58 protein-coding genes are annotated in these 47056 nt (G+C 31.8%); 18 read left to right on the plus strand and 40 right to left on the minus strand.

Annotated features, from left to right (window positions below):
- The first annotated feature begins 264 nt into the window (after positions 1 to 264).
- The 3 genes from B3C18_RS19925 (at position 265) to B3C18_RS19935 (ending at position 2291) form a co-directional block, all read left to right on the plus strand.
- Positions 265 to 1107 (plus strand): helix-turn-helix domain-containing protein, encoded by an 843-nt coding sequence (locus B3C18_RS19925; RefSeq protein ID WP_414655358.1) that lies wholly within the window; start codon positions 265 to 267, stop codon positions 1105 to 1107.
- A gap of 58 nt (positions 1108 to 1165) precedes the next feature.
- Entirely contained in the window at positions 1166 to 1663 is a 498-nt protein-coding gene (locus tag B3C18_RS19930) for a DinB family protein (RefSeq protein ID WP_291150785.1), read from the plus strand.
- Positions 1664 to 1895: 232 nt separating this feature from the next.
- Positions 1896 to 2291 carry a VOC family protein gene (locus tag B3C18_RS19935; RefSeq protein ID WP_291150788.1) on the plus strand — a complete coding sequence of 132 codons (396 nt, stop codon included), beginning with the start codon at positions 1896 to 1898 and terminating at the stop codon, positions 2289 to 2291.
- A gap of 62 nt (positions 2292 to 2353) precedes the next feature.
- On the opposite strand, the gene B3C18_RS19940 is transcribed toward B3C18_RS19935, so the two are convergent.
- From B3C18_RS19940 to B3C18_RS19985, 10 genes are all read right to left on the minus strand, one after another.
- Positions 2354 to 2713 (minus strand): nuclear transport factor 2 family protein, encoded by a 360-nt coding sequence (locus tag B3C18_RS19940; protein WP_291150790.1) that lies wholly within the window; start codon positions 2711 to 2713, stop codon positions 2354 to 2356.
- A gap of 24 nt (positions 2714 to 2737) precedes the next feature.
- Positions 2738 to 3244: a hypothetical protein gene (locus tag B3C18_RS19945; protein ID WP_291150792.1), complete on the minus strand. Its 507-nt coding sequence runs from the start codon at positions 3242 to 3244 to the stop codon at positions 2738 to 2740.
- A gap of 32 nt (positions 3245 to 3276) precedes the next feature.
- Positions 3277 to 4059, minus strand: coding sequence for an alpha-ketoglutarate-dependent dioxygenase AlkB (locus tag B3C18_RS19950; RefSeq protein ID WP_291150795.1), 783 nt, complete (start codon positions 4057 to 4059; stop codon positions 3277 to 3279).
- Between the two features lie 14 nt (positions 4060 to 4073).
- A complete protein-coding gene (locus B3C18_RS19955) occupies positions 4074 to 5303 on the minus strand; it encodes a hypothetical protein (RefSeq protein WP_291150798.1) in 1230 nt (409 codons plus the stop codon).
- A gap of 50 nt (positions 5304 to 5353) precedes the next feature.
- A complete protein-coding gene (locus B3C18_RS19960) occupies positions 5354 to 5767 on the minus strand; it encodes a VOC family protein (RefSeq protein ID WP_053473215.1) in 414 nt (137 codons plus the stop codon).
- 83 nt (positions 5768 to 5850) lie between these two features.
- Entirely contained in the window at positions 5851 to 6228 is a 378-nt protein-coding gene (locus B3C18_RS19965) for a hypothetical protein (protein WP_291150802.1), read from the minus strand.
- A 43-nt stretch (positions 6229 to 6271) separates the two neighbouring features.
- Positions 6272 to 6937 (minus strand): hypothetical protein, encoded by a 666-nt coding sequence (locus B3C18_RS19970; protein ID WP_291150804.1) that lies wholly within the window; start codon positions 6935 to 6937, stop codon positions 6272 to 6274.
- Positions 6938 to 7132: 195 nt separating this feature from the next.
- Positions 7133 to 8251 (minus strand): FAD-dependent oxidoreductase, encoded by a 1119-nt coding sequence (locus B3C18_RS19975; RefSeq protein WP_291150810.1) that lies wholly within the window; start codon positions 8249 to 8251, stop codon positions 7133 to 7135.
- A gap of 62 nt (positions 8252 to 8313) precedes the next feature.
- Positions 8314 to 9078 carry a helix-turn-helix domain-containing protein gene (locus tag B3C18_RS19980; RefSeq protein ID WP_291150813.1) on the minus strand — a complete coding sequence of 255 codons (765 nt, stop codon included), beginning with the start codon at positions 9076 to 9078 and terminating at the stop codon, positions 8314 to 8316.
- A 35-nt stretch (positions 9079 to 9113) separates the two neighbouring features.
- Entirely contained in the window at positions 9114 to 10076 is a 963-nt protein-coding gene (locus B3C18_RS19985) for an AraC family transcriptional regulator (RefSeq protein ID WP_291150816.1), read from the minus strand.
- 95 nt (positions 10077 to 10171) lie between these two features.
- Between B3C18_RS19985 and B3C18_RS19990 the strand changes: the two genes are divergently transcribed.
- The gene (locus tag B3C18_RS19990) at positions 10172 to 11335 is read left to right on the plus strand and encodes an FAD-dependent oxidoreductase (RefSeq protein WP_291150819.1); all 1164 of its coding nucleotides are present in this window, start codon (positions 10172 to 10174) and stop codon (positions 11333 to 11335) included.
- A 158-nt stretch (positions 11336 to 11493) separates the two neighbouring features.
- Here the strand turns inward: B3C18_RS19990 and B3C18_RS19995 are convergent, their stop codons facing one another.
- The 3 genes from B3C18_RS19995 to B3C18_RS20005 are packed head-to-tail and all read right to left on the minus strand — an operon-like array spanning position 11494 to position 12672.
- Positions 11494 to 11868: a DoxX family protein gene (locus tag B3C18_RS19995; RefSeq protein WP_291150821.1), complete on the minus strand. Its 375-nt coding sequence runs from the start codon at positions 11866 to 11868 to the stop codon at positions 11494 to 11496.
- Positions 11869 to 11874: 6 nt separating this feature from the next.
- Entirely contained in the window at positions 11875 to 12342 is a 468-nt protein-coding gene (locus tag B3C18_RS20000) for an SRPBCC domain-containing protein (protein ID WP_291150823.1), read from the minus strand.
- 3 nt (positions 12343 to 12345) lie between these two features.
- Positions 12346 to 12672: an ArsR/SmtB family transcription factor gene (locus B3C18_RS20005; protein ID WP_056209295.1), complete on the minus strand. Its 327-nt coding sequence runs from the start codon at positions 12670 to 12672 to the stop codon at positions 12346 to 12348.
- A gap of 307 nt (positions 12673 to 12979) precedes the next feature.
- Between B3C18_RS20005 and B3C18_RS20010 the strand changes: the two genes are divergently transcribed.
- Positions 12980 to 13333: a DUF2200 domain-containing protein gene (locus B3C18_RS20010; protein WP_053473206.1), complete on the plus strand. Its 354-nt coding sequence runs from the start codon at positions 12980 to 12982 to the stop codon at positions 13331 to 13333.
- Positions 13334 to 13425: 92 nt separating this feature from the next.
- Here the strand turns inward: B3C18_RS20010 and B3C18_RS20015 are convergent, their stop codons facing one another.
- Positions 13426 to 15774 (minus strand): outer membrane beta-barrel family protein, encoded by a 2349-nt coding sequence (locus tag B3C18_RS20015; protein ID WP_291150825.1) that lies wholly within the window; start codon positions 15772 to 15774, stop codon positions 13426 to 13428.
- Positions 15775 to 16122: 348 nt separating this feature from the next.
- Between B3C18_RS20015 and B3C18_RS20020 the strand changes: the two genes are divergently transcribed.
- Entirely contained in the window at positions 16123 to 17211 is a 1089-nt protein-coding gene (locus B3C18_RS20020; RefSeq protein WP_291150828.1) for a sensor histidine kinase, read from the plus strand.
- 1 nt (position 17212) lies between these two features.
- The gene (locus B3C18_RS20025; RefSeq protein ID WP_291150832.1) at positions 17213 to 17917 is read left to right on the plus strand and encodes a LytR/AlgR family response regulator transcription factor; all 705 of its coding nucleotides are present in this window, start codon (positions 17213 to 17215) and stop codon (positions 17915 to 17917) included.
- Between the two features lie 75 nt (positions 17918 to 17992).
- On the opposite strand, the gene B3C18_RS20030 is transcribed toward B3C18_RS20025, so the two are convergent.
- The 9 genes from B3C18_RS20030 to B3C18_RS20070 form a co-directional block, all read right to left on the minus strand.
- On the minus strand, positions 17993 to 18358 hold the full coding sequence (locus B3C18_RS20030; RefSeq protein ID WP_180861789.1) for a hypothetical protein: 366 nt from the start codon (positions 18356 to 18358) through the stop codon (positions 17993 to 17995).
- Positions 18359 to 18497: 139 nt separating this feature from the next.
- Entirely contained in the window at positions 18498 to 19430 is a 933-nt protein-coding gene (locus B3C18_RS20035; RefSeq protein ID WP_291150840.1) for a transglutaminase, read from the minus strand.
- A gap of 17 nt (positions 19431 to 19447) precedes the next feature.
- Positions 19448 to 20299, minus strand: coding sequence for a substrate-binding domain-containing protein (locus B3C18_RS20040; RefSeq protein WP_291150842.1), 852 nt, complete (start codon positions 20297 to 20299; stop codon positions 19448 to 19450).
- A 52-nt stretch (positions 20300 to 20351) separates the two neighbouring features.
- A complete protein-coding gene (locus tag B3C18_RS20045; protein ID WP_291150844.1) occupies positions 20352 to 20825 on the minus strand; it encodes a DUF4265 domain-containing protein in 474 nt (157 codons plus the stop codon).
- On the minus strand, positions 20825 to 21217 hold the full coding sequence (locus B3C18_RS20050) for a VOC family protein (RefSeq protein ID WP_291150846.1): 393 nt from the start codon (positions 21215 to 21217) through the stop codon (positions 20825 to 20827). Before B3C18_RS20050 ends, B3C18_RS20045 begins: the two co-directional genes overlap by 1 nt.
- Positions 21217 to 21462 (minus strand): hypothetical protein, encoded by a 246-nt coding sequence (locus tag B3C18_RS20055; RefSeq protein ID WP_291150848.1) that lies wholly within the window; start codon positions 21460 to 21462, stop codon positions 21217 to 21219. Before B3C18_RS20055 ends, B3C18_RS20050 begins: the two co-directional genes overlap by 1 nt.
- Positions 21463 to 21519: 57 nt before the next feature.
- Positions 21520 to 22389 carry a nucleoside phosphorylase gene (locus tag B3C18_RS20060; RefSeq protein ID WP_291150850.1) on the minus strand — a complete coding sequence of 290 codons (870 nt, stop codon included), beginning with the start codon at positions 22387 to 22389 and terminating at the stop codon, positions 21520 to 21522.
- A 330-nt stretch (positions 22390 to 22719) separates the two neighbouring features.
- On the minus strand, positions 22720 to 23052 hold the full coding sequence (locus B3C18_RS20065; protein ID WP_291150852.1) for a translation initiation factor: 333 nt from the start codon (positions 23050 to 23052) through the stop codon (positions 22720 to 22722).
- Positions 23053 to 23163: 111 nt separating this feature from the next.
- Positions 23164 to 24114, minus strand: a complete 951-nt coding sequence (locus tag B3C18_RS20070; protein ID WP_291150854.1) for an isopenicillin N synthase family dioxygenase — start codon at positions 24112 to 24114, stop codon at positions 23164 to 23166.
- A 371-nt stretch (positions 24115 to 24485) separates the two neighbouring features.
- On the opposite strand from B3C18_RS20070, the gene B3C18_RS20075 reads away from it, so the two are divergent.
- Entirely contained in the window at positions 24486 to 26462 is a 1977-nt protein-coding gene (locus tag B3C18_RS20075) for an alpha-ketoacid dehydrogenase subunit alpha/beta (RefSeq protein ID WP_291150857.1), read from the plus strand.
- A gap of 164 nt (positions 26463 to 26626) precedes the next feature.
- Here B3C18_RS20075 and B3C18_RS20080 read toward each other — a convergent pair whose 3' ends face one another.
- From B3C18_RS20080 to B3C18_RS20095, 4 genes are all read right to left on the minus strand, one after another.
- Complete coding sequence (locus tag B3C18_RS20080; RefSeq protein WP_291150860.1) at positions 26627 to 27598, minus strand: quinone oxidoreductase family protein; 972 nt, start codon at positions 27596 to 27598, stop codon at positions 26627 to 26629.
- 184 nt (positions 27599 to 27782) lie between these two features.
- Entirely contained in the window at positions 27783 to 28358 is a 576-nt protein-coding gene (locus B3C18_RS20085) for a Crp/Fnr family transcriptional regulator (protein ID WP_256634926.1), read from the minus strand.
- 3 nt (positions 28359 to 28361) lie between these two features.
- Positions 28362 to 28910 (minus strand): hypothetical protein, encoded by a 549-nt coding sequence (locus tag B3C18_RS20090; protein ID WP_291150865.1) that lies wholly within the window; start codon positions 28908 to 28910, stop codon positions 28362 to 28364.
- A 5-nt stretch (positions 28911 to 28915) separates the two neighbouring features.
- The gene (locus tag B3C18_RS20095) at positions 28916 to 29323 is read right to left on the minus strand and encodes a glyoxalase (protein WP_291150868.1); all 408 of its coding nucleotides are present in this window, start codon (positions 29321 to 29323) and stop codon (positions 28916 to 28918) included.
- A gap of 87 nt (positions 29324 to 29410) precedes the next feature.
- On the opposite strand from B3C18_RS20095, the gene B3C18_RS20100 reads away from it, so the two are divergent.
- Complete coding sequence (locus B3C18_RS20100; RefSeq protein ID WP_291150871.1) at positions 29411 to 29587, plus strand: hypothetical protein; 177 nt, start codon at positions 29411 to 29413, stop codon at positions 29585 to 29587.
- Between the two features lie 139 nt (positions 29588 to 29726).
- On the plus strand, positions 29727 to 30155 hold the full coding sequence (locus B3C18_RS20105; RefSeq protein WP_291150874.1) for a hypothetical protein: 429 nt from the start codon (positions 29727 to 29729) through the stop codon (positions 30153 to 30155).
- Positions 30156 to 30353: 198 nt separating this feature from the next.
- Here B3C18_RS20105 and B3C18_RS20110 read toward each other — a convergent pair whose 3' ends face one another.
- The gene (locus tag B3C18_RS20110; protein ID WP_291150877.1) at positions 30354 to 31613 is read right to left on the minus strand and encodes a mechanosensitive ion channel family protein; all 1260 of its coding nucleotides are present in this window, start codon (positions 31611 to 31613) and stop codon (positions 30354 to 30356) included.
- Positions 31606 to 31899: a DUF3817 domain-containing protein gene (locus tag B3C18_RS20115; RefSeq protein WP_053473186.1), complete on the minus strand. Its 294-nt coding sequence runs from the start codon at positions 31897 to 31899 to the stop codon at positions 31606 to 31608. Before B3C18_RS20115 ends, B3C18_RS20110 begins: the two co-directional genes overlap by 8 nt.
- A gap of 103 nt (positions 31900 to 32002) precedes the next feature.
- Between B3C18_RS20115 and B3C18_RS20120 the strand changes: the two genes are divergently transcribed.
- The 5 genes from B3C18_RS20120 (at position 32003) to B3C18_RS20140 (ending at position 37693) form a co-directional block, all read left to right on the plus strand.
- The gene (locus B3C18_RS20120) at positions 32003 to 32536 is read left to right on the plus strand and encodes a DUF6155 family protein (protein WP_291150879.1); all 534 of its coding nucleotides are present in this window, start codon (positions 32003 to 32005) and stop codon (positions 32534 to 32536) included.
- 108 nt (positions 32537 to 32644) lie between these two features.
- Positions 32645 to 34183 carry a DEAD/DEAH box helicase gene (locus B3C18_RS20125; protein WP_291150882.1) on the plus strand — a complete coding sequence of 513 codons (1539 nt, stop codon included), beginning with the start codon at positions 32645 to 32647 and terminating at the stop codon, positions 34181 to 34183.
- A 178-nt stretch (positions 34184 to 34361) separates the two neighbouring features.
- Positions 34362 to 35696: a DEAD/DEAH box helicase gene (locus tag B3C18_RS20130; RefSeq protein WP_291150885.1), complete on the plus strand. Its 1335-nt coding sequence runs from the start codon at positions 34362 to 34364 to the stop codon at positions 35694 to 35696.
- Between the two features lie 79 nt (positions 35697 to 35775).
- Positions 35776 to 36300, plus strand: a complete 525-nt coding sequence (locus B3C18_RS20135; RefSeq protein WP_291150888.1) for a GNAT family N-acetyltransferase — start codon at positions 35776 to 35778, stop codon at positions 36298 to 36300.
- Between the two features lie 124 nt (positions 36301 to 36424).
- Positions 36425 to 37693 carry an NAD(P)/FAD-dependent oxidoreductase gene (locus B3C18_RS20140; protein WP_291150891.1) on the plus strand — a complete coding sequence of 423 codons (1269 nt, stop codon included), beginning with the start codon at positions 36425 to 36427 and terminating at the stop codon, positions 37691 to 37693.
- A gap of 310 nt (positions 37694 to 38003) precedes the next feature.
- Here the strand turns inward: B3C18_RS20140 and B3C18_RS20145 are convergent, their stop codons facing one another.
- Entirely contained in the window at positions 38004 to 39233 is a 1230-nt protein-coding gene (locus B3C18_RS20145) for a multidrug effflux MFS transporter (protein WP_291150894.1), read from the minus strand.
- 140 nt (positions 39234 to 39373) lie between these two features.
- On the opposite strand from B3C18_RS20145, the gene B3C18_RS20150 reads away from it, so the two are divergent.
- Both B3C18_RS20150 and B3C18_RS20155 read left to right on the plus strand, forming a co-directional pair.
- Positions 39374 to 39793, plus strand: a complete 420-nt coding sequence (locus tag B3C18_RS20150) for a hypothetical protein (protein WP_291150897.1) — start codon at positions 39374 to 39376, stop codon at positions 39791 to 39793.
- A gap of 89 nt (positions 39794 to 39882) precedes the next feature.
- Positions 39883 to 40266: a hypothetical protein gene (locus B3C18_RS20155; protein ID WP_291150900.1), complete on the plus strand. Its 384-nt coding sequence runs from the start codon at positions 39883 to 39885 to the stop codon at positions 40264 to 40266.
- A 20-nt stretch (positions 40267 to 40286) separates the two neighbouring features.
- On the opposite strand, the gene B3C18_RS20160 is transcribed toward B3C18_RS20155, so the two are convergent.
- The 3 genes from B3C18_RS20160 to B3C18_RS20170 all read right to left on the minus strand — a co-directional run bounded on the left by B3C18_RS20160 (position 40287) and on the right by B3C18_RS20170 (position 42219).
- Complete coding sequence (locus tag B3C18_RS20160) at positions 40287 to 40709, minus strand: helix-turn-helix transcriptional regulator (protein ID WP_291150904.1); 423 nt, start codon at positions 40707 to 40709, stop codon at positions 40287 to 40289.
- A gap of 626 nt (positions 40710 to 41335) precedes the next feature.
- The gene (locus tag B3C18_RS20165; RefSeq protein ID WP_291150907.1) at positions 41336 to 41779 is read right to left on the minus strand and encodes a hypothetical protein; all 444 of its coding nucleotides are present in this window, start codon (positions 41777 to 41779) and stop codon (positions 41336 to 41338) included.
- 56 nt (positions 41780 to 41835) lie between these two features.
- Entirely contained in the window at positions 41836 to 42219 is a 384-nt protein-coding gene (locus B3C18_RS20170; protein ID WP_291150910.1) for a hypothetical protein, read from the minus strand.
- 115 nt (positions 42220 to 42334) lie between these two features.
- On the opposite strand from B3C18_RS20170, the gene B3C18_RS20175 reads away from it, so the two are divergent.
- Entirely contained in the window at positions 42335 to 42517 is a 183-nt protein-coding gene (locus B3C18_RS20175) for a hypothetical protein (RefSeq protein WP_291150913.1), read from the plus strand.
- Between the two features lie 242 nt (positions 42518 to 42759).
- On the opposite strand, the gene B3C18_RS20180 is transcribed toward B3C18_RS20175, so the two are convergent.
- The 7 genes from B3C18_RS20180 to B3C18_RS20210 all read right to left on the minus strand — a co-directional run bounded on the left by B3C18_RS20180 (position 42760) and on the right by B3C18_RS20210 (position 46753).
- Complete coding sequence (locus B3C18_RS20180) at positions 42760 to 43581, minus strand: hypothetical protein (protein ID WP_291150916.1); 822 nt, start codon at positions 43579 to 43581, stop codon at positions 42760 to 42762.
- A gap of 3 nt (positions 43582 to 43584) precedes the next feature.
- On the minus strand, positions 43585 to 44106 hold the full coding sequence (locus B3C18_RS20185; RefSeq protein WP_291150919.1) for a hypothetical protein: 522 nt from the start codon (positions 44104 to 44106) through the stop codon (positions 43585 to 43587).
- Positions 44107 to 44263: 157 nt separating this feature from the next.
- Positions 44264 to 44809, minus strand: a complete 546-nt coding sequence (locus B3C18_RS20190) for a hypothetical protein (RefSeq protein ID WP_291150922.1) — start codon at positions 44807 to 44809, stop codon at positions 44264 to 44266.
- A complete protein-coding gene (locus B3C18_RS20195) occupies positions 44802 to 44978 on the minus strand; it encodes a hypothetical protein (RefSeq protein WP_291150925.1) in 177 nt (58 codons plus the stop codon). The genes B3C18_RS20190 and B3C18_RS20195 overlap by 8 nt, the downstream gene beginning before the upstream one ends.
- A 29-nt stretch (positions 44979 to 45007) precedes the next feature.
- A complete protein-coding gene (locus tag B3C18_RS20200; protein WP_291150928.1) occupies positions 45008 to 45409 on the minus strand; it encodes a hypothetical protein in 402 nt (133 codons plus the stop codon).
- Between the two features lie 114 nt (positions 45410 to 45523).
- Positions 45524 to 46030, minus strand: a complete 507-nt coding sequence (locus tag B3C18_RS20205) for a hypothetical protein (protein WP_291150932.1) — start codon at positions 46028 to 46030, stop codon at positions 45524 to 45526.
- Between the two features lie 3 nt (positions 46031 to 46033).
- Complete coding sequence (locus tag B3C18_RS20210; protein WP_291150933.1) at positions 46034 to 46753, minus strand: hypothetical protein; 720 nt, start codon at positions 46751 to 46753, stop codon at positions 46034 to 46036.
- Between the last annotated feature and the right edge of the window lie 303 nt (positions 46754 to 47056).

Raw genomic sequence — 47056 nt, forward strand, 5'->3', positions numbered from 1 at the left:
TTCGAACCCCTCATCGCCCACCAAAAAACTCCTTAAGAAATTTAAGTAGTTTTTTTATGTCTATATTTTTAATTTATGTTTCCTCTATAGTACTAACCTCATATTTAATATCAGGCGCGTTGAAGTTCAAAATTCAAAAATATTTTCTACGGTTGAAATTTGTATATTAGCTAAACGTTTCACCTTCAAATTGCGACAGAATACAAAGTCGAAATACGTTAGTCAACAGTAGGATAAATTCACAAACAGACATGAAAATCTAAAATGGACACATTTAGAACATTCGACTATATTTCATATCAAAAAACACCCAGAAATAAAATCTTTCTTCCACAAAACCTTGTTTCATTTTTAGAACAAGGCGAGAAAGTTGTATATTATTCTGATAATAAAATATCTATTACGAACAACCAATTTGTGATACTTTCTTCGGGAAATTGCTTAATGACCGAAAAACTTCCGGTGAACAATAATTATCGAAGCACTATGTTGTTTTTTAGCAATACAGCCTTAAAGAATTTTTTTGTAAAATATGCTTCTATTATTAACGAAATTTCACCTAATCCCAACAAAATAATTAAGCCATTTGCAATATTCGAAAAAGACCAGTTTATTAGAAATTTTATCACTTCACTTAAACTTATCCAATCCAAACCTGCAATATTTTCTAATAAAATGCTTGAATTGAAATTTGAAGAACTAATGCTTCATCTTCTTGAAATATATCCGAATGAAATTCTTTCATTCCACACAAAAAATCTGGAAGAATATTCTAATTTTGAAATACGAAGAGCCGTTGAACTAAATATAACAAACAATCTTACAATAGAAGAATTGGCTTTCTTGTGCCATACAAGCGTTTCTACTTTTAAGCGGAAATTTGTAAAAATCTACAATCTTGTACCAAGCCAATACTTTCTGCAACAAAAAATAGAAATGGCAAAATTGTTATTGTTGCAAAACGAAAATCCAAGCGAAGTGTTTTACAAAGTTGGCTATGAAAATCATTCAAGTTTTTCACAATCTTTTAAACGAGTTCAAGGCATTAGTCCTAAACAATTTCAGCAAAGAAATCTGAATGTTACTCAACAGCTTTTGAATGATTAGCGATAACTCTACAACATAAATGCCTTCTATTTTTGCAGTAAATTTAAACTCAAAAAAAATGAATAAAAGGTATCTTATGGAAATTGCTAACTATAGTAATTGGGTTGATAACAGCATAATTAAATGGCTCGAACAAATTAATGATGAACAATGGGATAAAGAAATTACAAGCAGTTTTAATTCTGTTGCAAAAACAGTAACACACATTGTTAGTGCTAAAAAAGTTTGGATCGATTTTTGGAAAAACACACCTAATCCTGTTTTTCTTTCAGCTAATTTCACCGGGACAAAAAAAGAATTGATTGAAATTTGGAAAAAAACAATGGATGATTATGACAATTTTATTGAGGGTTATCCAGAAGAAAATTACACACAAATAATTTCTTTCAGCGTAAGAGACGAAGAATGGAGCATGGAATTTGCTCAAACTGTACTACATCAAAATAATCATGCCACCTATCATCGAGGACAATTAATAACAATGTTGCGACAAATAAGCTTTACTAATTTTTCTAACACTGATTTGGCAACTTATTTTATCAAAAAAAAGATATAGTAGATTATAATGATGATACTAAACAGACTTGAAAACTAATACTTTTAAGTTTTTAATCATCAAAAAATGTCAAGATTGGAATTAAGTGTTCGATTACTGTCTCAGACACTTCACAGAATTTTAAAACTCCAAAGTCATTTGATTTTGGAGTTTATTTATAAAAAGCTTTACAAATGCTGATTTTAATTCCCTAACTTTATTTTATATTAAACATTTATAAAAAACTGAAGTTATGAAAACTAGAATGATTTGGGGAAACTTGGTTACTAACGATTTACAAAAAACAATTCAATTTTATACAGCATTAGGTTTCAAGCAAAACGGGAAAGAAACAAATGAACTGGTAAGTTTTATTTTTGCAGAAAACCATTTTATAATAAACTTTTTTACAGCTAAAAGATTTGAAAATGCTCTAAGAGGTAATTTAGCTAATACTAAAATCGAAAACGAAACTATTTTTTCGTTATCCGCAGACAGCAGGGAAGAAGTAGACCTTTGGTACGAAAAAATTAAAAAAATTGGCGGCACAATTTTCTCTGAACCTGAAGATTTTGAAGTTGGTTATACTTTTGGTTTTGCCGACCCTGATGGTCATAAATTCAATTTTTTATATTGGCCGGGAATGTGATTATAACAGAAATGAAAAAGCTCCATTAAAAAATAATGGAGCTTTTTAAATTATTTACTGAATTAATTCTCAACCAATTCAATATCCATAGTTTTTATAAGTCCGTCCTGAAAAGTATAAACATGTTTTACCAATCCGTCGAACATTAAATTGCCTTGCAAATCTTTTACATTTTGGTGTACTTTAACTTCTAGACTTCCGTTTTCTCTTTCGGTAAAGCCAACTGGCTCAACTTTCGGATTTATTTCTGTCCATTGTCTTGTCCAATATTGTTTGATTTCATCGTGTCCACTTATGTAACCACCTTCCCAGGCTTTTGACCATTGTACATCTTCCTGCATTGTCGATAATGCGTTGTTGATGTTTCTTTCGTTGAATGCAGAATATGCTTTTTCAATAACATCTTCGAATTGATTTGCCATTTTGATTGTTTTTTGATTTGAATCTTATTTTTGTTCTTTTAATAATGCCGTTTTCCAAGATTTAAGCTGATCAACTTCAAACATTAATCTTCGATCTTCTTTATTTTTTAGAGTAAATTCTCCGCCTTTGTTTTTAAAAGAACGATAGAAAACCATTGTATGCAATTCAGCTTTGTCCCAAACAAACTCTTTTTGTTCATGACTTTTAAAAAGTAATCTGTTATCTGTCAAACATAGTTTTCCCGAAACAATATCATTGTCTATCAAATGATTTGCAGGCGCTTCTATCATCACATTTTCAAAATCTTCTGTATTTATTTGAATCTTTTCGAGAACCTTTACTGATTTTGTAAATCGTGTATAGATTGCTCCATTTAAAATCATGGAACAAAGTGCGATTGGTATGGAAATCTCCAAAAATAATCCTAATGGCAAATGAGCAATTATAATTCCTAAACAAAAGCAAAGCAAGAAAGCATACACTCCATATAAAAATCCGTTACTAATAATCTTAACTATTGTTTCTTTCATAAAATCTGTGGTATTTTGAGTAATCTAACATCTTACTTCGGCAGCATAGTATCACTAATACTAAGCGTATACAATAATTCTGGATAGGTAAAATCCATAGTGAAATTTTCCTGTCCTCTCAATTTGAAAAATTCCGTTTTTTGATCCTCATTTGCCAATTCTAATAATGTTCCGTTAGAAAATCTAGGTTTATTATCTTCAAACTGAATAAAGGTTTTTGATTTTCTAAAGGTAATCCCCAGCCATTTATTCGATTCAGATGTTTTTTGTTTTGGCACAGATTCTAATATAATTTTATGAAGAAATGCCATGTTTGCTGTCAACGGAAATAATACAACCGAATTATGATTTAAAACAATATCAAATTCTTCATCCGAAGCTTTATCTTTTACTTTAAGCTTTCTTAAGTTTATTTCAGTCAATTTTTCAGGATTTTCATAACAGCTAAAAAGTCCGATATAAGAGCCTTCTTCCAGATCTAAAGCCTGATCTGAATGATATTTCATTGTAGCATAATTTGAATCATACACTTCAATTAGTGCATTATTAAAATCAACTTTGGGTAAATTATCAATCTCATTCTTTTCAATTTCGGCATTTAAATTAGTTATTATTGACTGATGTAAAGCAGAAAATTGGTTAGCAGGAATATTATAAATAGTTGTTGTTCTCACAATAGGAATACCATTATCTTTAACATCAACTAAATGATTTCCGAGTCTGCCTTTTCCTGTAATTTCAAAATCAGCAGAATGCAGCAGTTCATTAAATAAATTATTTTCGAATGGAAGGATAATCTTTTGAAATTCTTTCATTTTGAGATTTACAATTAATATATAGGCTTTTCATAATCACCAGCATTCATACTAAAATGAACTTTTCCGTATTCAATGTTTTTTACGGTCATATTTTCTTCATAATAAGAATCTCTCAAAGCGATCATTGTTTCTTCCGTCATTTCTTCCAGTTTAATTAAACCGCCGTTTTCTTTAATATAAGTTTGATTTTGCATATAAACCGCTTCCAGATTCGAACATCGCGCCACATATCCCATTCTAATTGGGATTTGATCAACGTTTAATGTCGAAGGCCTAATTTCGTGCGTGTACAACCTGTTTGTTGAAAGTGGAATTATAAAGGCTGAATTTGGATATAAAATAACGCTGAATTCTTTTTCTAAAGAAGAATCAGTAACCATATTCTTTAGTTTAAAATGAAGCCTCGTCAATCCGCTTGTTTCTTTGTAACACCAATCATATCGGTCTTTTTTAGAAGGTTTAAGCTTATCAAAATTAGTAGTATCATAGAAAGTACAAAAAGCAATAATACCTTCTTTTGGCATATCCTTAGTTTTATCAGAATGCGCTTTTATTTTCGATTTTACTTCCTTAGCATTTTCATCTGATTTTACTTTATTTTCATAAATCTGAACCAAGACGTGGTTTACTTTCGTTTCTTCTTCAAAAGTCTGTTTAACAGCATCGTTTAAGGCTTTAATTACCGTATGATCTGTTTCACGAAAATTATCTGTTGGGCCTGTAAAATTGCTTGAACATCTTAAAAGGTTGAAATGCAGTATTTCTTTATCTGCAGTTTCTTCTTTTAAAATTTCACTTAAATAAATTCCGGTTCTTAAAGCTTTAGATCCTTTATTGGACTCTGTTAAATTTTGAAACAAATGTTCTGATTTGATTTTATCGAAATAACCATTCCCAATGAACATTTCCCTAAAATAAACCCCGGCATTACTCACCAAAACAGGAACTTGTCCAAGCTCTACAAATTGGATATTTGAACTTGCAGAGCCTTCATAATTAACAGAAAACTCTTTAATTATAAAATAAGTACCGCTAGCATTTTTAAGCTGGCTGATATCACCAAAGGCATAAATTGTTTTATTGTTTAAAGAAGTATTAATCTCCGAAAGGTCTTTAATAACTTTTCCGCAGAAATTAGAAACTAAATATTCCAGTTCTGATGACGTGTCGATTGAATCTTGTAAAACAAGAAGTATATTTTTGTTTTTTGAAATGCTGTTTTCGGTATGCTGTTTGGTCATTTTTTATTTAAATATCGATTAGGCTTAAAGAGTTTATTTATACATAAATATTAATAAACCGGTTCCCAAAGCTCAATTTTATTACCTTCTGTATCCATTATGTGCACAAATTTGCCATAATCATAGCTTTCAATTTCATCAAGAACTGTCACACCATTTGCTTTCAGTTTTTCTACAAGACCTTCGATGTTTTGAACACGGTAATTCACCATAAAATCTTTTTTCGATGGAGAAAAATATTCATCACCTTTCTTAAAAGGACACCATTGCGTTGATTCTATCTGTTCTGGTTTATCAAGATTTCTGGATTCAAAACTTGCCGAACCCCAATCATTGATTTCTAATCCTAAATTTTTAGCATACCAATCTTTAGTTTCTTTCGGATTTTCAAGAAAAAAGAAAATACCGCCAATTCCAGTAACTTTTGGAGTTGTATCGTCTGGTTGATTTTGTGAGTCTGACATATTTTTAGCTTTTAGTTATAAAGTTCGTTTTCTTTGACTAAGATAAAATTATTTAAAACAAAAGATTAAATTAAAAATATTGATTACGATTTTTTGTATATTTTTTTGGCTTCTTTTCTACTTCTTTCAAAAATGTCTTTTCCAAATTTTATAAAAATTAATTCATCCATTTTTTCAGAATAACATTTGGAATATTCTGTTATCACACATCCTAAATTTTTTGAAATAATTCCATATTTCTCCTTTCTGTAATTTTCAAGAAACTCATCAAATTTTGGATCAATCTGAATAAGAAGTCCATAAGAAAAGCTATTATAGATTCCGTTATTAAAATCGGTTTGAGCTTCAACAACTCCTTCATTACAATTTTTAAATCTTATTGAATCTTTTTCAATAATATATTTTTGTTGAGAATAGGCAGATAAACCACTAAAAATTAAAGCTAAGATAAAGTGTTTCATTTGTGTATTCTATTAAGTTGATTGTTCATATTCCACATAAAGGTTAATAATTAAAAAAATCTGCCTCTTTTTCGGTTTTCTCAATCTCTTTTACTTTTCTTCCTTTAAGATCCACGATTGCTCTTAAAAAACTCACTTTTGTAGAATCTTTGTAGATCAAACCACGCCACTCAACGCTTACAATTTTTAAATTACTATTAGTTGTTGGATAACATTTATACTGCGTATATTGCGGACCAGATTGTATTGTTTTTTGCTTTATGACATTTTTTACTGAAATATCTTTTTCAGCAATATACATGGCCAGCGAATCGATTTTATAAAGACTGTCAACGCTTTTTTCAAATTTTTCCTTCCAGTTTTTACCAATACGCTTTTTTAAAATACTATCTGTTCTATTATTATGGTTAATATCGACAGTTTGGTTATTAATATCTGTACAGGATGTACCGCTTACAACAAAACGGAAATTATACCAATTATCTACAATATATCTGTATTTGTCTTTTTCATCAGGTAATCCGCCGCTAACCGCATAAGTGGGAAATCTATTCTCTAATCGTATTTCAGCATTTGTCCAGGAAGTATCTGTTTTTGTTTTCGTTTCTTCTTCATTAACTGATTTATACTCAAAATTTTCTTTACCAATTAAAAAACCGACAGTTATAGATACTAAAACTACGCTTATAAATATTAAAGTTCTTTTCATAATTTGTAAAGGCTTTGCTAAAATCAAATTCTTAAAATTGTATTTTATCTATAGTATTTTAACAAGTCTAATATAGAATTAATTCAATTACCTAAAAAGAATATTTTACGAAAGCGTAAAAAATAATAAAACCTTCAAAATATAATCTTGAAGGTTTTTCAAATTGCAGATTTTTTTTCTAAAATGAATGATAAATTAATCAACAAATTTTAGAAAAGTAAAATCAGTTTTAAGCATTTCTATTTCATTTTCTCTGGTTTGTTGCTGTGCTTCTTTGGCATAAACAAGCATTCTTTCTTCGTAATTATGTATTGCACTTTCAATAGTTTGAAATTCTCCGTTTAGTAGATCTTCAGATAAAATTAATGCATCCAGAAGCCCAATATTAGCGCCTTGTCCCGCAAAAGGAGGCATTAAATGTGCAGCATCTCCAATAAGTGTAATAGGCAAGGGGCGGTTATTTTTCCATGCCTTTTCTACAGATATCTTTTTAGTAGGCAATCCGGTAAAGAAAGAAGTGGCACGAAATAATTCTTTATACGATTCTCCCCAATCAGAAAATTTATCTAAAAGAAATGCTTTGACGTTTTCTATATTTTGAAAATCGATTTCTAACGTTTCAGGCATCTTAAAAATAACATTATAACTTAAAGCATTATTATTTTTAGGATTGGCAACCAATAAATTACCATTATTAGAAGCCATCAAAATTTTATCACCGCACAAATCATAAAAATCTAAAGATTTTGCTTGTGATTGAGCTACTTCACCCTGAATCATATACGTTCCCGTAAGTTCAACTTCGGCATCTGTAATATATTTTCTAATAGAAGTCATACCGCCATTTGCACCAATAATAAAATCAGCCGTTGCCGTTTTTCCATTTTCAAAATGCAAAAGCCATTTTTCGTTTTGTTCTTCAATATCAGTTAGTTTACTATCCCAAACAACTGTATTTTCTTTTAAGCAGTCGATTAGTAATGTTCTTAAATCGTTTCGGTTTATTTCAGGAGCGTCGTATTGTTCTTCTTCAGTAGTTTCTTTACTAAATAATACATTTCCTTTATAATCAGTCAAAATTCTTCCCATCGGAATTGCCATTTTATAATACGTTTCAAGTAATCCCGCTTTCTGCATCGCGTCTTGACCTGAACCTTTATGCAAATCGAGCGTTCCGCCCCAAATTCTTGCTTTTGGATCTTTATCTCTTTCATAAACCGTAACATCAATTCCGTTTTGCTGCAGTAATCTCGCCATTGTTAAACCAACCGGGCCTGCGCCAATGATGGCTATTTTTTTATTTGTAAGTAACATAATTTTTATTGTTTAATTAGGTTACAAAATTGAGAAGACTGTAGGAGATGAAATAGTAAAAATCAGTCGTTTTTGGTATTCATTTTTTTAATTGCCACGATATCCATAAAACGATTGTCTTTGTTTTTACTCAATTCTTTTGGCGTAACGCCGGAGTATTTCTTGATTTCTTTGATAAAATGATTTTGATCGGTGAAGTTTTGATCCGGAAAAAGTATGCCTTCGCTGATGGGTTTAAACGAAGAACCAAAACGCAGAATATTGCAATAAGCTTTTAACGAAATACCAAATTGCTGATTAAAGTAACGATTAATTTGACGGCTGCTCCAGAACACGTTTTCAGACAGTTCCTTTACCGTTATAGATCCTTTTGAAGCATAAATAAGTTCAAATAGTTTCTTTTTTCGGTTGTCAATATCTGGTGTTGTAATACTGTTTATTATCTGAGTTGCTTTACTGCAAAAGTGCTCAAAAGTATTCAAATCATCAGCTTCAAATTTCCATATTTCGTCTGAAATAATTTTGTCATCATTTAAAACATCTTTAATAGAATCTCCAAATAAATATTCAACAGCCAGCAATTTAAAGCCAATAGAAAACATTTTTGTTCCAATAGGAATTATAATCTGACTTGGAATTGTATCTAAACCCCGAATCGTTTTTTGCCAATTATCATCGTTTATATTCATAACCGCGAAATCAACCATTGCATTTGGTAAAACAGTCGACGGAATATCTTTTCCCGTATTGTTTTCAAGCATCCAAAAGCTGTGAACAAAATGCGAAATCGAATTATCCGGTAAAGCTGATTGAATTAGCAGGCTCATTTATTAAATAATAAGGTTATACAAAAATATTCAAATTATAGTACAGAGTATTTTTTAGGTTTCAATCCAATTTGCTGTTCAAAAACCCTTGAAAAATGGCTCAGATTGGTAAAACCCAATTGATAACCAACTTCTGAAACTGATAAATGTTTTTCTTTTAAAAGTCTGGCCGCTTCCTGTATTCTCATATATTGGTAATATTCAAAAACGCCTTTTCCAAAAGTCTGCTTAAACAATTTTCGAAGTTTGGGTTCGCTCATTCCGGCTTCTTTTGCCAGTGAATTAATCTCCGGCGCTTTATCTAAATTAGATTGTAAATGGTATTTTATGGCATAAATGGCTTTAATATCTTTTATATGGATTCCGCTCGACGGTGTTTCTTCACGCTGCAATAACAAAGCAAAAATATGGCAGAGCAGTTCTTCACATTTTAGTTTATTATAATGATTCTCTAAACTTTCGGGAACAGATTGATGCAGCATTTCGCTCGCAGTTGTAATCATGGCGGGAGAAATTCCGATTTCGTAAGCAAAAGTATCTTTAGAAGAAAGTATACTTGAAACTATGGGATGTTTTAGTTCTCCAAATCGTTCCAATAAATATTCTCTTGAAGCAGAAATAGTTACACTTCTAAAAAATGTATTTTGAGGCATTGCCATTACAGAAGAAACAGACTGCATGGCAATGAAAACATTGGGCTGTTCTGTGATTATAGCGCCTTGTTTTTGGTTAGAAGAATCAAAAATACCGCTGAGAAAAAAAATCACATTTTCTTGTCCTTCAGGAATTTCATTTTTACGTTCGAGGACAATTTCTTCTTTTAAATAATAATTCCTGATCATCATTCGCAAGTCATTTCCCCATGTAAAACCAGTCATATAACCTTCGCCCAAATGTTGCGGAATATCAATAAAACGTCCGCGTACACGAGCTCCAATTGCATCTGCGAACTTCTGCAGGATTCCCGAACCATTTTTATCTACAACTTCAATTTTCATTTACGACTATTTTAATATCAAAAACGGATATTTTATCTATAAAGATACAGATAATTTTGTAATGAAAATTTAAACAAAGTAAAAACGATATAATTATGTTATTAGATAATAAAAAAATTGCCATTATTGGCGGAGGCCCAGGTGGATTAACTCTTGCCAGATTATTACAGGAAAAAGGCTTAAATGTAAAAGTGTATGAAAGAGACGAAAACCGAAATGTCCGTCAGCAGGGCTCAACACTTGATTTGCATGAAGATACAGGTTTAAAAGCCATGCAAGAAGCCGGATTAATGGAGGAATTTAAAAAATACTATCGTCCCGGAGCAGATAAAATGCGAATTGCCAATAAAGATATGAATGTGGTATTTGATGATCAGGAAGAAAAACCTCAAGAAGATTTCGGAAATGAACATTTTCGCCCGGAAATCGACCGCGGGCCTTTGCGTGATTTACTTATCGCTTCACTTAAAGAAGAAAATGTGATTTGGAATTCTAAATTCACCCAAATGAAACCTTTCGGAACTGGCTGGGAAATTTCTTTTGAAAATGGAACAACTGTTTATGCCGATTTTGTAATTGCTTCTGATGGAGCAAATTCGCGTGTGAGAAAATATATTACAGATATTCAGCCTATATTTTCGGGTGTTACAGCGGTTGAGATTAATATTTATAAGGCGGAAAAAAACTCGCCAAATCTTTGGAAGCTTGTAAACGACGGAAAACTTTTTGCTTTGGAAGAAGGTAAAACATTCTTTTGCAGTTCAAAAGCTGATGGCACATTAACTATTTTAATTGGAATAAAAACAGAAGATAATTGGGTTACCAATTCAGGAATTAATTTTAAGGATAAAAGCTCTGTTGCAGAATGGTTTAAAAAGGAATTCAGAACGTGGAATACTGACTGGCAGGAAATTTTTGAAACTAATGAAATTTCCATTATTCCGAGACCTATGTATCATTTCCCGATTGACCAATATTGGAAACCGTTGCCAAATCTTACCATAATTGGTGATGCCGCACATCGCATTCCGCCTTATGCAGGAGAAGGGGCAAACCAGGCTATGGCCGATGCTTTAGATTTTTATGAAATATTTTGTTTTGGTAATCATGAAACTATAGAAGATGCTGTTTCTCTATTTGAAAATAAGATGCGCAGTCGTATGGAAGAAATAACAGAAGATACTTTAAAAATGACCGACGCTATGCATGTAGAAAGCAATTTACAGTTTTTAACTGATTTTTTTAATCAAGTTTACTAAGTGCAGTTTTTAGTTTACAGTCGCAGTATTCAGTCACAGTTTGTAGATTGTCAGGCTGAGCGAAGTCGAAGCCCTCGTGTCGTAAAAGTCCTTCGACTTCGCTCAGGGTGACAGCTGTTTTCAAAACTGAAAACTGTGACTGCAACTGTAAACTGAGACTAAATAACCGTTTTTCTAGAAGCTGGTCTAAAATACCATGAAGTAACAGTTAAAACCAATAATAATGTTGGTCCAAAATACGCTATTCCAGAATCACCTACGGCAAAATGAGAGAAAATAGCGCCGCTCATAGCAAAAAAGAATCCTGCGTAAGCCCATTCTTTTAATAACGGAAACTTCGGAATTAAAATAGCGATAACACCTAATATTTTCCAAACACCAAGAATAACCAAAAAGTAAAGCGGATAGCCTAAATGTGCCATCATATCGGCTTCTTCTTTCATTTTTATAATTTGTACAATTCCTGTTGAAGTCATTCCTAATGCCAGCCAAAGAGTGGCAATCCAATAAATAATTTTGTTTCTTTTGCTCATGACGATTTATTTAAGTTTGTTTACTATTTCCTGTAAGCGATTGTGTGCGAAATTTAAACCTTGCGCAAAAGGCAATTTCAATTGTTGATCTCTGTGTTCTACAGATTTGTAGATAATCTGCATAGTAAGTCTGCTTGTATCTTCTGTAAGTCCTTCAAACTCTAAAAACTCCAATTGAGGCGCAAAATTGGCATTGTCCATTTCAAAAGTTCTGGTAATTCTTTCATTTGGAACAAAATTATGAATGACACCATTGGCACTAAAAACAACATTTCCGTTTGGATCTTTGGTTTCAAACTGCCAGCCGCCATGCTGTTTATTTTCTAATTTCACCACTTTTGTTCCCATCCATTGTTCAACAATTTCAGGCTCTGCATAAGCTTTAAAAAGCAAATCAACCGGAAGATCAAATTCTCTTGTAATTACAATTTCCTGCTGGCCATTTTCGACATTAATTTTTGTTTTGCGTTCCATAAATTAATCTTTTTTGGGTTTATAGTTTTTCATTATACTTTCTAATTTATTAAAACGATCGTCCCACATTTGGCGGAAAGGTTCAATAAAATCAGCAACTTCTTTTATTTTTTTTGGATTTATATAATAATAAATCTCGCGTCCGTTTTGCTTTTGGTCAAGCAGTTCACATTCCGTTAATATTTTAATATGTTTCGAAATAGTTTGTCTTGAAGAATCAAAATTTTCCGCTATAGTTCCCGGCGTCATCGCTTGTATGGCTACCAAATTTAAAATTGCTCTTCGCGTTGGATCGGCAATTGCCTGAAAAACATCTCTACGTATTTCCATTATGCAGTTATTTGACTGCAAATATAATGAAGTCATTTGACTGCGCAATATTTTTTTTGTTTTTTATTATAATGCGTTAAACTGGATTAAAATTCAGCCTTACAATATATATCGAGCCTCTGGCTCTTTATTCAAAGGAGAAAGTTCCGAAGGAACGATTCATATTGTAGCCACGGATTTTAATCCGTTGGAAGATGAATCCACATGAATTATACGTTCCGTAGGAACGATTGATATTGAATTAGTTAATTTTACCAATAGAATTCAAAATTTTTATAATTTTAAATTCAATAAAAAAGAAGAAAACATGAATAATAATGCTAAAGTATTTCAATATTCATTTGCGAGTATTTATCGATTGTATAAGGAAAAAGTAGAGAAGAAGGGACGTACGGCAGAAGAAGTAGATACCGTTATACTTTGGCTTACAGGCTATAACGATAAACAATTTAGAGATCAAATCGAAAAGAAAGCAGATTTGCAGACCTTTTTTGCAGAAGCACCAAACCTAAATCCAAATGCATCTAAAATTACAGGCGTAATCTGCGGTTACCGAATTGAAGATATCGAAGATCCGTTAATGCAAAAGATTCGCTATATGGATAAATTAGTAGATGAATTAGCGAAAGGAAAGAAAATGGAAAAAATCCTAAGAGAATAAAAGCAAAAGCCGTTTTAGTAAATTAAAACGGCTTTCTAATTAAAATTAAGTTTTGGAATTTGGATTTTTAAAAATTGGAATTTAAACCTTTTTTACATATTATCTGGCAATCTATCAGCATCATTTTTACTTCTGTTAAAGCGATAAATAACATTAAGGTTGATGTATCTTCCTTGCGATCTGGCTTCCGATTCTAAATAATAATATTGAGTTGTAATTTTTTCTGTTGTAATCTGCGAATTGAATAAGTTATTTACGTTTAAAGTTACCGACATTTTATCTCCAAGAAAATCCTTGCTCAAACCTAAATTAGCGCTATACTGAGCTTCTGTAAGCGATTGAACGCCTTGATTTTTTCCTCGGTATCTAAAGCTGAATTCTCCCGAAATAATTTTAGGAAACTTCACTACAGATCTAAAGTTTGAAAGCCAGGTTTGATCTTCGGCATTATAATTTACGTTTTCAAAAGTTCCCTGCTGTTTAAATTTGTAATAATTAAAATCTAAAGCCAGTCTAAGCCATTTTGTCGGGTTATACGTTGTCGAAACTTCTGCACCATAACGGTCTTCAGTATCAAGGTTTACAGGCGTGCTTACAAAATAATTTTCATCGGTACGTTTTACTATATATTCAAAATAATTAGTTGTGTGTTTGTAATAAACAGATGGATTAATGCTGAATTTCCCCGGTTTTGTTAATAATGTAAACTCAAAAGAATTGGTAAACATTGGGTTCAAATCTGGATTTCCTACGGTTAAATTTCTTAAATCTGAAACTCCCGAAAACGGATTTAACTGCCAGAATCTTGGTCTGTTGATACGTTTACTGTAGCTCAATTGTAAATCTGTTTTTTCGGTTAAATTGTATACAAAATGCAGCGTAGGGAAGAGGTTAATGTAGTTTTTAGCATTATTAAACGTATTTTTAGCATCGGCTATTTTTATATCTGATAGTTCAGAACGCAGCCCTAACTGATAATTGAACTTTTTATATTTGCTGGAAAACTGAAAATAAGCACTGTATAAATTCTCATCGTATTTTAATTTATTAGTAAATTGTTCCTGCAATACATTGTCCAGAATCGTGTGATAATCACTTCTTAGCGCACGCAGATCACTTCTAATTCCCATTTCAATTTTAGAGTTTTCAGAAATTGGATCTACAAAATCTGATTTTATAAAAATATCATTACTGCTTTCTATGTCTCTTGAATATAAATTAGAAACCGATGCATTAAAAGGAAATATTTTTTGTTGTGTAATGTATTGATTTTCATCATCGTTCCAAAAATCATATTGCAAACTTGTCGTCCATTTTTTATCCTTTCTGTCAAACGTTTTTACATAATTTAATTCTAATGCATTGTAAATTTGAGGTTCTTTATATTTTTCTGATCTTGAAATAATACTATCTGTAACATTATTTGCATTAGCATAATTGTAGTTGTAATGCATTTTGTTGTTATTGTTGTCTTTGCTTCGGTAATAACTTCCTGTTAATGTGTTTTTTGAGTTGATATAATAATCCCCGCCAACATACATATTATACACACCAATACTTCGTTTCATATCATCATACTGATTTAAAATAGTCGTTGTACCGTTATCCGTATTCGTTTGAAACTGTTTGTTGTAACCATAAATATCTAAATAACGGTAACCTAAATTTCCAAAAAGATTCACTTTTTCTGTTTTATAACTCACATTGGCATTTACGTTATGTCTCGCAGGATTTCCAATTCCGGCCTGAAGCGAACCGTTAAAACCTTTCATCGTGTTCTTTTTCATAATAATATTAATGATTCCCGCGCCGCCCTGAGCCTCATATGCCGAAGAAGGATTGGTAATAACTTCTACTTTTTCAATATTAGCTGCTGATATCTGCGATAATCCATTATTTGTGGTCAGCATAGAAGGTTTTCCGTTTATTAATACCGTAACACTGCTGTTTCCTCTAAGGCTTACAACTCCTGCAATATCTACGTTTACCGAAGGAACATTGTTTAAAATATCATTTGCAGATCCGCCGCTGGACAAAATATCTTTACCCACGTTAAAGACTTTTTTATCGATTTTCATTTCTACCGCTGATTTTTCGGCAATAACGTTCACTTCGTTTAATTGATTGATGCTTTCTTCTAAAAGAATGTCTTTCATGACAATATCTTTATTCAATTGAATGTTTTCAGCCGTAAAAGTTTTGTACGACATATAGACAGCTTTTAACTGGTAATTTCCAGAATTGCTTTTCAAAATGTAATTTCCATCAGCATCTGTAACGGCTTCTTTTTTATTTTCTGCAGATGATAATAAAAGCGTTACATAAGGTAATGCCTGTTTGGTTTTAGAATCTACTATTTTTCCTTTGATAGTAAATTGTGATGTTTGTGCTCCAGATGTGAAGCTGAATAGTAATACGATTAATAATGTTAACTGTTTCATTTTTTGATTGGTTTAGAATTTTAAGCAAAACTCCTTTTTAATTTCACTCAAAATTTTCACGCATGATATAAGGGCGATTATTACGCATAAACAATCAAATTGAAACCATAAATCGTGTTTATAGCCAATTTTTATATGTTCGTATCTTTTTTTAGTATGTTCATCGACAACTATTTTGTCTTTCTAAATAAATGTTAACTTTGATTTTACTTAGATTTTTAGTTGCTAAGGTTCTGAGATTCTGAGATACTAAGTTTTTTTTAAATCAGCAACTTAGAAAAGAATAATAAACCTTTAGAAAAAATCTTAGGATCTAAGAACCTTAGCAACTCAGCAACTTAAAAAAACATGACACCATTCGAAAAAATTATAAATTTCTCTAAAGAGCACAGAATAAGTACCCATATTATTTTTTGGACATTTATTTTTATTATGTTTTTCAGCAAAAACACTTCTTCTGAACCAGAAGAATTATGGGTTGATATAGCATACACATTATATTATGAGTTGTTTTCTATCATTGGGGCTTATTTTATGTCTTATAGAATTTTACCCCGCTTAATGATTACACAAAAGCACAATTGGGTTTGGGCAGAATTGGTTCTGGGAAGTTATGCTATCTCTGTTATTGCCAGAATTGCAATGGTGTACGGCTTGGAAACTCTTACACGCAAACGACCTTTTAATCAGGAACCTATTGCCGAAATCCTGACTGATTTACCTACTTTATTTGGAGCTTATTTTTTGCATATTCTTTCGTTATCTATATTTTTTATTTTTATAAAATTGATAAAAGATCAGTATGTCGTTCAGAAAAGGTCTTTACTGCTCGAAAAGCAAAAAGCAGAAACCGAATTAAAAATCCTGAAAGCACAATTAAACCCTCATTTTTTGTTTAATACGCTTAATAATATTTATTCACTTTCAATTACAAATTCTCCAATAACTTCAAAATCAATTGCTGTTTTGTCTGAGATTTTAGATTGTATTTTATACCGATGCAGTGCGACTTATGTTCCCATTTCTCAGGAAATTTCTTTACTTGAAAATTATATTACGCTTGAGAAACTGAGATATGATGAGCATTTAAGCGTTGTATTCAATCATTCTATTGATCATAATAAATCTATTGCGCCTTTGATTTTGCTTTCGTTGGTCGAAAATGCTTTTAAACATGGAGCAGGAGAGGACACGGGAAGTTCTCCTAACATTCAAATTGATTTGAAGCTGCAAGGTGATCGTTTTGAGTTTAAGATTGTAAACTCCATAAACAAAATTGACAGCGAATCTGGAAACGGAAAAATTGGATTAAATAATATTATCCAGCAGCTTGATAAAATTTATCCGGAACATTATACTTTTGATGTTACTAAAACCGAAAAGGATTTTACGGCTTATTTACAGATTAATTTAGCAACCGAATATAATTTAGCTTAAAATGAAAATAAAGTGTTTATTAGTCGACGACGAGCCTTTAGCAATCAGCTTATTGCAGAATCATATCAGTAAATTAGATTATTTTGAAGTGGTAGGAACTTGCCCAAACGCTTTAAAAGCCGCCGATGTATTGCGTACAACTGCTGTCGATTTAATGTTTTTAGATATTAAAATGCCGCAGATTACGGGAATAGATTTTTTAAAAACATTAAAGAATCCGCCGGCTGTTATTTTTACTACCGCTTACCGCGAATATGCCTTAGAAAGTTACGAGCTCGATATTGTAGATTATCTTTTAAAGCCTGTTACTTTCGATCGTTTTTTTAAAGCCGCAGATCGTTATTTAAGAATTAGCGGGCCTGTAAACAGCAAGATAATTACACCTTCGCAGGAAGATTATATTTACATCAAAAACGGACCAAAATTCAATAAAGTAAACGTCGACACGATTTTATATATCGAAAGTGTGAAAGATTATATTATTATACATCAAAAAGATGGTGTAAATCTAAATGCCAAATATAAAATAAGCGATATTGAATTAGAATTGCAGGATAAAAACTTCCTGAGAATTCACCGCTCTTTTATCATTAATTTAAAAAACATCACGGCATTTACACCTTACGATGTCGAAATTGGAAGTATTGAAATTCCTATTGGAGCGAGTTATAAAGAATACGTTTTTAAAATTTTAAAGAATTCATAGCATAAAAAAACTCCTTAAATGATTTACTTAAGGAGTTTTTTTTATGCTTGTGTGGTTATATCAGGATAGCAAAGCTTATATTTTTTTGAGCGTAAGTTTCATTTCTTTACTGTCCAGAATTAATTCGTCACTGGTAATAGTACTTTCGCAAGGGTATGGGGTACCAACTTCATCTTTAATTACTAAACTTTTTCCACCTTTTGTCAATGCATAAGTACCATTTGTAATTTCTCTTGTCAAGAATCCGGTAACATGCCCATCTTTTGTAAATGTTAAAGTTCCATCCGTTAAAATTACAGCTTTTAAAGAATCCGAAATGGGCATTTTCGGTTCTACCGCTGTTATTTTCCAAGAGCTTACCAGTGTATTTCTCTTAGAACATGAAATCATTAATACTGCAGCCAATGCAAGCGCGAAGATAAATAATTTAGATTTTTTCATGATTTTGTGATTAAAGATTAGAAATGAAAAGGTACAAAAAAAAATATTATCTATAACGTTATAGCTACAGAAAGTGAGATTGAGTTGTCTGATTTCTAATATTTTATACAAAAACAGCCTTTTTGGAGAGCTTGAAAAATCAATTTAAAGTCAAAGCTCCCAGAATTTCTTCATACATAAACGGGCCTCCGGGATAAGTTGCCGTATAATCCAGATTCATCCAGACTTGTCCGCGTTCATCAATATGGTAATGTAGATTTTTACCATAACTTTCTCTTTGAAAAAGTACATTTTTAATTAAATAATTGACCTTTTCCAAATCAATCATAGAGCCTATTAATATTTCGGGATAAATATGGCCTTTGGTATGTATAAGCCTTGGAGTTCCGCCAATAGAGCGAATTGCCGCCGCCATTAAGATAGAATGATCATCGCAGTCTCCTGAAAAATATTCTAAAGATTCACTGGCAGTAGCAATATAATCGCCTTCTTTTGGGTCGTTGACATAATTCCAGCGTCCGTTTATTTCTTTAAAAACAGCAAAACACTGAATTATAGTTCTGTAATCAGAATAGCCTTTTATTCCTTTAAAATGCTTTGAAGTGGCCATAATAGCAAAATTTCGAACTTTCGGATTTTGATATTCAATGGCGCTTATAATTTTTGATTTATTGGGAAACGGCAGCAGTTTTGCCACAATTATATCCTGCGGATATGGATTGTCTGACATGGTATAAATCATAGAATTATAATCTTCAGAAATCTCGCTGAAACCATAATTCCCAATAACTGATCCGTAAAATAAAATCAATAAATAAACTGCGACACATAAAATGATTATGGTTCGCAGATACATTAGCAGAAAGAAAACAACAGCAAAAACAAAAATGAATATAAAAACACGATCCAGATTGAAAGCCCATTCCAGATCGATTAGGTTTTGATGCAGAATGATAAATATCGGGATTGTAATAAAAAGACTCAACACAGAAATAATAATCCTATCCCAAGGCGATTTCACCTGTAATTTGGATTTTAACTGTGGTAGGTCAATTTTGGGAAAATTTATCATAAGAATCAAAAGCAGTTTTACAGCGCTTTCACCGTTTCAACAAAAGTACTTTTTTTATCAATAATTCCCAGATCAAATAATTGATTTTGAATTTTGATAAATGCTTTTTCACTTAAATGTTTTTGTGACCATTGTGTTAGTTTCAGCCATTCCTGAATATCTTCGACTTTTTGATTGAATAATTCAGCTAAAGTCTTGTCAATATCAGGAATCTGCGCAAAATCATGCGTCGTTTTATTGATAACTTCTAATACTTTTTCAACGATTTTTGGATTCTTTTTCAAGAATTCGTCGCGAACCGTTATCACAAATGAAGGCCATGGAGTAGGACAGTCGCCCACGCGCCTGAAAATTCCCTGATCAACCAGCGGTTTTGTCATAAAACGTTCCCACATAAAATAATCTGCAGTTTCGTTTGTCAAAGCTTCCACAGCGCCGTCGATAGTATTAATAATTTCAAATTGCAAATTATCGCTGTTCCAGCCTTGCTCATTTGCATTTACATAAGCCATTAATTGTGAACCTGAACCAATTCTTGAAATCGCAACTTTTTTGTTTTCTAAATCTTTTACAGTTTCGAAATCTGATTTTGCTGCAACGTGAATACCCCAAATTAAAGGTGACTGCACATAAATCTGAACAATTTTACTTGGGTTTCCTGCCGTAATATCTTTTACAATTCCTTCTGTCAAAATAACGGCCATATCAGCCTCGCCGTCGCGCAGCATCTGACACATTTTTCCGGTACCTTCAGGAACGTTTTTCCATTGTAAATCGATATTTTCTGCTTCAAATTCGCCATTTTCAATGCATAAATGCCATGGCAGATTGAAGTGTTCAGGAACACCTACAATTTTTACAGTTTTCATTATAGTTTAAGTTTAAGTTAAGTTTGGTATGCGTATTCTTAAGTTTGTAAGTTTAGTTTTTTATTAAATCAGCCCTGTGTTTGTCTGAAAGGCAAGGTTCTGCATATTGAATAATTTCCTGAGATTCGTATTCGTTTAAAATACTTCTCACAATCGAATAATCAACATCCCGAACCACTTCTACAGAAAGAAAATTATCATTTAATCCTTCTGATAAACAATTAATTGCCTTTAGTTTTTCTCTGATAATTTCTTTGTCAAATCCTTTTTCTAAAATGATCACCTGAACAATTGAATTTCCTGAATTTTCAATCGTTTCTTTATAAACCAGGCGTTCTTCCTCTTCATCAAATTCTGCATAAAATAAATCATCAGTTGCAATCAACGGCCCGAAAAATGGAATATTATCTAATTTAAAAAGTCCTTTTTGTAAATCTACAATTTCGGCCCACATCGTTTCTGAAACTGTTTCTTCTAAATAATCACTGTAATATTTAAATAATATTTTTTTATGTGTTTCCTGCATTATTCTATTTCGTTTATTATGGCTTTTAAGGATGATATTACAATACGATAACCATCTGGATCCTGGATCATTTTTCCGTTTTCGTTCCAAAACGGATTAGCTGCAGTTATCGTTGCAATATTGTGGTGTATAAGCTTATTTATTAATTCGTTGTAATCTGAAATTGTTTTGGGATAAAGCACAATTACATCGTCTTCATCAAAAGAATGATCGGCTTTTACATCAGATTGTGTAAACTCAAAATGCCAGTCTAAGCCTGATTTTCCAATAAAAATTCCGTCGTAATTATTGTGTTTTTCAAAACCTCCCAATTGTTCAAAACCGAGAATATCGACGTAAAAATCTTCAATTCTCTTTAAATCATTCGTATGTCTGGCTACTCTTAAAAACATTATTCAAACTTTTTAATTACAAATATAAAAGCAATAAAAATGATTATCCCGGTAAGAAAGTTCTTTTGAGCCGTTGTAAATCCATTTTTATCGACATTTGGATTTTTTTGATCCCAATAATAATCTAAACTTTTAGGATATTTTTCTTCAATAGATGCATTAAGTAATTGGAAAAAACACCATCTAAATAAACCTCCAATTCCTAAAAAAAATGCACCTAAAACATGCTGAAACAAATGCCCCATAAATTTAAAATACTTCTAAAATTAATTATCAAATTTTCTAATTAATAAATTATCTCATTAATTACCAGCCAGTTTATTCAATGTATAAGTAATCAATTCATCAACAGCTTTATAAGGATCTTCACTAAAAGTTCCCGAAGCACGATTGGCAATAATTGCATTTAAAGATAAGGCATTATGTCCTAAAAGTGAAGAAAGCCCATAAATTGCTGCAGTTTCCATTTCAAGATTAGTAATACGATTATCATTAAAATCAAAATTATCCATTTTATTGTTTAATTCTTCATCCTGAATATTCAATCTCAAAACACGACCTTGCGGCCCGTAAAATCCTCCGGCTGTAGCTGTTATTCCCTTGAAAATTTTATCAGACTCGATAATTTTTTCCAGTTTCTCTGAGCACGGAATCACGTAAGGTCTTCCTTTTCTAATATCCCAGTTGGTGTGAAGAATAAAAGCATCTTCAAGAGCTGTATTCGAAACTTCGTCAATTAAATAGGAGCGAAGCATATTATCAAGACCCAATCCGAATTTTGACATTACAAAACTGTCTACAGGAATATCTGCCTGCAGCGATCCAGAAGTTCCAATTCGGATAATATTTAAAGAAGTTAATTTTTCTTTTGGCTGACGTGTTTTTAAATCGATGTTTACTAAAGCATCTAATTCATTTAAAACAATATCAATATTATCAGGTCCAATTCCGGTTGACATTACAGAGATTCTTTTTCCTTTGTAAATTCCCGTTTGGGTTTTAAATTCTCTTTTTTGTGTCGAATATTCAATCGAATCAAAAAACTGAGTAATTTTTTCAACTCTATTCTGGTCTCCAACAAAAATAATATCGTTGGCAATATGTTCAGGACGAAGGTTTAAGTGGTATACACTTCCGTCTGGATTAAGTATTAATTCTGATGATTTTATCATTTCTTTTTAGTTACTAAGGTTCTGAGATGCTAAGATTCTAAGTTTTTTTAAAGGCACAAAGTTGCAAAGAGGTAAAGGTTCAAAGGTTTTTCTGTAGAGGCGCACAGCTGTGCAACTATAAAATTCCAAAATTTAAATTCCAAATTCCAATTACTCAAATTTACACAAAGCTTTGCGATCTTTGAATTTTTATAAAAAACCTTAAAATAAATATTCTTAGCAAACTTTGCGTTAATTTTTTTTGAGGTGTTAAGGTTTTGTTTCACGTTTCACGTTTCATGTTTCAAGTTCGCATAACCTGAAACTTTAAACCTGAAACTTGAAACTATTTTACCCGCCAACTCTTTTAGTTTTAAATCCTTTTTCTTTTAAAATTACCATAATTTTGTCGCGATAATCGCCTTGAATGATGATCGAATCATCTTTAAAAGTACCGCCAACGCTCAATTTTGTTTTGATTTCTTTGGCTAATACTTTAAAATCTTCATCGCTTCCTTCATAACCTTCAATTATAGTCGTTGGTTTTCCTTTGCGTTTTTCAAATTTACAGATCATTGGTTCTTTTTGTACATACAAAACATGATCTTGCTCCTGAATTTCTTCAGGTTCATTTGATTCTTCGTGATCTGGAAATAAGTTTTTTAACTGATCTTTTAAGTCCATATTTTTTTATTCTAAAAATAAATTTCAACCATAAAGGTATTTAAAAATTAAATTCCAAACTCCAAGAAAAGCTTGGAATTTGGAATTTTAATATTAGAATTTATTTAATTTTTATTTCTTGATTAAACCTAATTCTACCAAACGTTCGTGTAAAAACTCGCCCGCTGAAATATCCTCATATTTCTTAGGATGTTCTGCATCAATACATTTATCTAAACAATCCAAACGCATATCGCTTACCGGATGCATAAAAAACGGAACTGAATATCGAGAAGTTCCCCATAATTCTCTAGGCGGATTTACAACCTGGTGAATTGTAGATTTAAGTTTATTATTAGTATGTCTTGACAACATATCGCCCACATTAATCACTAATTCGTCGTCTGCTGCAATAGCGTCAATCCATTCGCCATCGTGGTTTTGAACCTGAAGTCCTTTACCTTGCGCTCCCATTAATAAAGTGATTAAATTAATATCACCGTGAGCCGCTGCACGAATTGCATTTTCTGGTTCAGAAGTAATTGGAGGATAATGAATTGGTCTTAAAATAGAGTTTCCTTCTTTTGCATATTCATCAAAATAAAACTCATCAAGTCCAAGGTGTAAAGCCAAAGCTCTTAAAACATAAATTCCTGTTTTCTCCAGCATTTGGTAAGCATCTTTACCAACCTCATTAAAGCGAGGTAATTCTTTAACTTCAACATTTTCAGGATATTCTGAAGCCCATTTAGAATCTTGGTCAACATACTGACCAAAATGCCAGAATTCCTTCAAATCTCCCTCTTTGCGTCCTTTAGCATGCTCTTTTCCAAAAGATACATAACCTCTTTGACCGCCAATTCCGGGAATTTCATAATTATGCTTAGTTTCTACTGGCAAGGCGAAAAATTTTCTAATTTCACCATAAAGTTCGTCTACCAATTTGTCATCTAAGAAATGACCTTTTAAGGCAACGAAGCCAATGTTTTCAAATGCACTGCCGATTTCATTTACAAATTTTTGTTTACGTTTCGGGTCGTCCGAAAGGAAATCACGTAAGTCTACACTAGGAATGTTTTGCATACTTTACATTTTTATTTAAGAAAAAAAGGCGCATTAAGCCTTTCAATAACAAAGGTAGATAATATTTTATATTTGAATTTTATAAATTACCATAAAATTTAGTTTTCTATCCAATTTTTAATACAAATTCTGAATATTAATTTTGAAAACTCAAAAATAAATGCATTTATTTTTTGTAGCTAAAATATTATAAAAAATAGTAGTCTGACAAAAAAATCACATTATATTTGTGTTCGCTTTTTTTAAACCGAAAACTGCGAATTATTTTCTATTTTTATGCAATTAATAAATACGCGTTTTTAAATTATTTAACAATTATCGATAAAATTGTTATATTTTTTTATATTTGAAAAACTAAACTTACTACAAAAATGATCTTTTACAGAGAAAACCTGACTGACGAAAAATTACTAGATTTATATAAAAAAATCCTGAAACCGCGCTTGATCGAAGAGAAAATGCTTATTTTAATTCGACAAGGAAAAGTTTCAAAATGGTTTTCAGGAATTGGACAGGAAGCCATTGCAGTAGGAGTTACATCTGTTTTAGACGAATCTGAATACGTATTACCAATGCACCGAAATCTTGGTGTGTTTACTACCAGAAACATTCCTTTGCACCGACTTTTTTCGCAATGGCAGGGAAAAGCAAACGGTTTTACAAAAGGCCGTGACAGAAGTTTTCACTTTGGAACTCAGGAATACAATATTATAGGAATGATTTCGCATTTGGGTCCGCAATTAGGTATTGCTGACGGAATTGCGCTTGCCAATAAACTTCAGGACAATAAAAAAATTACAGCTGTTTTTACCGGAGAAGGCGCAACCAGCGAAGGTGATTTTCACGAAGCATTGAATATTGCAGCGGTTTGGCAGCTTCCGGTTATGTTTGTTATTGAAAACAATGGCTACGGACTTTCTACACCAACAAACGAACAATATTTATGCGAAAATCTTGCCGACAAAGGAATTGGTTACGGAATCGAAAGCTGGATTATTGACGGAAATAATATTGTTGAAGTGTACAACAAACTATCGAAGTTAAAAAAAGAAATGATCGAGAACCCGCATCCGGTTTTATTAGAATTTAAAACATTCAGGATGCGCGGACATGAAGAGGCGAGTGGTACAAAATACGTTCCGCAGGAATTAATGGACGAATGGGAAGCTAAAGATCCGGTTACCAATTATAGAAAATATCTAACAGAAATAGGAATCCTTACTGAAGAACTGGACGAAAAATTGCGTGCTGAAATTAAGCTGGAAATTGACGAAAACTGGGCAATGGCAAACGCCGAACCTGAAATAGAACCAACTTACAGCGGAGAATTAGATGATGTTTACAAAGACTTTGAATATGAAGAATATACTCATGGCGAAGAAGTAAAAAATATTCGTTTTATAGATGCTATCCGAAATAGTTTAGAGCAGTCTATGTGGCGTAATAAAAACTTAGTCATAATGGGTCAGGACATTGCTGAATATGGTGGTGCTTTTAAAATTACAGAAGGATTTGTTGATGCTTTTGGAAAAGATCGAGTACGCAATACACCAATTTGCGAAAGTGCCGTAGTTTCGGCCGCAATGGGATTATCCATCAATAATTATAAAGCGATTGTCGAAATGCAGTTTGCTGATTTTGTTTCGACAGGTTTTAATCCAATTGTCAATTTATTAGCAAAATCACATTATCGCTGGGGCGAAAAAGCCGATGTTGTAGTTAGAATGCCTTGCGGCGGAGGAACACAAGCCGGCCCATTTCACTCACAGACCAACGAAGCTTGGTTTACTAAAACTCCAGGTTTAAAAGTCGTTTATCCGGCGTTTCCTTATGATGCAAAAGGTTTATTGAATACTGCCATTAACGATCCAAATCCCGTTTTGTTTTTTGAACACAAACAATTATACAGAAGTGTTTATCAAGACGTTCCAACAGATTATTACACGATTCCGTTTGGAAAAGCAGCTTTATTAAAAGAAGGAACTGCCGTAACTATTATAGCTTTTGGAGCTCCGGTTCACTGGGCTTTAGAAACTTTAGCCAATAATCCTGAAATTCAAGCTGATTTAATCGATTTAAGAACTTTACAGCCGCTTGATACTGAAACTATTTTTGCTTCGGTTAAAAAGACAGGAAAAGCTATTATTTATCAGGAAGACACTATGTTTGGCGGAATTGCAAGCGATCTTTCGGCTTTAATTATGGAAGAATGTTTTGAATATTTAGACGGTCCTGTAAAAAGAGTCGCAAGTTTAGATTCTCCAATTCCGTTTACAAAAGCGCTTGAAGATCAGTTTTTAGCTAAGAATAGATTTGAGGAGGTTCTGAAGGAATTGTTAGCGTATTAAAACATTAATAAATAAATTTTAAACACATAGAAACATAGTTTTCGAAACCGATAAAGGCGTTTCACTTAGTTTAAACAAACATAGCTATGTGTGAGAAACTAGTTTCTTTTTATATTCTTTATTCAAGAAATAAAATCTATGTTTCTATGTGTTTAAAAAACTATTTAGACCAAAACCACCAATCTTTTGCCGTCAGGAACTTCTGCGTTCCACATTTTCTCGATATCGACTAAATTCACTTTCTCGATATTTACTTTTAGTTTGTTTTGAGAAGCCAAAAGAAAAATTTCAGGAAGAATTTCTAAAAACAACAATTTCACTTCGTCTTTTGTCCAGCTTCCTAAACCTGAACCAGACAACTGCAAATCAACGCTTCGCAAAATTTGAGCTGATAATTGAATCGTATCGCCAGACATTGAACCCACAGAAACATATCTCGTTTTAGGAGTAAAATTTCCGTTTCCTTTTAAAACAGAAAGAATCAATTCTGCCGAATGTCCCCACAAATAATCCAAAACAATATCAATTGGTGTAGTTTGATGAATTTCTTTAAGCTTCGACACAAAACTTTTATCATTCTGTTTTAAAGAAACAATTTCGTCAGCGCCCAATTCTAAAAGACTTTGAAGCGTTTTATCATTTCTTCCTGTAACAATTATTTTCTTTGCTCCATAATGTTTCGCAATCTGAATCGCCATTTGACCTGTAAAACCGGTTGCTCCATTAATTAAAACTGTTTCTCCCTGTTTTATTCCGGCTCTAAATCGAAGCGCCATTGCCGAACCTGCAACTGCATTTGGCATTGCTGCGGCCGTTGCATCATCAATTCCGTCTGGTAATGCAACCATTCTGTTTTTATCGACTAAAGCTTTTTCTGCTATTGTTCCGGAAATTCCGCGGGCATAAACTCTGGTTCCGTTTTCGAGTAAACCAATGGCATCACTGCCAATTACAAATCCGTTTTGATTTTCATTTTCCGAAGAATAATGTTCTCCGCTTGCAATTCCTTTATCCAGATTGGTAATCGCCACGGCTTTAACCGAAATTAAAACTTCATTTTCATTTACTGCGATTGGCGCTTGGAATTCTGCATATTTTGGCAATTCGCCTTTTTTATAAACTACTGCTGCTTTCATAATTTTATAAATATTAAATTTTATGAAGCAAAATTATAGAGCCGTTTATGGGCAAACGATAACATTTGTTATCAAATGAAATAAGAAACAATTATCAAGTTTTTTTTTAAAACCATATAAGTTATATAAGTTAATTTAAGCCAAGCTTATAATTTCTTATATAACTTATATGGTGAAATTTTAATTATTTTTTGTGAACCAGCTTACTTTTAATTCGGCTTAAATGAACCGTGCTTACGCCAAGATAAGAAGCAATGTAATGTTGCGGAACACGCTGCACAATTTGAGGTTTTTCTTCAATTAAACTGAGGTAACGCTGAGTAGGGGAGTCTTTTATGAAAGAAAAAAAGTGCTTCATATAATCAAATGTTCTTTGAAAAAGCATATTGATTAACCGATCCCGAAGTTCTGGAATTTCTTTAATTTCTTCCAAAATTGTATCGACATCATTTTTAGAAATCCACCATAAAACAGAAGGTTCGATTGTTTCCACTACAACCGGACTCGGAAATTTTTTAATGAAACTTTCGATAGAAGCAACGCTTTGATTTTCGAAAAAAAACTGCGAAGTCAAATCTTTTCCGTTATTATTAAACCAAACCCTGATACAGCCTTTTTCGATTATAAAAAGCTTTTTAGAAACTTCGCCTTCTTCAATCAAAACTGTTTTTGCAGGAACTTCAATACGATTGAAATAACTGGTGTATTCGTTCCATTTTTCATCGGTTAAAGGAAATTTATTTCGGAATTGGTCGAACATTTCTTATGTAATTTTAAGTTCTTTTGCTAAAGTGAGATTTGTTGTCACAAGCAAGTTATCACTCATACCATAAACCTTATTCTGCTCTGAATCTTTGAACTCGGAAGCACTCAAAATTATCGTTTTTCCATTTTCTATCTGAAGTAAAAAAGTCTGTGGATATATGGAAGAAGCTTCTTCCCAGTTTATTTTAAAATCAATAATTTTTTGACCAATTAAGTTAATCCACTTTTCATCATTAGAAACATTCCATTTTTGCTCGTGATCATTTGGAGTTTTCTCTAAATCAATCTCTTTTGACAAAAGTCCGTAACTAAAAAATGTATTATCCCAAAAAACATAAATTATTTTGTTAGTCATTTGAAAATAGATAGAATGATCTAAAGTATCTATTTCTGGATATTTAGTAAAATAGGAAGGTTCCGGAATAAGATTCTCGTTATCCTCAAAAACATATTGAATTTCTCCATAAATAACTCCTCGAATTATCTCTCCAACAAACATTTTACGACAATTATTTTCGTAATCAATATGCTCATCTGTTAATATCATGGAAATTATTTAGAATCTGATTCAACCTCAAACAACTGCACCTGACTTTTCAATCTCTCAATTAATAAATTCATCATTCGTTTGTTCAAACTAGATGAATTTTGAATATAAGTTTCATATTCTTCAATAGTAAAAAGTGCCATTACAATTCCTTTTAGGGAATTACGGAACTTAATATCTTTTTGAATGGAATTTTCTATAGTCTGCAGTTTCTTCTCAACAGAGTACGAATAAAAATCAGCTTTGTTTTTATTGACATAATTAATAAAAACCGCAATAAACAAATCGTTCTGAAGTTTTAAAATAGGCCTAATCGTCTGATTTTGAAAGATCTCATCTGGAGAAGATTGAGCACTTACAGTTCCTAAAGTTTCGCCTCTTAATTCTCTTAAAAAAGTGTCTCTATCCGCCATGTTTTTTCTTTAAATTTAGAAAAAATCTTTTAATAAATTATATTTAATACATTTATTAAATATTAATTTCACTTAAAAATCAGCATCATGAAAAACAAGTCAATTATACTGACCGTAATTCTTCTAATCATTGCATCAGGAAATTATTTTAGAAGTAATTCTTTATCAAATATTCGTAATGTGGATTTCCTTTCTATTTTTGCCATTGGAGCATTATTTGGTGTTCTGGTAGTTCAAATTTTTCAATTGATTAAAAAGAATTAGCTGTTTAAAAAGTTAACCATATAAGTTATATAAGAAAATTTAAGTTTTATTCTTAACGAACTGAAATATTTATATGGTCAAGATTAAGCCTATAATTTAAATGAACTTATATAACTTATAGGATTCAAAAAACACACTCATGAATATAAAATCTTTGGTTTTTCTTCTGCTAATATTGGTTACCATAGTTTCCTGCAATTCAAAAGAAGATAAAAATGGTTATCAGGAAGTTTTGTATCGCGCTGTAAACAATAAAGACACCGCCATTTTAGCACTTAATATAAGTGACAAACGCTTTTTCGGTCGTTATGAAATATCTTATTATAAAATAGGAAAGGATTCCGGCGATGTAAGAGGGGATATAAACGGAAATACTTTAAGAGGTGATTTTCATTATATATCAAACGGCGGAACCTGGAAAAGAGTGCCTTTGGCTTTACTTAAAAAAGAAAATAAACTGATTCTGGGAAATGGAGTAGTAGGAACTTACATGAATCTTCCGTGCTTTATTAATGGAACTTTGAATTATAAAGATCCTAAGTTTGTTTTTGAAGAGATTGGGAAATAGTTTCAGGTTTCAGGTTCAGGCCGTTTGTCATTTCGAGGAACGAGAAATCGCACTAGAAACTCCACATAGTTTGTCGTCAATCTTTGTCGATATGCGCGTGCGATTTCTCCTTTCAGTCGAAATGACAAAGCTTTGCGCTAAAACTAAAGACAAAGTTTAAAACTTGAAACCTGAAACAAAGAAAACCTGAAACAAAACTTATCGATCTAAAACCCCAATCTGCGACGGCAATTCAAATATTTCAAGATCGAAATAAATAACCGACGCCATAATGTGATCGAAAATATCAGCCATTATATATTCATAATTTGCCCAACGTTTATCGCTTGAGAAAACATAAATTTCTAAAGGAACTCCGTGTGCAGTCGACTGCAGCTGGCGGCACATAATATGCATGTTTTTATTTAATCCTGGATGATCTAATAAATACTGCATAATGTATTTTCTAAACAAACCTAAATTGGTCATATTACGACCGTTAAGAGACAATGATTTATCGATTCCTCGAAGATCATTGTACTTTTCAATTTCAGCTTGTCTGGTTTCAATGTAGGAAGTAATAAGCTGAATTCCTTTCATATGATTAAGATCATCATTATTCAGAAAACGAATACTGCTGCTTTTAATCAAAATATGTCTTTTAATACGTCTTCCTTCAGAATTCTGCATACCGCGCCAGTTCTGAAAAGAATCAGAACTTAAAGCATACGTTGGAATCGTGGTAATGGTATTGTCAAAATTTCGAACTTTTACAGTCGTTAAATTGATTTCGATAACGTCACCATCGGCACCAAATTTATCCATTGTAATCCAGTCGCCAATACGAACCATATCGTTTATGGCAACCTGAACACTTGAAACAAATCCTAAAATAGTATCCCTGAAAATCAAGATAATAATAGCCGAAAGCGTTCCTAAGATAGTCAATAATTCGCCTTTTTTGATTCCGAATAAAGTTGAAATAATCATCGCAACTCCAAAAATCCAAAGCACAATCATAATAACCTGAACGAAACTGTCGATAGGTTTGTCGCTGTATTCCGGTTTTTGCTTTAAATAATCACGAAGTGCATTAAAAATCGTTCTGATAATCCATAAACTGATCAAAACGATATAAATACCAACGATTTTTCCAAAAAGTGATTCCCAATATTCGTATTTGTCCAGAATAATAGGAACAGCTTTATAAATAAAGAAAAACGGAATTAAATACGCGGTGTATTTTGTGGTTTTATTGTGAATTAAATAATCGTCAAACTTTGTTTTGGTACGCTGGGCAAAAATGGCCGTAAGCGTTACCAAAACAAATTTTGCGACATAATAAATGGCAAAAGCCAAAACCACCATAATGGCAATATTAAAAATCAGACTGATATAAGACGCAAAGTTGCGGCTCATTCCCCAATGCCTGAAAAGAGGGTATAAAAAATTGAATATTTTATCCAAAAGTTTAAGCATTTGCTTTAGTTTCTAAATATTTTTTCTCGATGTAGAAAGTTCCAAACGGGATAAGAGAAGCGATTAGTATAATTGCAAATGTTTTTAAATCCCAGTTTTGAGATTTTTTCAATAAAAAAGCCAAAACGATATAACCTATAAACAACACACCGTGTGTCATTCCTAAAGGTCTTAATAAAGTATGGTAAAGTTCTGGATTGTTAGTTTTAATAATAAGCATATTGGCAAATAAAACTAAATATGAAATTCCTTCTAAAATAGCGGTAACTTTAAAAATCTTAAGCATGTAGATATATTTTGAGATTATAGCAGCAAAATTAAGTATTAGGATTGGTTTTTAAGTTATGTGTCAGGAAAGTAATTTACTTTTGTAATCTTAAACTTTGATAATGAGCAAACGCGATTTAAAAAAATATTTAACCGAACTAAGCAAAGAACAACTCGAAGAACAGCTTATTGAGCTGTATGAAAAATTTGCTCCCGTAAAAGTGTATTACGATTTTGTTTTTAACCCAAAAGAAGATAAACTTTTGCAGGAATCTAAGGTTAAAATTTCTCACGAATATTTTCCCATAAAAAAGCCCAATGCAAAATGGCGTCCGAAGGCAAAAATGCGTCGCTCTGTGGCTCAAAAAATCATCAAACATTTCATAATGCTGGGAGTTGATCCATTTATTATTGCCGATTTGATGTTTTATAATATCGAAATTGCGCAAACTTATTCTGCAAACAACTACATTAAGCAGGAATTATTTTACAAAAGTATTTTTAATTCGTTTGAACAAGCAGTAAATTTTGTCATTTCTAACGGAATCCTGATTGAATTTAAAGCAAGAATTGAAATGATTCATCAAGAGATTTTGCAGCAAAAATGGAAAAATAAGTATGATTTTGAAGCAATTCTGGATAAAATCGACTTTTAAAAACACTTCCTATAAAAAATCTTATTTAAAAAAATCATTTATTTTAGGTTAAAATAAGATGAATAACTGTTTTTTAGATGTATTTTTGCAAAAATCCAAAAATAAACAATGTCTCAAAACACTTTAGAAATAGAAAGAGAAGAGAAAAAAGAACTTTATGCATACCAAAAAGGCGATATTGACGCCATTTTTGACCGCTTAGACAATGCTCCTCAAAAACATCATTTATTGTATCAATTGCCAACAGGAGGCGGGAAAACAGTAATTTTCTCTGAAATTGTACGTCGTTATTTAACTAATAATGATAAAAAAGTGGTTGTTTTAACACACAGAATTGAGCTTTGTAAACAAACTTCAAAGATGTTGAAGGGCTTTGGCGTAAGCAATAAAATAATCAATAGTAAGGTAAAAGAATTACCGGACCAAAATGATTATTCTTGTTTCGTGGCGATGGTTGAGACTTTAAAAAACCGTATCAACGACGAAAAACTGCACCTTGACAATATTGGTTTGGTAATTATTGACGAGGCGCATTACAATTCATTTAGAAAACTATTAAACTCATTTAAAAATGCTTTTATTCTTGGAGTAACAGCAACACCTTTGAGTTCAAACATAAAATTACCAATGCACCAAAGCTACGACGAACTTATCGTTGGAGACACAATTGGTTCATTGATCGACAAAGGATTTTTGGCGAGAGCAACAACATACAGTTATGATGTTGGTTTGACTTCATTAAAAGTAGGTATCAACGGAGATTATACCGTAAAATCATCTGATGATTTGTATACCAACTCCTTAATGCAGGAAAAATTGCTTCATGCGTATACAGAACGTTCTTTGGGCAAGAAAACTTTAATTTTCAATAACGGTATTCATACATCATTATATGTATATGATACTTTTAGAGAAGCGGGTTACGATATTCGTCACCTTGATAACACAAGCAGTTCTGAAGAGCGTAAAGATATTTTGGCTTGGTTCAAGAAAACTCCGGATGCGATTTTGACTTCTGTGGGGATTTTAACAACTGGTTTTGATGAGCCAACTGTTGAGACTATTATCTTAAACAGAGCAACAAAATCTTTGACATTATATTTCCAGATGATTGGTCGTGGATCTCGTAAATTACCTGGTAAAGACGAGTTTACAGTTATTGATTTAGGAAACAATGCCGCTCGTTTCGGATTATGGAGCGAACCGGTAAACTGGCAGCATATTTTTAAATCTCCAGAATTTTATCTAGAGAATTTAAGAGATGATACTGAAATCGAAATGTTCTTTAAATATAGCATGCCGCCAGAATTGAGAGCAAAATTCAGCAAAACTGCAGATGTTACTTTTGATGTTGAAGAAGAACACAAACTGGCTATTAAACAAAATTTACGTTCGAAAATTGTTTTAGATAAATCGCTTGAGCAGCATGCTGCAATGTGCGTTGACAATACAGAAACGCTTCAGGAAGCAAAAGCTTTATCAAGAGAATTAGAAGACGATATCGAATGCCGAATTAAACGTTACGCTAAATGTTTAAGTCAGTGTAGTAAAAACTACCGTGAATGGCTTCTGGATGATTACAAGCAAAGATTGACTTTATTAGTAGGTAAAAAATACCGCGAAAAAATCATGAACGAACCGGATTGATAATTAAGAATTAAAAAAGTTTCAGGTTTCATGTTTCAAGTTGTTATCCTGAACTAAATAAAAATGTATGATCTTTGTCAAAGTTTCTAACTTTGACAAAGATTTTTAGTTTCAGCTTGTATAATAAGCAATCTGCAGCAAATCTAAAATCAGAACTCTAAAATCTAAAATTAAAAATATGTCTAAACAATTCTCAACATTAGGACTTTCAGCGCCAATTTTAAAAGCTTTAGGCGAATTAAACATTGTTGAACCTACTGAAATTCAACAAAAAACAATTCCGCTTTTATTGTCTGAAAACCACGATGTTGTTGGTTTAGCCAAAACCGGAACAGGAAAAACAGCAGCTTTTGGACTTCCTTTATTACAATTAATTGATACGGAATCTCCTGTAGTTCAGGCTGTAATTTTAGTTCCAACGAGAGAATTAGGACATCAAATCTTTAGAAATTTAGAAGATTTTTCAAAATATATTCCAAATATTTCAATTGCGGCAACTTGCGGTGGAATTCCAATAAAACCTCAAATTGAACGCCTTACATCGCCAACACATATTATTGTAGCAACGCCTGGACGTTTAATCGATTTGATTCAGCGAAAAGCAGTTGATTTAAAACAAACCCAATATTTAGTTTTAGATGAAGCCGATGAAATGGTTTCGATCTTAAAAGAAAGCCTGGACGAAATTCTGGCTGAAATCCCTAAAAAACACCGCACTTTATTATTCTCGGCAACTTTACCGGGAACAATTAAACAATTGGTTCAGAATTACTTAAATAAAAATGTAGTTCAAGTAAGTGCCAATATGGAAACTGTTGGTAACCAAGGAATTGATCACGAATATATTGTAGTTGATCCAATTGAAAAATTAGATATTTTAATGCATTTTCTAAATTCAAAAGATGGAGAACGCGGTATTATTTTCTGTAAAACAAAAGCTGCCGTTAATAAATTAGCCAAAAATCTGGCGATAAACCGTTTTTCTTCGGGAGCAATTCACGGAAGTTTATCACAGGGAATTCGTGACAGAATCATGGAACAATTCCGCGAAGGACATATCAATATTTTGGTTGCCACCGATTTAGCAGCGAGAGGAATTGACGTAAAAGAAATTTCTTATGTGGTAAATTACCATTTACCGGACGCTTACGAAACTTATGTTCACCGAAGCGGAAGAACTGCCAGAGCAGGAGCAAAGGGACTTTCTTTAACTGTTTTACAAGAAGAGGAAGTAGCAGAAATTGCTGATTTTGAAAGAGAACTGGGTCTTAAATTTACTAAATTCCAAAAACCTTCAGCCTTGAGTATTGAAGAAAATAATACACTTTTATGGGCAAAACAAATCTTCAAAACGAAACCTAATCACGATATTTCGACTGATTTAAAAACGAAAGTAAAAACGGTTTTTCATCATCTTACAAAAGAAGAATTGATTGAGAAATTGTTAGCCAATTATGTATTACAAAACAAAATTGAAGTAACAGAAAAGCCTGTTAAAAAATTCAAAAAGTAAGACTTCAAGCTTCTGAATCTGCTGATTTATGTTGTATTTTTATAAGGAATTTAAACCCTGAAATACAGCATAAATTAGAATGGAAGATATTTATATAACCGAGATTACACTTGACGATATTGACCAATTACAAAAAATTGGCCGACAAACTTTTTATGAGACTTTTTCAGAATATAATTCTGAAGAAAACATGCTCACTTATCTAGATGAAAAGTTTTCTAAAGAAAAATTGACGGAAGAACTAACGAATAAAAACTCTCAATTTTATTTCGCCGTTCTTGGTAATAACACAATTGGTTATTTAAAAATAAACTTCGGAGAATCACAGACTGAACTGCAGGACGAAAAATCTGTTGAAATTGAACGTATTTACGTTTCAAAAGAATTTCACGGAAAAAAAGTCGGACAATTGCTTTATGAAAAAGCGATTCAAATAGCCAAAGAAAAGAATACTGACTATGTTTGGTTAGGAGTCTGGGAAGAAAATCATCGCGCTTTAAGTTTTTATAAAAAAAATGGTTTTGTCGAATTTGACAAACACATTTTTAGACTTGGAAATGATGAACAGACTGATATAATGATGAAACTTAAATTGACTGAATAATTCTCAAAAAAGGAAAACAAAACTCCAATTTGAGTTTCTTATTTGGAATTAAAATGTTAAATTTATGGAACTGCTAAGGCAGAAAAAGTTTTACTTATAAATCCTACATTATAAAACAACACATATGAATATAGTCATTATAGGAGGTGGTTTTGCAGGAATAAATCTCGCAAAAGAACTTGTAAATCATCCTCAAATTCAAGTAACCCTTGTAGATAAAAACAATTATAATTTTTTCCCTCCACTTATATATCAGGTTGCAACCGCTTTTTTAGAACCTTCAAGTATTAGTTATCCTTTTAGAAAATTTTTCGCAGGTAAAAAGAACCTTCAGTTTCGTTTAGGTGAATTACTTTCTGTAGTTCCTGCCGAAAATAAAATCATTTTGAGCAACGGCGAATTATCATACGATTATTTAGTTTTTGCAACAGGTGCCGAAACGAGTTATTTTGGAATGGAAAACGTAATGAAAAACGCAATCCCGATGAAAACCTTAAATGATGCCATCGAAATGCGAAATGCATTGCTTAAAAACCTTGAAAAAGCAGCTATTACCAAAGATATTCGTAAACGTCGTAAATTATTAACGATCGTTGTTGCCGGAGGCGGACCAACTGGGGTTGAAGTTTCTGGAATGTTTGCCGAAATGAGAAAAAATATTCTACTGAAAGAATATCCGGAATTAGAAACGTCTGCCAGTAATGTTTATTTAGTTGATGGAGGAGATGCATTATTGTCACCAATGAGTGAAGCTTCTCAAAAAGATACTCTCGAAGCACTTACTAAACTTGGTGTTGTTGTCAAACTGCACACTCGTGTTGTTGACTATGTTGATGATACGGTACATTTTGAAAATGGAGAAACAATCAAAACCAAAAACCTGATTTGGGCAGCTGGAGTTTCTGCCAAACTTTTTGACGGAATTCCGAAAGAAAGTTACGGCCGCGGCCGACGTATGGCTACAGATCAATATAGTAAGGTAAACGGTTTAGACAATATTTATGCTATTGGTGATACTGCAATTTCTGCCGGAGATAAAAATTTCCCAGACGGACATCCGCAAGTGGCTCAGGTTGCGATTCAGCAAGGATTGAATTTGGCTAAAAACTTTAAGGCAATGACTCAAAATAAACCTTTGAAACCATTTGCTTATAATGATAAAGGTTCAATGGCGATTATTGGAAAAAACAAAGCCGTGGTTGATTTACCAAGTCCGAAATGGCATTTTAAAGGATTTTTTGCATGGATTATCTGGTTGTTTATTCACTTAATTTCTTTAATCACATACAGAAACAGATTAAATACTTTCTGGAATTGGATGGTTGCGTATTTCGCAAGAGATCAATCTCTTAGAATGATTATTCGACCTGATAAGAAACAGCAATTGGAATAAAGTTTTAAATTCCAAATTCCAATCCCGAGGCTTCGGGAGGAGTTTGGATTTTTTTTGAGTTAAACCCGACAGGTTTTAAAAACCTGTCGGGTTTACTGTAGAAGTTCTCAAAGTATTTGTCATTTCGACCGAAGGGAGAAATCGCACTAGAATGTCGACAAAGATTGGCGATTTAGATTGTAAAGTTTCGTGTGCGATTTCTCCCTTCGGTCGAAATGACAAACATAAAAAAGCCAGAATCAAAGATTCTGGCTTTTTTATTTACAAATACAATTGGAATTTGGAATTTAAAAAAATTGGAATTTAACTATTAATGTCCCACAACTACATCATCACTTTCAGCAATCTCAACTTTATTTTTGATAAAACGTTTTCCGATATTTAAAACTACAAAAGCAATAATTGTAGTAACTGTCATAATAAGAACCATTGGCGCTACAGAATCCTTAACAAAAATTCCAACCGCAAATGAAGCTAAAGCTCCTAATCCTAATTGAATAGCGCCCATTAAAGCCGAAGCACTTCCGGCATTTTTAGCAAATGGAGCCATTGTAAGTCCTGCAGTATTTGGATTTGAAATTCCTAAACAGCCCAGGAATAAAAATAACATTACAATTGTCGAATACAAACTTAATAGATTGTTTACCGAAAGTATCAGAAATACAATTGTAATTAAAGATTGCAAAATTAAAGCAGCAAAAATCATTTGTTCGCTGGAAAATCTCTTCAATAAAACCGAATTCAACTGACTCGAACCAATAAAACTAACCGACATAAAAGCAAAAATCCATCCGTATGTTTTAGCATCGACGTGGTAAATATCCATAAAAATGATAGGCGAGGCCGCTACATAAGTAAATAATCCCGAAAAAGCGATTGCTCCCGTAAATGCATACGTATAAAACTGAGGTTCTTTAAGAACTTTTAAAAAGTTTGAAATTATGGGTTTTGGCTTTAAAGAAATAGAATGATCTGGTTTATAACTATTTGGCAAACCAACTTGAGAAGCAATTAAAATGGCAATTCCCATACAAAATAGTATAAGAAATACGATATGCCATCCAAAATCTTGCGTTACATAACCACCAATTGTTGGCGCCAGCATCGGCGAAAGCCCTAAAACAAGCATTAATAAAGAGAATACTTTAGGAATATCTTTTACAGGAAATAAATCACGAACCATTGCAACCGAAGCTACAGTTGCAGCACAACTTCCGATAGCCTGAATAAAACGTAAGAAGATAAACGAATCAATATCAGCGACGTATACACAGCCTAAAGAAGCTAAAATATACACCATTAACCCAATAAATAAAGGTTTTTTACGTCCGAAACGGTCTAATAAAGGTCCATAAAGTAATTGTCCGGCAGAAATTCCGATAAAATAACTGGATAAACTCATCGAAACTTTTGCCACAGATGTATTTAAATCTTTAGCAATATCAGAGAAACCAGGCAGATACATATCAATTGAAAAAGGGCCAAGTGCTGTTAAAGAACCTAAAATAAGTATAAGTTGAATATATTTTTTTGTTGTCATTTTCTTAAAATATTGCTTTTAATTTCGTGCAAAGATAAATATTAAGTATCTTGTTGTAAATAATAATTACTTTAATTCAAAAAGTGTTATTATATAACGTTTCGAAAATGTTTTGAAACATTAACTATAAAATTTTGATTATGAAAAAATTCACTTTACTATTAGCACTTATTTTTACAACAATTTCTTTTGCTCAAACTATTTCATCAAAACAGGAAGATGCAAATGTGGAGCAATATGCATTACTATCAAAAGTAAATCAATATTATCCGGATATTACTTTAAGCAAAACGATTACGAATTTTTATGTTGATGGAAAGATTATCGATTCGCAACAGCAATTTGATTTAAAAGGAACTAAATTTTCTAGTTATAAACTTGGAATTGAACCAGATAACAAAAAATTATTGTTTGAATATGTTTCTGACGAAACTGGAAAAGTTTACGGTGACGTTTCGCTTTTTAACGGAAATGTGTTGAGAACAACGTTTACTGAAAAAACAAATCAAATTGAAGTTTCACTTAACGGAAAATCGGTTTATTTGAAAAAATTAAATTAAATTTTCAAATACGCGAAATATAAAGCATCACAATTCTGTGATGCTTTTTTCGTTTATATTTGAATCATAATTCTGCATATTTTAAATTTATGAAAAAAATTATTTTATTCCTGATTCTTATAAGCTTTCAATCTTATTCGCAAACTAATAAATTTACCGGCACATGGGGTTCGGAAAAATGCAAAGACTGTAAAAAACAATATGTATTTACCATTACAATGGCACAGTCAAATTATATGATTTCTGGAACTGCAGAAGTTACAAGTGATTCTAAAGAATTAAATTCCGGAGTTTTAGATGTTACCGGATATGTTTATCCATTAGGCGACACAGCTCAAATAAAACTGATAAATAAAGATGGATCAAGTTCAAGCGCAGTTTTAGTTGTAGAAGATAATGTAATACAATTTAGAAAACGCGGCGGGAGTGATTTAGTACCAAAAGATCTAATAATAAAGAAATTACACGAATAACGTCGGATTAATCTATTTTTTTATTTTCCCTGAATTAACTTTTCTAACTTATCAATCATTTCTTTTTGCTGTTGCAGCATACGCTCGTAAAGTTCTACCATTTTATCAAGAGGGTTGAATGTGCAATTGAAGTTTGCTTGTGAAGCATCTGTAAAAGTACTCGCAACAGCGCTATCGTGGAAAGTATTTGCTATGATATTAATTGCAGAATCTTCATCAAAATTCTCGATAGCTTCAACAGGGACTTTAAGAATTTTAGCAACTTGGTCTAAAATATCATTTTCAATCAATTCTTTTTGCTCCAAAAGAGAAATTTTCTTTTGATTCCAGTCTTCACCTAATTCATAGGCAAGTGCTTCCTGTTTAATACCTAACATTTCACGGAAACGTTTTATATTTCTACCTTGATGTATTTTTTTGTCTGTCATGTTATGATCTGTCATAAATGTCAAATATAGGATTTTTACTTAAAATAATTAAGACATTATAAGGTTTATTAAAAATTGAAATTATGGCGTATGAAGAAGTTTTAAAAGCGAAACAAGGAATTGAAGGAATTTCTATAATGAAAAATTGAAATTTGATTCAACGGAAAATCCGCTTATTTGAAAAAAATAAAATAATTTTTCAAATATGGAAAATTTGAAGCATCACATATACATGATGTTATTTTATTTGAACAAGTATAAATTCCTTTATTTGAAATTTGAAAATTTTATTTTTCAAATATGAGAAATTTTAACGCAGTAAAATGATACTAATTTGAATCAACATAAATCTGATATTTGAAATAATATAAATCATTTTTTGAAATATGAGATTCTGAAACAAGAGATAAGTCTATGAATAGAAAGAAGATACAAATAATAAAGCCTTGCCAGCCGTCAATTAAATACATATACTTTTGAACTATAATTTATAGTATGAAATGCAGAACGTCCAAGAAGATGTTAACAACTTTATTAACAGCATTTTTAACCCCTATTTTGAAGAAATCTAAAGGTATAAAAAAAAATGGACATAAAAAAACCCCGTTTTATTGGGGTTCATTTATTAGTTTTATTTCAGTTTATTTTATTTCATTCAATAATTTTCCATCAACATAATATTGAATAACCCTCGTTTTATCTTTTAACTTATACATGGTGCGAACAACTGAACCTGCAAAAAGACGAATATCTCCCGATACCATAGTTCCATCTTTTAATTTATAAAAGTAATCTAAAGAAGTATTTGACTTACTAATTGACACCCTGTAAGCATCACAATCTTTTGGAGTTTGATAAAGAAAATCAGTACTCAATATTTCCTGAACCTTTAGATTATTTACAATATTGTTTGTAACCTCCCTACTAACAAGTATATCAGGGTAAAACTGATTCACTTTTTTAATAAAATCGTATTGATCAAAAGAAACAACCTCTGTCTTCTCTAAATATATTTTAACGTCAGTATCTTGACAATAAACAGCAGTAGAAAACATTATAATAAGTAGTAGAGTAATTTTTTTCATGTGGTTTTGTTGTGAGTTTATAATTACTAAATATTTCCAAATATAGTGCCAAATCATTAATTTAAATAAAGTAATTGTGTCTTTAACTTTTGTAATGCTTCATTTTTAGACTCAACATTCTTAATAAGAGTTTCAAACATTTTTTTTGACATATTCTTATTATTTTTGACCAACACATAAACTTTATCTGAATAATTTGCCTGAAAGTCATCTTTAAGTGCATTAAGACATTGTTTATAGGTCATGTTAGTATACAATTTATGATTTGCTCCGTTATTACTTGAAATATATTTTTGTAATAATACTTGAACTTCTAAATGTAATTGCTGAGTAACTTTAAAATATACTAAAAAATTATTTTTATCTTCAGTAGTATCAAAAGTTTTATGATATGTTATCCACGCAATCCATAATCCTATTATAGCAATAACCATTTCCATCTTACTTTTTTTACAAATATATTAAAATACAGCATCGTCAATTGCTATAAAAGAATAAATAATTATACCTTAATTTTTCCTACATTCGTAATAGTAAAAATATAAATAAAAAAAAATGGCAAAATTTATTACATTAAAATTAAACGAACTAACATTCGCTGTTCTAAAAGATGAAGTTCTTTACATCGTTCCAAAAGATAACGAACAATCCTTTAATACATTAAAATTACGATCTGGACATGAGTTATATACTAGTGCGTCAGTTGAAGAAATAGTAAAATTACTGGAAGAATTGTAAAAAATAAGCCTTTGTAAATTAATACAAAGGCTTATCTATTATATAATCATTGCAGTATTGCCGAGAAATATAATTACCCGTTTTGCGATTGTAAATATTAATGTAGTGATAATCAAATCCGACATGCTTACACCAATTGTGCAGGTAAAAGATTGATTTACAAAACTCAATTTTTATAGGTCTAACAGATTTATCTTTATTAAAGATTGTACAACTATAAGGAGTAGGAGTGGTATTAGCCATTAGAAAAACTTATTTCTAAACTCAATTGTTAAATTAAAAGAAGTAAGCTCAATTTTAAAACCACCATCGACAGCTTTTAAAGTCGTAAACACAAAAGGTACGTAAGTTCCGGTAGCAATACTATCATTAGCCATTAAGTAAACTTCATTAGTTCTTACATCTTGATAAATTCTCAATAAATGATAACGTCCACCAGTAAAGGAATATGTTGAAGTCACTTTAACATACATACCATTAACCTGCAATGTATCAGCAGTTAGAACAGTTCTTTGTTCTGCAAAATCTGTAGGCATTGTCGATAGACCGTTTTCATTATCGAAATGATTAGCAGTCCAAACTTCCATATTTGCAGCACTTGAAATTTTCAATACAGTCTGAACAATGTAAGGCTTGGAATTTGTATTTGAAGTTAAATTATAAACATTCCCTCTATACTGAGGACTATCATATACTTTAAAAAATTTCTGAGTTTGTACTGGAAAATTGTTAACATACACTTCCTGTATACCTGTAGCTTGGTTTGCAACTTTTAAATGAACAGTAGTAAATGCTGTGAAAAAATCATTTAAAGGAATAACGTTTAAATCGGTCATAGCTAAATCATTGATAACAGAAGCTACAGCAATATTATCAAGATTAAACAATTCCACACCTTCAACTCTTTTATTATCCAAATACAAAGCAATAAGAAAGAATTGACAATTAATTCCATCAACTACATATACATTTCCAACTTCATCAATATAAGTGGATTCTACAGATTTAGTTTTAACAGTATATGTTTCATCTATATATTGAATGTAATCTTTTTTAGTACTCATAAATTAATTAAATAATGGAACTTTCTTTAAGTCCGAAGTTGATAAATATTTTTTCAGATCAGCCTTTAAATCACGTCTTGTAATGATATAATAACAGCCGATTACTAAAGGAACAGTTGTAACTTGTTTAACTTTTAATAACTCGTTAATTGTCTGTTTTTCATTTTCGAAATTCGACATTGGTTCAGTTATCCAAGTGTACCAAGGAGCGTCTTTTGTCTGCTTATTTGTTCCTAACCAAACCGCCAAAGATTCTGCTATGTCATGAACTTCTTTACGAGGTGTAATTTTGTTCAATTCAATTTCTTTTGTCATTGGATTAGAAACTGCAATTCTTAAATCCTTTTCTGCGTCTTCCAAAGCTTTTTCCTCAGCATCTTGCGTAAATTTAGAATACCATTTTTTTAATAATGGATAACACACAATGATTCCAACACACAAAAGCCAGTATTTTTGCAGAAAATCAAAGAGCCAAACAGTATTGGCTTGGCTCTTTGTTCTATTAACTATCTCTCTTTGAGCCATAATTATTTTTTCTTAAATAATTTATAAGCTAAAAGTGCTGCTAAAGCAACTAATACAACATTCGCAATAGTTTTATTGTTTGCGTAAAAAAGTTTGATTTTATCTAACATCTTGTTTAAATTTTGAATTAATAATTTTTATCGTTTTGGGCGTTTGTTTAGACTGTAACGCTGTAAACAGTATAAAAAAAAAGTAGTACAGGAATAATCAAATAATTGAATTTGAATTTCTTTTTGGCAGTTACAGTAACACCTGAAAGATTGAAATCTCCAATAATGTCGATAGCATCTTGTATGTCTGAATCGTAAATTAGATTATGATCGGGTGCACATTCATGCTTAATAATTGCCCTTGCAATCACTAAATAAAACTTTGCATCTACAATTTTGATTGTTTGATCAGGGTCTAAACCGACAGCTTTTGAGATAACTTCAATGTACTTTTGCGTATCGTTTTCAGATGGCGGTGCATATTCTGTTATAAGCTTTCTTACAGTATTTTTCCCTTTAGCAATATCGTTTGTCAAATCTCGTAACATGGCACGAATACCATATTTTACTTCTGTAAATTGTTCAAAATGCTTGTCAGTATTTTGAGCGTTTGGAATTTTACCCTGCCAAGAAATAGTTGTCAAAACCAAGTTGCCCGGATTATTATTTCGAATACCTCGAGTTAATTCTTTTTTGCCTAAATAATTACTCATTTTCTTGTGTAATTAATGGTTCGGCAGGTGCTTGTGGTTCATCTTTTCCGAAATCAAGTTTGCTTAATTCATCAGATACAACCTGAATACCTTTTAAAATAGCAGTTACTACTGCACCATATTTAACGATAATACCAATTATCGAAACAATTCCTTTCAAATTTTTCATGACTTATTTTGTTTTAATTGTTTTTAATACTAATTCGAACGAATAAATGTGCCTGCATAACCACCGTTTTTCGCACGTGGATTAATTACAAATGCCATACTATCAATTACTACTTTACCGCCGTTTTTCTGCATTGTTCCCCAATGGAATGACCGGACACCAGTTTTAGTGTTTGTAAAAGTGCATGCCACAGAACCGAACCAACCTTTATCTGAAAGATTTGATTTAGTAGTTGTTACACATTTTATTGCAATCAATTCTCCTTTAGACAATCTCCAACCAGTTGTTAAATGTTGTTCAACACCTTTATTTGGTCCCGAAACAGGCATATAAGTAGTAGACTTTGCGCCTGAATGCTTTACCTTTTGTTGATTATTATTGTTATTATAATTCTGATTATTAGAAGTATAATTTTTTTTATTTTGTGCCATTATTTTATAATGTGTTTAATTAATAATATGATTTCAGCCAGTTTTTTAATTATGATTACTGCCGAATCTATCAGAAATACCATAAGATAGATTCGATAGTAATTTCTCGGCTTGCTATCTTTTTCGAGCAACTCTTCTTCCTGAATTATTACGGTCACGTCTTAAAAACCAAATCAATGCAATAAGACCAGCAACAGCACCTAATACAATTTTCCAGTTTCTTTCAAACCAAACTTTTATAGTTGAACTTATGACAGTAGCACCAACCTGACCACTGCCTTTAACAACGCCTGCACTCAAACCATCATTAACACCATTTACAACAGCTTCGCCAAAAATATTAGCACCTGCACCTGCAACAGCTCCGACAGTCTTAGCTGTACTTTGATTTAAAGCCTGAGTTTGTGCATTCCAATAATCAGCTTCTGCCTGCTTTCCTTGTGCTTCTGCTTGTTTTGCCAGTTTTTTAGCTTCAACAGCGTCGGTAACCTTTCCAATTACTTGCTGAGCAATTCCTCCAACGCCTGGAACAAAACCAACAGCAGTAGTCGCAACTTTTACCAAGTTTTTAAACGAGACATTTTTCTTAATTGATTGACCAATTTTTTTAAAGAACCCCATAGCTTACACAGTTTTTAAACATCTTACGACGAAATTAATAATTGAGCCTTGCGACTTATTGATTTCAATACCAACCACAGCCACTAAAGGCAAGGTTAATCTATCCGTCAAACCTTGAAGAACTTTTCCATCTGCCAAAACAGCTTGAACTGGGTCAATATCACGGCTTAAAGTTTGCAATTCAAATGGAAGATATTTTACAACCTGACCATTTGAGTACTGATAAGACAAATCACTTACTGAATCGTCAACAGTCATAACAGCCAAATCAAATCCCTGAACATCTATTTTTTTGTTGAACTCCTCTGATGCAACAGATTTTTGTTCGAAGAAAAATAAATTGTTGGTTTGTTGTGGCTCTTCAATACCGTGTAAATCGTAACGTTTATCTGCAATTAAATCTTCAAGAGTAATTTTAATACTCTCTTTATCTGCAAGATAAATTGAACCTTCGTCTGCCAATTCGCATAATGCAATCAGGGCATTATCAGTATCGGATTGAGTGTTTTCAGTTCCGTAGGTACTTGCTAAAATGAAATCTTTAAGCAACACTTTGTTTGCTAAAATGACATTCGAACCGTTTCCACGCTCAATGTAAATACTAATTTTTTCAGTTGTTAAGGCTGATAAAGCCAAATCACTTGAAAGAATTAAAGCACCGATTGCTTTTGTTACTTGAAGTTCTGGCGATTTTGTAACGCCTGTAATAGTTGCAATTTTCATTTGTTATAAATTTTATTTGTTTAAATTTCTTTCACAAAGGTTATTGCAACTATTATTTGACGTTTTCTAATTCTTTCTATTCCTTTCTAATTTTTTCTATATTTTTCCAGTTTAAGAAAGAATTTTGTACTCAATTAAATCGGAAATCATCAAGTATTTCCTTTTTAGTGCGAGACTATCTAAAATGATTTGATACTCTTTTCTTGCAGTCGGATAGCTGACTTCAAGAATATGCATTAATTGAGTTTTGGTAACTTTTTGGCTTGTATTTTGTGTTTTCATGGCTTATAAAAATAAAAGTTG

Origin of the sequence: Flavobacterium sp. UBA7680, from assembly GCF_002482975.1 — a bacterium.
Classification (GTDB): domain Bacteria; phylum Bacteroidota; class Bacteroidia; order Flavobacteriales; family Flavobacteriaceae; genus Flavobacterium.

Excerpts from the sequence above, each read along its gene's own strand:
- B3C18_RS19925 (WP_414655358.1), top strand. The coding sequence starts at position 265 with ATGGACACATTTAGAACATTCGACTATATTTCATATCAAAAAACACCC.
- B3C18_RS19930 (WP_291150785.1), top strand. The coding sequence starts at position 1,166 with ATGAATAAAAGGTATCTTATGGAAATTGCTAACTATAGTAATTGGGTT.
- B3C18_RS19935 (WP_291150788.1), top strand. The coding sequence starts at position 1,896 with ATGAAAACTAGAATGATTTGGGGAAACTTGGTTACTAACGATTTACAA.
- B3C18_RS19940 (WP_291150790.1), bottom strand. The coding sequence starts at position 2,713 with ATGGCAAATCAATTCGAAGATGTTATTGAAAAAGCATATTCTGCATTC.
- B3C18_RS19945 (WP_291150792.1), bottom strand. The coding sequence starts at position 3,244 with ATGAAAGAAACAATAGTTAAGATTATTAGTAACGGATTTTTATATGGA.
- B3C18_RS19950 (WP_291150795.1), bottom strand. The coding sequence starts at position 4,059 with ATGAAAGAATTTCAAAAGATTATCCTTCCATTCGAAAATAATTTATTT.
- B3C18_RS19955 (WP_291150798.1), bottom strand. The coding sequence starts at position 5,303 with ATGACCAAACAGCATACCGAAAACAGCATTTCAAAAAACAAAAATATA.
- B3C18_RS19960 (WP_053473215.1), bottom strand. The coding sequence starts at position 5,767 with ATGTCAGACTCACAAAATCAACCAGACGATACAACTCCAAAAGTTACT.
- B3C18_RS19965 (WP_291150802.1), bottom strand. The coding sequence starts at position 6,228 with ATGAAACACTTTATCTTAGCTTTAATTTTTAGTGGTTTATCTGCCTAT.
- B3C18_RS19970 (WP_291150804.1), bottom strand. The coding sequence starts at position 6,937 with ATGAAAAGAACTTTAATATTTATAAGCGTAGTTTTAGTATCTATAACT.
- B3C18_RS19975 (WP_291150810.1), bottom strand. The coding sequence starts at position 8,251 with ATGTTACTTACAAATAAAAAAATAGCCATCATTGGCGCAGGCCCGGTT.
- B3C18_RS19980 (WP_291150813.1), bottom strand. The coding sequence starts at position 9,078 with ATGAGCCTGCTAATTCAATCAGCTTTACCGGATAATTCGATTTCGCAT.
- B3C18_RS19985 (WP_291150816.1), bottom strand. The coding sequence starts at position 10,076 with ATGAAAATTGAAGTTGTAGATAAAAATGGTTCGGGAATCCTGCAGAAG.
- B3C18_RS19990 (WP_291150819.1), top strand. The coding sequence starts at position 10,172 with ATGTTATTAGATAATAAAAAAATTGCCATTATTGGCGGAGGCCCAGGT.
- B3C18_RS19995 (WP_291150821.1), bottom strand. The coding sequence starts at position 11,868 with ATGAGCAAAAGAAACAAAATTATTTATTGGATTGCCACTCTTTGGCTG.
- B3C18_RS20000 (WP_291150823.1), bottom strand. The coding sequence starts at position 12,342 with ATGGAACGCAAAACAAAAATTAATGTCGAAAATGGCCAGCAGGAAATT.
- B3C18_RS20005 (WP_056209295.1), bottom strand. The coding sequence starts at position 12,672 with ATGGAAATACGTAGAGATGTTTTTCAGGCAATTGCCGATCCAACGCGA.
- B3C18_RS20010 (WP_053473206.1), top strand. The coding sequence starts at position 12,980 with ATGAATAATAATGCTAAAGTATTTCAATATTCATTTGCGAGTATTTAT.
- B3C18_RS20015 (WP_291150825.1), bottom strand. The coding sequence starts at position 15,774 with ATGAAACAGTTAACATTATTAATCGTATTACTATTCAGCTTCACATCT.
- B3C18_RS20020 (WP_291150828.1), top strand. The coding sequence starts at position 16,123 with ATGACACCATTCGAAAAAATTATAAATTTCTCTAAAGAGCACAGAATA.
- B3C18_RS20025 (WP_291150832.1), top strand. The coding sequence starts at position 17,213 with ATGAAAATAAAGTGTTTATTAGTCGACGACGAGCCTTTAGCAATCAGC.
- B3C18_RS20030 (WP_180861789.1), bottom strand. The coding sequence starts at position 18,358 with ATGAAAAAATCTAAATTATTTATCTTCGCGCTTGCATTGGCTGCAGTA.
- B3C18_RS20035 (WP_291150840.1), bottom strand. The coding sequence starts at position 19,430 with ATGATAAATTTTCCCAAAATTGACCTACCACAGTTAAAATCCAAATTA.
- B3C18_RS20040 (WP_291150842.1), bottom strand. The coding sequence starts at position 20,299 with ATGAAAACTGTAAAAATTGTAGGTGTTCCTGAACACTTCAATCTGCCA.
- B3C18_RS20045 (WP_291150844.1), bottom strand. The coding sequence starts at position 20,825 with ATGCAGGAAACACATAAAAAAATATTATTTAAATATTACAGTGATTAT.
- B3C18_RS20050 (WP_291150846.1), bottom strand. The coding sequence starts at position 21,217 with ATGTTTTTAAGAGTAGCCAGACATACGAATGATTTAAAGAGAATTGAA.
- B3C18_RS20055 (WP_291150848.1), bottom strand. The coding sequence starts at position 21,462 with ATGGGGCATTTGTTTCAGCATGTTTTAGGTGCATTTTTTTTAGGAATT.
- B3C18_RS20060 (WP_291150850.1), bottom strand. The coding sequence starts at position 22,389 with ATGATAAAATCATCAGAATTAATACTTAATCCAGACGGAAGTGTATAC.
- B3C18_RS20065 (WP_291150852.1), bottom strand. The coding sequence starts at position 23,052 with ATGGACTTAAAAGATCAGTTAAAAAACTTATTTCCAGATCACGAAGAA.
- B3C18_RS20070 (WP_291150854.1), bottom strand. The coding sequence starts at position 24,114 with ATGCAAAACATTCCTAGTGTAGACTTACGTGATTTCCTTTCGGACGAC.
- B3C18_RS20075 (WP_291150857.1), top strand. The coding sequence starts at position 24,486 with ATGATCTTTTACAGAGAAAACCTGACTGACGAAAAATTACTAGATTTA.
- B3C18_RS20080 (WP_291150860.1), bottom strand. The coding sequence starts at position 27,598 with ATGAAAGCAGCAGTAGTTTATAAAAAAGGCGAATTGCCAAAATATGCA.
- B3C18_RS20085 (WP_256634926.1), bottom strand. The coding sequence starts at position 28,358 with ATGTTCGACCAATTCCGAAATAAATTTCCTTTAACCGATGAAAAATGG.
- B3C18_RS20090 (WP_291150865.1), bottom strand. The coding sequence starts at position 28,910 with ATGATATTAACAGATGAGCATATTGATTACGAAAATAATTGTCGTAAA.
- B3C18_RS20095 (WP_291150868.1), bottom strand. The coding sequence starts at position 29,323 with ATGGCGGATAGAGACACTTTTTTAAGAGAATTAAGAGGCGAAACTTTA.
- B3C18_RS20100 (WP_291150871.1), top strand. The coding sequence starts at position 29,411 with ATGAAAAACAAGTCAATTATACTGACCGTAATTCTTCTAATCATTGCA.
- B3C18_RS20105 (WP_291150874.1), top strand. The coding sequence starts at position 29,727 with ATGAATATAAAATCTTTGGTTTTTCTTCTGCTAATATTGGTTACCATA.
- B3C18_RS20110 (WP_291150877.1), bottom strand. The coding sequence starts at position 31,613 with ATGCTTAAACTTTTGGATAAAATATTCAATTTTTTATACCCTCTTTTC.
- B3C18_RS20115 (WP_053473186.1), bottom strand. The coding sequence starts at position 31,899 with ATGCTTAAGATTTTTAAAGTTACCGCTATTTTAGAAGGAATTTCATAT.
- B3C18_RS20120 (WP_291150879.1), top strand. The coding sequence starts at position 32,003 with ATGAGCAAACGCGATTTAAAAAAATATTTAACCGAACTAAGCAAAGAA.
- B3C18_RS20125 (WP_291150882.1), top strand. The coding sequence starts at position 32,645 with ATGTCTCAAAACACTTTAGAAATAGAAAGAGAAGAGAAAAAAGAACTT.
- B3C18_RS20130 (WP_291150885.1), top strand. The coding sequence starts at position 34,362 with ATGTCTAAACAATTCTCAACATTAGGACTTTCAGCGCCAATTTTAAAA.
- B3C18_RS20135 (WP_291150888.1), top strand. The coding sequence starts at position 35,776 with ATGGAAGATATTTATATAACCGAGATTACACTTGACGATATTGACCAA.
- B3C18_RS20140 (WP_291150891.1), top strand. The coding sequence starts at position 36,425 with ATGAATATAGTCATTATAGGAGGTGGTTTTGCAGGAATAAATCTCGCA.
- B3C18_RS20145 (WP_291150894.1), bottom strand. The coding sequence starts at position 39,233 with ATGACAACAAAAAAATATATTCAACTTATACTTATTTTAGGTTCTTTA.
- B3C18_RS20150 (WP_291150897.1), top strand. The coding sequence starts at position 39,374 with ATGAAAAAATTCACTTTACTATTAGCACTTATTTTTACAACAATTTCT.
- B3C18_RS20155 (WP_291150900.1), top strand. The coding sequence starts at position 39,883 with ATGAAAAAAATTATTTTATTCCTGATTCTTATAAGCTTTCAATCTTAT.
- B3C18_RS20160 (WP_291150904.1), bottom strand. The coding sequence starts at position 40,709 with ATGACAGATCATAACATGACAGACAAAAAAATACATCAAGGTAGAAAT.
- B3C18_RS20165 (WP_291150907.1), bottom strand. The coding sequence starts at position 41,779 with ATGAAAAAAATTACTCTACTACTTATTATAATGTTTTCTACTGCTGTT.
- B3C18_RS20170 (WP_291150910.1), bottom strand. The coding sequence starts at position 42,219 with ATGGAAATGGTTATTGCTATAATAGGATTATGGATTGCGTGGATAACA.
- B3C18_RS20175 (WP_291150913.1), top strand. The coding sequence starts at position 42,335 with ATGGCAAAATTTATTACATTAAAATTAAACGAACTAACATTCGCTGTT.
- B3C18_RS20180 (WP_291150916.1), bottom strand. The coding sequence starts at position 43,581 with ATGAGTACTAAAAAAGATTACATTCAATATATAGATGAAACATATACT.
- B3C18_RS20185 (WP_291150919.1), bottom strand. The coding sequence starts at position 44,106 with ATGGCTCAAAGAGAGATAGTTAATAGAACAAAGAGCCAAGCCAATACT.
- B3C18_RS20190 (WP_291150922.1), bottom strand. The coding sequence starts at position 44,809 with ATGAGTAATTATTTAGGCAAAAAAGAATTAACTCGAGGTATTCGAAAT.
- B3C18_RS20195 (WP_291150925.1), bottom strand. The coding sequence starts at position 44,978 with ATGAAAAATTTGAAAGGAATTGTTTCGATAATTGGTATTATCGTTAAA.
- B3C18_RS20200 (WP_291150928.1), bottom strand. The coding sequence starts at position 45,409 with ATGGCACAAAATAAAAAAAATTATACTTCTAATAATCAGAATTATAAT.
- B3C18_RS20205 (WP_291150932.1), bottom strand. The coding sequence starts at position 46,030 with ATGGGGTTCTTTAAAAAAATTGGTCAATCAATTAAGAAAAATGTCTCG.
- B3C18_RS20210 (WP_291150933.1), bottom strand. The coding sequence starts at position 46,753 with ATGAAAATTGCAACTATTACAGGCGTTACAAAATCGCCAGAACTTCAA.